The organism is Streptomyces sp. NPDC031670, from assembly GCF_055580545.1.
On the sequence record NZ_JBVILC010000034.1, the window covers coordinates 1 to 47883 of the forward strand.

Annotated in this window: 43 protein-coding genes and 1 pseudogene; 7 read left to right on the forward strand and 37 right to left on the reverse strand. The window is 70.3% G+C overall.

Annotated features, from left to right (window positions below; genetic code table 11):
• Window positions 1-102 precede the first annotated feature (102 nt).
• Window positions 103-699, forward strand: a complete 597-nt coding sequence (locus tag ACZ5ID_RS34995) for a hypothetical protein (protein ID WP_468906273.1) — start codon at window positions 103-105, stop codon at window positions 697-699.
• A gap of 384 nt (window positions 700-1083) precedes the next feature.
• A complete protein-coding gene (locus ACZ5ID_RS35000; protein ID WP_468906276.1) occupies window positions 1084-1581 on the forward strand; it encodes a hypothetical protein in 498 nt (165 codons plus the stop codon).
• 189 nt (window positions 1582-1770) lie between these two features.
• Here the strand turns inward: ACZ5ID_RS35000 and ACZ5ID_RS35005 are convergent, their stop codons facing one another.
• Window positions 1771-1998 carry a DUF6000 family protein gene (locus ACZ5ID_RS35005; RefSeq protein ID WP_468906278.1) on the reverse strand — a complete coding sequence of 76 codons (228 nt, stop codon included), beginning with the start codon at window positions 1996-1998 and terminating at the stop codon, window positions 1771-1773.
• A gap of 292 nt (window positions 1999-2290) precedes the next feature.
• Between ACZ5ID_RS35005 and ACZ5ID_RS35010 the strand changes: the two genes are divergently transcribed.
• The gene (locus ACZ5ID_RS35010) at window positions 2291-2836 is read left to right on the forward strand and encodes an SMI1/KNR4 family protein (protein WP_468906281.1); all 546 of its coding nucleotides are present in this window, start codon (window positions 2291-2293) and stop codon (window positions 2834-2836) included.
• 77 nt (window positions 2837-2913) lie between these two features.
• On the opposite strand, the gene ACZ5ID_RS35015 is transcribed toward ACZ5ID_RS35010, so the two are convergent.
• The 23 genes and pseudogenes from ACZ5ID_RS35015 to ACZ5ID_RS35125 all read right to left on the reverse strand — a co-directional run bounded on the left by ACZ5ID_RS35015 (window position 2914) and on the right by ACZ5ID_RS35125 (window position 28698).
• Window positions 2914-6381, reverse strand: a complete 3468-nt coding sequence (locus ACZ5ID_RS35015) for a LysM peptidoglycan-binding domain-containing protein (RefSeq protein WP_468906283.1) — start codon at window positions 6379-6381, stop codon at window positions 2914-2916.
• The gene (locus ACZ5ID_RS35020) at window positions 6381-6827 is read right to left on the reverse strand and encodes a pilus assembly protein TadG-related protein (protein ID WP_468906286.1); all 447 of its coding nucleotides are present in this window, start codon (window positions 6825-6827) and stop codon (window positions 6381-6383) included. The genes ACZ5ID_RS35015 and ACZ5ID_RS35020 overlap by 1 nt, the downstream gene beginning before the upstream one ends.
• The gene (locus ACZ5ID_RS35025) at window positions 6827-7297 is read right to left on the reverse strand and encodes a TadE family protein (RefSeq protein ID WP_468906289.1); all 471 of its coding nucleotides are present in this window, start codon (window positions 7295-7297) and stop codon (window positions 6827-6829) included. Before ACZ5ID_RS35025 ends, ACZ5ID_RS35020 begins: the two co-directional genes overlap by 1 nt.
• Before the next feature lie 5 nt (window positions 7298-7302).
• Window positions 7303-7728 (reverse strand): TadE family protein, encoded by a 426-nt coding sequence (locus tag ACZ5ID_RS35030; RefSeq protein WP_468906384.1) that lies wholly within the window; start codon window positions 7726-7728, stop codon window positions 7303-7305.
• Window positions 7728-7943, reverse strand: a complete 216-nt coding sequence (locus ACZ5ID_RS35035; protein ID WP_468906291.1) for a hypothetical protein — start codon at window positions 7941-7943, stop codon at window positions 7728-7730. The genes ACZ5ID_RS35030 and ACZ5ID_RS35035 overlap by 1 nt, the downstream gene beginning before the upstream one ends.
• A 38-nt stretch (window positions 7944-7981) precedes the next feature.
• Entirely contained in the window at window positions 7982-8866 is an 885-nt protein-coding gene (locus tag ACZ5ID_RS35040; protein ID WP_468906294.1) for a type II secretion system F family protein, read from the reverse strand.
• Window positions 8863-9807, reverse strand: coding sequence for a type II secretion system F family protein (locus ACZ5ID_RS35045; RefSeq protein ID WP_468906297.1), 945 nt, complete (start codon window positions 9805-9807; stop codon window positions 8863-8865). The genes ACZ5ID_RS35040 and ACZ5ID_RS35045 overlap by 4 nt, the downstream gene beginning before the upstream one ends.
• On the reverse strand, window positions 9804-11291 hold the full coding sequence (locus ACZ5ID_RS35050; protein WP_468906299.1) for a CpaF family protein: 1488 nt from the start codon (window positions 11289-11291) through the stop codon (window positions 9804-9806). The genes ACZ5ID_RS35045 and ACZ5ID_RS35050 overlap by 4 nt, the downstream gene beginning before the upstream one ends.
• Entirely contained in the window at window positions 11281-12108 is an 828-nt protein-coding gene (locus ACZ5ID_RS35055; protein ID WP_468906301.1) for a hypothetical protein, read from the reverse strand. Before ACZ5ID_RS35055 ends, ACZ5ID_RS35050 begins: the two co-directional genes overlap by 11 nt.
• Complete coding sequence (locus ACZ5ID_RS35060) at window positions 12108-12698, reverse strand: SAF domain-containing protein (RefSeq protein ID WP_468906387.1); 591 nt, start codon at window positions 12696-12698, stop codon at window positions 12108-12110. Before ACZ5ID_RS35060 ends, ACZ5ID_RS35055 begins: the two co-directional genes overlap by 1 nt.
• Window positions 12699-12836: 138 nt before the next feature.
• Window positions 12837-13739, reverse strand: coding sequence for an ATP/GTP-binding protein (locus tag ACZ5ID_RS35065; protein WP_468906304.1), 903 nt, complete (start codon window positions 13737-13739; stop codon window positions 12837-12839).
• The gene (locus ACZ5ID_RS35070) at window positions 13685-14284 is read right to left on the reverse strand and encodes a hypothetical protein (RefSeq protein WP_468906306.1); all 600 of its coding nucleotides are present in this window, start codon (window positions 14282-14284) and stop codon (window positions 13685-13687) included. Before ACZ5ID_RS35070 ends, ACZ5ID_RS35065 begins: the two co-directional genes overlap by 55 nt.
• Before the next feature lie 324 nt (window positions 14285-14608).
• Window positions 14609-15391, reverse strand: a pseudogene (locus ACZ5ID_RS35075) (replication-relaxation family protein); the annotation flags it as partial.
• A 363-nt stretch (window positions 15392-15754) separates the two neighbouring features.
• A complete protein-coding gene (locus tag ACZ5ID_RS35080) occupies window positions 15755-16669 on the reverse strand; it encodes a replication-relaxation family protein (RefSeq protein ID WP_468906309.1) in 915 nt (304 codons plus the stop codon).
• The gene (locus tag ACZ5ID_RS35085; protein ID WP_468906312.1) at window positions 16660-19293 is read right to left on the reverse strand and encodes an ATP/GTP-binding protein; all 2634 of its coding nucleotides are present in this window, start codon (window positions 19291-19293) and stop codon (window positions 16660-16662) included. Before ACZ5ID_RS35085 ends, ACZ5ID_RS35080 begins: the two co-directional genes overlap by 10 nt.
• Window positions 19269-19724, reverse strand: coding sequence for a hypothetical protein (locus ACZ5ID_RS35090; RefSeq protein WP_468906315.1), 456 nt, complete (start codon window positions 19722-19724; stop codon window positions 19269-19271). The genes ACZ5ID_RS35085 and ACZ5ID_RS35090 overlap by 25 nt, the downstream gene beginning before the upstream one ends.
• Before the next feature lie 185 nt (window positions 19725-19909).
• Window positions 19910-21019 (reverse strand): C40 family peptidase, encoded by a 1110-nt coding sequence (locus tag ACZ5ID_RS35095; protein WP_468906317.1) that lies wholly within the window; start codon window positions 21017-21019, stop codon window positions 19910-19912.
• 38 nt (window positions 21020-21057) lie between these two features.
• Window positions 21058-23823: a hypothetical protein gene (locus tag ACZ5ID_RS35100; protein WP_468906320.1), complete on the reverse strand. Its 2766-nt coding sequence runs from the start codon at window positions 23821-23823 to the stop codon at window positions 21058-21060.
• 1 nt (window position 23824) lies between these two features.
• The gene (locus tag ACZ5ID_RS35105) at window positions 23825-24163 is read right to left on the reverse strand and encodes a hypothetical protein (RefSeq protein WP_468906323.1); all 339 of its coding nucleotides are present in this window, start codon (window positions 24161-24163) and stop codon (window positions 23825-23827) included.
• Window positions 24163-26853: an ATP-binding protein gene (locus ACZ5ID_RS35110; protein WP_468906326.1), complete on the reverse strand. Its 2691-nt coding sequence runs from the start codon at window positions 26851-26853 to the stop codon at window positions 24163-24165. The genes ACZ5ID_RS35105 and ACZ5ID_RS35110 overlap by 1 nt, the downstream gene beginning before the upstream one ends.
• Window positions 26850-27431: a hypothetical protein gene (locus ACZ5ID_RS35115; protein WP_468906329.1), complete on the reverse strand. Its 582-nt coding sequence runs from the start codon at window positions 27429-27431 to the stop codon at window positions 26850-26852. Before ACZ5ID_RS35115 ends, ACZ5ID_RS35110 begins: the two co-directional genes overlap by 4 nt.
• Entirely contained in the window at window positions 27428-27769 is a 342-nt protein-coding gene (locus tag ACZ5ID_RS35120) for a hypothetical protein (RefSeq protein ID WP_468906332.1), read from the reverse strand. The genes ACZ5ID_RS35115 and ACZ5ID_RS35120 overlap by 4 nt, the downstream gene beginning before the upstream one ends.
• Entirely contained in the window at window positions 27766-28698 is a 933-nt protein-coding gene (locus ACZ5ID_RS35125; RefSeq protein WP_468906335.1) for a conjugal transfer protein, read from the reverse strand. The genes ACZ5ID_RS35120 and ACZ5ID_RS35125 overlap by 4 nt, the downstream gene beginning before the upstream one ends.
• 697 nt (window positions 28699-29395) lie before the next feature.
• On the opposite strand from ACZ5ID_RS35125, the gene ACZ5ID_RS35130 reads away from it, so the two are divergent.
• The 3 genes from ACZ5ID_RS35130 to ACZ5ID_RS35140 are packed head-to-tail and all read left to right on the forward strand — an operon-like array spanning window position 29396 to window position 32167.
• Window positions 29396-30838: a hypothetical protein gene (locus ACZ5ID_RS35130; protein WP_468906337.1), complete on the forward strand. Its 1443-nt coding sequence runs from the start codon at window positions 29396-29398 to the stop codon at window positions 30836-30838.
• Window positions 30835-31671: a hypothetical protein gene (locus tag ACZ5ID_RS35135; protein ID WP_468906340.1), complete on the forward strand. Its 837-nt coding sequence runs from the start codon at window positions 30835-30837 to the stop codon at window positions 31669-31671. Before ACZ5ID_RS35130 ends, ACZ5ID_RS35135 begins: the two co-directional genes overlap by 4 nt.
• Window positions 31672-31681: 10 nt before the next feature.
• Window positions 31682-32167 (forward strand): hypothetical protein, encoded by a 486-nt coding sequence (locus ACZ5ID_RS35140; RefSeq protein ID WP_468906343.1) that lies wholly within the window; start codon window positions 31682-31684, stop codon window positions 32165-32167.
• A gap of 182 nt (window positions 32168-32349) precedes the next feature.
• On the opposite strand, the gene ACZ5ID_RS35145 is transcribed toward ACZ5ID_RS35140, so the two are convergent.
• The 7 genes from ACZ5ID_RS35145 to ACZ5ID_RS35175 form a co-directional block, all read right to left on the reverse strand.
• Window positions 32350-33108, reverse strand: coding sequence for a hypothetical protein (locus ACZ5ID_RS35145; RefSeq protein WP_468906345.1), 759 nt, complete (start codon window positions 33106-33108; stop codon window positions 32350-32352).
• Window positions 33109-33294: 186 nt separating this feature from the next.
• Entirely contained in the window at window positions 33295-34071 is a 777-nt protein-coding gene (locus ACZ5ID_RS35150) for a DNA cytosine methyltransferase (RefSeq protein ID WP_468906348.1), read from the reverse strand.
• 195 nt (window positions 34072-34266) lie between these two features.
• Entirely contained in the window at window positions 34267-34527 is a 261-nt protein-coding gene (locus ACZ5ID_RS35155) for a hypothetical protein (protein ID WP_468906351.1), read from the reverse strand.
• Window positions 34524-35483: a hypothetical protein gene (locus tag ACZ5ID_RS35160; protein WP_468906353.1), complete on the reverse strand. Its 960-nt coding sequence runs from the start codon at window positions 35481-35483 to the stop codon at window positions 34524-34526. The genes ACZ5ID_RS35155 and ACZ5ID_RS35160 overlap by 4 nt, the downstream gene beginning before the upstream one ends.
• 251 nt (window positions 35484-35734) lie before the next feature.
• On the reverse strand, window positions 35735-36253 hold the full coding sequence (locus tag ACZ5ID_RS35165; protein WP_468906356.1) for a hypothetical protein: 519 nt from the start codon (window positions 36251-36253) through the stop codon (window positions 35735-35737).
• Between the two features lie 181 nt (window positions 36254-36434).
• A complete protein-coding gene (locus ACZ5ID_RS35170; protein WP_468906359.1) occupies window positions 36435-36818 on the reverse strand; it encodes a hypothetical protein in 384 nt (127 codons plus the stop codon).
• A gap of 108 nt (window positions 36819-36926) precedes the next feature.
• Window positions 36927-38198 carry an ROK family protein gene (locus tag ACZ5ID_RS35175; RefSeq protein ID WP_468906362.1) on the reverse strand — a complete coding sequence of 424 codons (1272 nt, stop codon included), beginning with the start codon at window positions 38196-38198 and terminating at the stop codon, window positions 36927-36929.
• 43 nt (window positions 38199-38241) lie between these two features.
• On the opposite strand from ACZ5ID_RS35175, the gene ACZ5ID_RS35180 reads away from it, so the two are divergent.
• On the forward strand, window positions 38242-39489 hold the full coding sequence (locus ACZ5ID_RS35180; protein WP_468906364.1) for a hypothetical protein: 1248 nt from the start codon (window positions 38242-38244) through the stop codon (window positions 39487-39489).
• A gap of 78 nt (window positions 39490-39567) precedes the next feature.
• Here ACZ5ID_RS35180 and ACZ5ID_RS35185 read toward each other — a convergent pair whose 3' ends face one another.
• The 6 genes from ACZ5ID_RS35185 to ACZ5ID_RS35210 all read right to left on the reverse strand — a co-directional run.
• Window positions 39568-41052, reverse strand: coding sequence for a hypothetical protein (locus ACZ5ID_RS35185; protein WP_468906367.1), 1485 nt, complete (start codon window positions 41050-41052; stop codon window positions 39568-39570).
• 47 nt (window positions 41053-41099) lie between these two features.
• Window positions 41100-41723 carry a hypothetical protein gene (locus tag ACZ5ID_RS35190; RefSeq protein ID WP_468906370.1) on the reverse strand — a complete coding sequence of 208 codons (624 nt, stop codon included), beginning with the start codon at window positions 41721-41723 and terminating at the stop codon, window positions 41100-41102.
• 88 nt (window positions 41724-41811) lie between these two features.
• Window positions 41812-45309: a hypothetical protein gene (locus tag ACZ5ID_RS35195; RefSeq protein ID WP_468906372.1), complete on the reverse strand. Its 3498-nt coding sequence runs from the start codon at window positions 45307-45309 to the stop codon at window positions 41812-41814.
• A 316-nt stretch (window positions 45310-45625) separates the two neighbouring features.
• Window positions 45626-46270: a hypothetical protein gene (locus ACZ5ID_RS35200; RefSeq protein ID WP_468906375.1), complete on the reverse strand. Its 645-nt coding sequence runs from the start codon at window positions 46268-46270 to the stop codon at window positions 45626-45628.
• A 193-nt stretch (window positions 46271-46463) separates the two neighbouring features.
• Window positions 46464-47030, reverse strand: coding sequence for a hypothetical protein (locus ACZ5ID_RS35205; protein ID WP_468906378.1), 567 nt, complete (start codon window positions 47028-47030; stop codon window positions 46464-46466).
• A 567-nt stretch (window positions 47031-47597) separates the two neighbouring features.
• Window positions 47598-47883 (reverse strand): hypothetical protein (locus tag ACZ5ID_RS35210; RefSeq protein ID WP_468906381.1); only part of this gene is annotated, 286 nt, incomplete at its 5' end.

Below are 47883 nucleotides of genomic sequence, written 5' to 3' on the forward strand. Positions count from 1 at the left end.
CGCACGATCGGCAATCCCCACCCTCCCCACTTCATCCACATTTGAACGAAGTGGGGAAACGGAGCGAGCCTGGGGAAATTCGCAGGTTCCCATCAGCACTACGTGGTGCACCACCAGAACACTCTGTATGACGCGACGGTCCCCGCCGCCCTCTACGTCGCCGCGATCCTCACTGACCCGCGAGCAGGTCTGCCCGTCGACAAGCAGCCCCATGACGTCCCTGGCCCTTTGCGCGCCGCGCTGTTGGGCTGGCTGTGCTCCGTCGCCGACGCGGCCAGTGACGACGCCGCCGCGAGCAGCCGCCGCTGCGGCTTCCCCCCGGAGGACTACCCCCCATTCGTCCAGACCTGTCTGCTCCGGCCCTTGCTCTACTCCGCGGTCGCAGCCTTCCTCGATGCCCCCGACCCGCACGTGCGCGAAGCCGCGGTCGACGCATGCATTCCGCTGCTGGACGACCGACGCCTGACCCGGCACCGACAGAGACTGGTCCCGCTTCTCCGGAATCCGCTGGCGGTGAGCGAGGTCTGGCAGTACCGCGAACGGGCAATCGCGACGCTCGAAGCCTGGGGCGAGGACGTCACGGACCTGCATCCAAAGCGAGACGCCTTCGCGGTCTGTGATTCCCAGGCCATCACTCCAGCATCGCCGACCGCGACGCCGGACATCCCCTGGAACAACGCCGACGATCTGCCCTTCTGACCCCATCCAGCTCCGGCCGAATATCGTCCACGGCGCCCAGGCCAGAGCACGCCGGCCAAGGGAAGAGCATGGCGGCCCCGGACAGGAGGCACACTGGCGACGAACGGCCGGAGCCAGGGCCCATGGCCTGCTCAACAGGCCGGACACCAGGCTGCTGAAGACACGCCGTGAACGAACCAACGCAGGCCAGTCGCTCTGCCACCGGAGACCGGCTTCCTTCGCCCTGAACGAACCCGCCCAGGCCGGGGGAGTCGTACTCGTCCAGCTCGGACAGGCTGCGCACGGGGAGTAGTAGGCCTTGATGCCGACTGGTCGCTCGTAAGCCCGCCACACCGGTTCCACCCTACTCTGCTGGCCTTCCCGCTCAGCGGGCATGATGCCTGCGTGGCGACAAACCTTGAGGTCTTTGCGGACTACTTCCAGATCTACGTCATGGATGACGACTCTGCCGCAACCGGGACCGGCGTCGGTGATGTGTGGACCGAGCGGGCCATCCTCGACGGGCTCGGTGTCGGTGACCACGCCTTGGCTTTCTGTACGGCTGTCAACGGGGCCGTCGACGTCACCATCGAAGTCCTCACGGCCCGGCCGGACGACGACAGTGACTTTTTCGACCACGTCGTCGAGGCCAGCTTGAACCTGGCCTCGGGACGGCTCGTCGTACTGGGCTGTACCGACTCTGTTCCCGACGCGGCACGCCTCGGCATGCCCGCCGGATGGACGCGCATCCGCACCTCCCGGCGGAACCTCGAAGCCGCTGCCTTCCCCGATCCCGACAGCGAGGACGAGCCCGACGCCAGGGAAGAAATCCGGATACAGACATGGCCGGCGCCGCCCTCCCAGCCCGACATCACCAAGCGATGGGCACGGCCAGACGCCTAGACCGCGCGTGCCCCAAGCGCGTGGAAACGCACGTGACCAAGAAGGGCAGCAACGGTTCAAGGCCCCTAGGTGTGGCTATACGGCGGACCACCCGTTGGCGAAGCCGCACTGGAGGTCCGTCCAGCGGCCCAGCGGCGCAGGGTCGTGGCTGGGGTAGCCGAGGCGCCCCACGCCCTCGACCCAGCGGTTTTATGGACCGTCGGGCTGGGTGAAGCGGTCGGCGTAGTGGGTGGCGAGCCGGGCGTCGAGGTGGAGAAGGGCGCCGAGGGCGGCGGCCTGGTCGTAGTGGAGGTCGGTGCGGGCCAGGTAGTGGTCGAGGTAGGCGGTGAGGATCTCGCTGTCTGTCCAGCCCGGACATCGGCGCAGGACACTGCCTTGTACTGAGCGGCTCCCCGCCCTGCGCAAAGCCCAATGCATCTCAGGTGGGCTTCTTCTGTGGGCCACCTGGAACTCAGACGGCCTGATAGACCGCTACAGGGCCAGGTAGAGCGTTTAGCGCCGGGACCGACGAGCTTGGCCTTTCGTAGTCAAGTACCTCCCAGGCACCGCGCATCGAGTCCGCCGCAGATATGGGTCTGGCGGCGGAGGGGGGCAGAACCCGTCTCTAAACCCCTGTTGAATTCATACACGGGCCACGGTGGTGGCTTGATGCGCACCAGGGCTCTGGCTTCGCACAAGACTGTCAGTGCCCGGTGATATGTGTTGGTCCATGAATGTCGATCAGGCTGATCCGGCCGAACTGGCCCTGCTGCGCACCGCCTTCGAGGACGCAGGCTCTCCCCTCGGCTGGGTAGCGGTACGCGCCTTCGAGGCGGAGCACGGCATCGTGCTGCCCGAGCCCTACCGCACGTGCGTGGCGGAGATATCCGACGGCTGCGAGCAGGGGCCGCCTCAATACGGCCTTCTCCCCCTCGCTGGCATGCCCGGCGACTGGGGTGCCGGCCGCGACGAGCGCAAACTCGCTCTGCCCTTCCCGTTGTCGGAGGGATGGATGTGGGACGCCGATGACGACATCGACTCCGACGATGTTCCAGAGGCCGTCTTCGACCATGGGTCGGTCGTGCTGGGCACCGACGGCTGCGGCATGTACTGGCATCTGGTCGTCTCCGGTCCGCAGCGCGGCCACATCTGGTGGATCAGCGGCGAAGGAGCGGCTCCCTTCGGCGGCGACACGGGGATTGTCAAGGGCGAACCGGGCTTCGCCGCCTGGGTCGCGCACTGGGCGAGCGGCAAGGACTGGTACGACGAGGACTGAAAGGGCCTGACTTTGAATCACGCCCCAGGTGTGGAGACACGAGGGGCAAGGTCGCCCGTCCGCTGGACGCACCTCTGTTACAAGGCCTTGCGTGTCGCCGAGCCCGGGCCGCTGAGGAGTTCGTCGATGAGCTGCGTGGTCTCGATCTCCAGTGAGCAGTCAAGAGCCTGGTTGACCTGTTGTACACGGGTGATCGCGGTGTGCAGCCCAGAGCGGTTCCCGCGTGCGGCCTCGAGCCTCATCCAGTCGCGGTAGAGCAGCTCGGCCGAGTCGTCTACATCGAGTCCGGTCGCGACGGCCTGGCGTGCGGCGCTGAGGTCGTGCTGGGGGCCGTGGGGGATGCGGTAGGTGGCTACGGTGTGTGCGACGTCGATGATCCGCGTGATCATTTCCTGCTGGTAGGGCTCGGCCCACGGCAGGGGCCGGCCGCCGAAGGGCCTGCCGCGCACGAGTGTCAGCGCCTTCTCCAGGTCCGCGAGACCGGATGGGCCCAGGGGCAGTGCGCGCTCGACAAGCTGGAGGAAACGCGTCCAGTCGCAGCGCACGCCGCCAGCGAGCTTGTAGGGGTCTGCACCCGACTTGCGGCGTGGCACATAGAGAGTGCCGGAGGAGTCGCTGCCCAGGGAGCTGCGCAGGCCCCGCATCCGCGCGTTGAGGGTGCTGACTGACCAGGGGCTGAGGGGGGCCATGTCCACACACAGGGCATCTGCATGGCGACCGGGCCGGAAGTACAGCAAGGCGGCCAGCTGGGAGATCCGCGGGCCGTGGCCGGTGCTGTCCACGCCCGTCACCTCAACCGGCCCCAGGACCCGGATTTCCGGAGCGTGCAGGTCCTGTGCCTCGGCGTCTTCTCCTGTCAGGGCCGTGGGTTCCGTGGGTGCGTGCCTGGGGCCGTCACCGGTGCCGGCCTCTGGCGCGTCGGCGGAGGCCGCAGCGACCGGGGGTGTCGCAGCCGGCGGTTGCGCTGTCTTGCTGCCCGGGCCCGGGGTGGTGTCGGGCCTGGGCGATGGGGCGGCGGGGGAGAGGAGGCGTAGCCCGCAGGGATCGGTGCTGGCGGCGAGCAGGGCCGGGAAGACCTCGCCGCCTACCTCCGTAGCCGCCGCAGGCGACGGGGGTGAAGCGGAGGCGGGCGCGGTGGATTCCTCGTGCGCTGCCTGATCGGGCTCCGGCATCGTGTCGAGCTCGTCCGGGATGTTCTCCCAGGGTCCCTCGGCCGGGTGGGGCGGCTGCCCGGACACCTTCAGGGCTGTGGTGATCTGCGCGTAGGCGGCGTGCTCCAGGCGCTGCACGGTGATGCTGGTGTTGGCGGCGTCGAGGTGCTGCGGGTCGCTGAGGGAGGCGTTGAGGATCTCCGCCTCGGGGAAGGACGCGGCCGCTGTGTTCGCCGGGGCGATCAGCGTGAGAGGAACTGTCCCTGCCCGGCCGATGAGGTCGGCGAGTTGCCAGGCCGTGTCCTCGTCCAGGGAGGAGGCGCACAGCAGGAGATACGGCTGGTGCTGGGTTTCCGGCATTTGGTGCGCTTCCAGCAGGCGTTCGCCCAGATCGCGCAGCGCGTGGGCGGGCTGGCGCATGTGGGCGATCCGCGTGGTGGGCAGCAGGTGCGGCAAGTCCTCGCCGAACCCCACGGTGATGATCTCGACTTCGCTTGCCCACGGGCTCATTCCGAGTTCCAGGGCGAGGGAGGTGCAGACCTCGGTGATGTGGACGGGGTTGCCGTCGAGCAGCAGCACGGGCAGTTGTGTGAGGTTGAGCAGCAGGAGGTCTCCCGTTTCGGTGCTACCGATCGTGACCAGCCCCGGGTATGGGGCGGGGACGTCGTGAGCGTCCTGTTCCTTCAGGAGGACGGCATCCGAGGGCAGGGCCCACCATCCGTCCTGTCCGGCGGCGAAGGGCGCCGCGGGGTCCTGGGCGGGATCCTCGGGCAGCACCTCTACGGCGCGGGTACCGAGCCGGGCAGCCCGCAGGGGAGGCAGGATCGTGTCCGTTTCCCGGGCCGCCTGGTGTGCCAGCGTCCGCAGGGCCCTGTCCAGGCGGGCAGCACCGCCCGGCTCGGCGGCCTGCGCCAACTGGGCCTCGGCCATGGACGTCTGCGACGCGATGGCGATCGTCTCGCCGGGCTTGCGGCGGCGGCGCTGCAGTGTGCGGCGCAGGGCAAGAGCACCGGTGATAGCGGCCGCCAGCAGGGCGCCGGCCCCCAGGACCGTGCGCAGGTCCAGCAGGCCTTCGGACCGCGCCACCGGTGACTGTGACGCCGTGGCGGCGGGGGAGGGGGCAGCGGAACTGGACGGCGTCGCCGACGCTGACGCAGAGGCGGCGTCGGAGGCGCTGCTGCCCGGCTGCGGCCGTCCTGAAGGAGCAGGGGAAGGGGGGCTGTGTGCTTCTCGGGGCGGCTCGGCGGGACGGCGGCTCGCTGTGCTGGGTGCCGGCGGCGTTGGCGCTGCTGTCGCGCTGCGGCCCGGGGCTGGCGCATCTCGCACGTCACCGCCGGGCGTCTGCTGGGCGCGGGGCGTCTTCGGCGTTGGGGCAGTGGGGGCCTGCCTGCCCGACCCATTGCCGTCGTCTTCGCGCTGCGGCGGACTGGAATGCGGGGGGCGGGTGCCGGGCACGGTGACCTGCTGCCCCGCGTAGACCCGGTCCGGGTCGGTGATCTTGGGCAGGCCGTCTGGCTGCGGCTTGTCCTGACTGGCGTCAAACAGCTCGGGCCACTTGTCGCCGTCGCCGAGTTCCTCTTGCGCGATCTTCGACAAGTAGTCGCCCGAGTGCACCGTGACGACATGCTCGGGGTTCTCGGAGACAGCCGCCGGCCCGTCACCCAGCTGCGTTTGGACGCCTCCTGGAGCGCCGGTGGTCGCGGGCATCGTCAGCTGCCAGCCGGGCTGCAGAAAGCTGTTCGCGCGAAAGACAACGCCGTCAGCCATGGGGCGGCCTTCGTTCAGGCGCGCAATCTCCCGCCACCGCTCGCCCTCTCCCAGCTCGCGCTCGGCGATGCCCCACAGGCTCTCCGCCGGCCGCGTCTCGCGCACGGTGTACGTGGGCGACGTCGGTGTACCAGCCAGGGTTGCGGGGGAGACCTGGTCGGCGTCGGCCTTCTGGCCGCCGTTGTCTGCCTGGCCGGGCAGCAGGCTCGACATGGTGGACTGTGCGGCCTGTGCATCGGAGGCCAGGGCCGAGCTCGTGGGCAGCAGCACCAGGATGCTGCCGATCAGGAGAGCTGCGGCGCGCTGCGGGGCACCCATCCCACGTGGGGCATGCCAGGTCCGGCCCCGTACCTGCGCGGTCAGCTCGCGTGCGGCGCAGAACGTGAACTGCGCCCACCCGACCCAGGCCATGAGCACGAGCACGAGCACGAACAGGCCGCCGGTGTCCTGCCGGTCCAGGAGGTGGGCGAGGTCATCGTGGGTGGCAGCCCAGATGACCGGGGTTGCCCAGGTGAGCAGCAGCGGCAGTCCTGCGACGACCGCCGTCAGGACCAGGAGACTGAGCACGGCCGACAGGACCCGTGTCAGGGTGCGGCCGGCGGCTGCGGAGCGAGTGGTGGAGTGCATCAGTTTCCTTGGGGGGCGGTGACGCCATGAAGGAGGGTGGCCTTGCCGTGGCCGGTCACCGACAAGGAGCCGATCCCGACCACGGGCAGGAACTTTGTGGTGTAGGAACCGGTGACCGTGACATTCAGCGTCTTGCCGTTCCCGGAGATGCTGACGGTGCCGGTGGCGCCAGCTGAATTCAGGTAGGCCTGTGCGGCAGCGGCTGCCGCCTGCGGATCGACGGCAATGGCGGTGCCGTTGATGGCGCCGGTGGGGTCGATAGCCTGTCCGCCGGCCCGGGCGGCCTCACCGGCGATGTAGTCGGCGCGTTCGGTGGCGCGCATCTTGCTGCCGCCGTCGACGGCCAGGCCGATGATGCCGATCAGCGCGACGACGCACACGGCAACGAACACGGCGATGCCTCCGCGGTCGTCGCACCGCATCTGCAGGGACCGACGCACGATCATCAGGCATCTCTCTGTCGGTACCGGTCCACCACGGAGGTCGCCGTCGACGTGATCGTCTTGGCTCCTGGCACGCCGGGCAGCAGGAGGTCGGACAGATTGACGGTGCAGGTCACGGTCACGGTGACCGTGCCGACTTGCCCCACGGGCACGGCGAGACCACCGGTATTGACGGTGACGTGGGTCGACGCGCAGGTGATGCCCTGGTCGTCGAGGGACTCGGCAGCCGCGGATTGCGCGGCGCTCTGGGCGGCGGCCATCGTGCGGTGGATGGATGCCTCCCGCGCCGCGTCCTGGGCCGCGGCGTCGATCTTTGCGCCGGAGGTGAGGATCCGGCCGCCCGCGATCGCCAGGCACAGGAACATGATCAGCGACGGGAGAATGATGGCCGCCTCGATCGCGGCACTGCCTTCATCACCGCGACGTCCGCGTCCGCGGGCAGGTCCGCGGGCAGGAGGGAGAACGGAGCGCACGTGATTCACCTCCCCGCGACCGTCCAGCGCTCTACTGGCCCGGATGCCGACTGCCTGATGTGCAGGCCAGGCACTCCTGGAATCATCGACAGGGCAGTTCCGGATACCCGCACCCGCACGCGCTGCCCATCGCTGCTGGCCGCGACGCTGTAGCCGCGCAGGCTGTCACCGGCGGTGCGCCCCAGGACGTGGCGTGCCTGGGCCGCACCGTCAGCTGGGGTCGACTGGTAGGCGCGGGCGGCGGTCAGGCCCTCGCGGGCGGCGGTCAGGGCGATCTGCCGGGCGTAGTACCACATGGAGGCCTGGATGACGGCGGCGGTGGCGAGCAGCACGAAGGGGAAGACAATCGCCATCTGGATGCTGGTGTCCCCGCGGTCCTCGCGCCACCGCCGCCCCTGCCACCATTGCGTCAGCCGGGCGGGCGGGTTCATCACAGGCCGCCGATTTTTCCGTTGTACTTGGCGATCACGACGGCGATGGTCCCGGCGATCAGGACAGCACCGGTGACGGCGGCCACCCAGATGATGACGGTCGTAATCGAGATGTCGCCCCGGTCCGGCCGGCGCGCAGCTTCCTGGAGGCTTTCCCGCGCGCGCGTGGTGAGCCAGAGCACAGCACGGCGGCTGCGGACTGCGATGTGCGTCATGTTTCCCTGCCTTTTCGGTCGTTGAATGAGTGGGAGGCTCAGACGGTGAGCATGCGGATCACCGCGGGGAAGGCCATCAGCAGCATCACCAGGACGGCCAGGAGGGCCCCCGGGGCGGTCATCTTCTCGCTGGCCGCGTTGGCTTCGGCTCCCTGATCGGCGAGCAGTTCGGCGTTGAGGGCGGCGGTGCGGGCCCGCAGTGCCTTGTAGACGGCGGCGCCGTCGGTGGCGCTGCCACGCATGATGTCGGCGACGTCGTCCAGGACAGGCAGGTCGTACTGCGCGGCCAGTTCCGACAGCGCCTGATACGGCGGGATCTTTTCCAGGCGGGCTCGGCGCAACGCGCCCTGCAGGAAGAGAAAAGGCCAGCCCTCACCGACTGCGGCGGCCTTCTCCAGCGCCTCGGCGGGACCGGCATCGGCCGCCCGCTTGAGCGCGACCAGGTCCAGGTAGGCGGACAGGGCATGGGCGAACTCCACCCCCGCCCGCTTGGCCTGGTCCCGCACCGCCAGGTCGGGCGTGATGAACAGCAGGGCCGCGACGAGGAGTCCGGCGCCTGCGGGCACATAGAACGGCAGGCCGACGCCCGCGATGATCCACGGAACCGTCGCGATCACCGGGCAGAGCAGACCCATTGCGGCGAGCGCGGTCTTCTTCAGCATGAACTGGCCCGGACCCAGTCCGAGCAGGGCCAGAGCGGTCGTGGGGACACGCACACCCGGAATGCGCTCCAGGCGGGCCAGGAGCCACCGGCCCCAGACCTCCTCGCGCTCCAGGTGCGGCTCGGGCACCGCCAACGCAGCGGGGGCAGTGCGCTTCAGGGCCGGTGCCAACGCGGGCTGCGGCAGGAGAAGTTCCCGGATCAGCAGCGCCACGCCGGCGCCGACCGTGCCGCCGGTCAGAACAACGGGAAGCAGGTTCACCGCTCACCTCCTGCCGGCTCGGCGACGGGCAGGTCCGGCTCCGGCGCGGACGCAGGGAGCCGGACGGTGCTCGTGGGGTCACTGATCAGAAAACGCGGGATACGGCGGAAGGCGCTCAGCTGCCGCATCAGCGCGAGCGTGGCGACGAACCCGGCCACCAAGAACGCCAGCACCAGCTGCCCCAGCAGCGTGGCGTACGGCCTCGTATAGGACGGCACGAGGAACCCGCCGACGACGACGCCCACGGTGATGATCGTCATCCACCGCACCGTGGTGCGCGGCTTTGCCCGGTCTGCCTCGATGGAGCGTTTGCGGGCGACTTCGTCGCGGACCGTGCCTGCCAGGTCCTCCAGTGCCTGCGCCAGGCCCGGTCCGCGGTCACCCGCCGACAGGATCAGCGCGGCGACGACCTTGTCCGAGGTGACGTCGTCGAGTTCCCCAGCGAACGCCCTCAGCGCCTGCTCCGGACGCCAGCCCAGACGCAGCCGGTCGGACAGCGCAGTGATCTGCGATGCCAGCTCCTCAGGCGCCCCTTGGCGGCTGGTCATCATCGCCTGTTCCAGGCCCATGCCCAGACGCAGCAGGCCGGCCAGGCGCTGCGTCCACTCACTCAAGCCTTCCAACTGGCCGATGCGTTCCTTGGCCATCTGCGCCGGGGTGACCAGCCACGGCACGCCCATGACTGCGGCACCCAGGAGCAGGGCGCCGACGAAGTTCCCGGAGACCAGCCACACGAGCGCGAACACCACGAAGGCACCAACCGCCAGCGTGCCCTGCCGCAGCCGGGCACTCTCGTTCCCGCCGCCGCGCAGCGCCTGCCACCGGTGCCGCAGCGGGGCCCGGCGCGGCGCCGCGGTCCCGACGAAGCCCGCCACGATACCGACCAGGCCGCCAACGACGGCCATGCCGCTCAACACGGCCCACACAAACGCCAGCGTCATCGGCGCACCCCTACCTTCAGTGCCATGGGGGCGCTCCACGCCCCGTAGGGCTGCTGCAGGAGGCTGGAGTCGAAGCCGACGCGGCGCAGGTCGTCGATGCAGCCGGGGTCCATCCGCGGCACCGCCCGCAGCTCGCCGAACTCGGTGCCGGGGGAGAAGATCTCGTTCGTCGCGGGCCGGCCGTTCTCACCGATCCCGGTCAGCTCCAGGACGTGGGAGACGTAGCGGTGGCGACGGCCGCCGATCTGTGTCTCATCGGTCATGTCGACGAAGACCACGAAGTCCAGACCGTTGGCGGTCTGCCGGTAAGCGAGCTGCTCGGACAGGTTCTCCTGGGCCAGCGCGTACAACTCGGCGATCCGGTCGAACACGATAGATGCCCGCCGGGCGTGGATGGTGCACAGGTTGCCGCCCGACCCGTTCGTCAACGCCTGCATCATCGCGACGACTTCCGGGCCGCGGACCTCGCCGACCACGATCCGGTCCAGCGACATCCGCAGCGCGGGATGCATCAAGTCCAGGAGCGTCACCTCACCGGCGCCGCGCCCTGCGGCGTCCTTCTCGCCGTTGGACTCACGGCCTACCAGGGAAACCACCTGGCGGTGGTAGCCGTTGGCGTGGGCGAAAAGCTCGTCCTCGGTCTGGATAGTGGCAAAGCGGCACTCCGGGTCGAACTCGCGGAGCATCGCCCGCAGCAGCGTGGTCTTCCCCGCTTTCTGCTTCCCCGCGATCATCACATTCTTCTCGGCGCGTACGCACGCGCCGAGGAATTCCCGCAGGACCGAGTCGATGGTGCCCAGCCGTACGAGGTCGTCGAGACCGGCGTGGGCGACGCGGTGCCGACGGATCACCGCATACGTCATCGGACCGAGCCCGGTGATGGCCTGGAGACGGGAGCCGTCCTGCAGGGACAAGGCGAGAGTGGGACTCGCGGTGGAAATGGTGCGCTCGCTGTGCCCGGAGCCACGGGCCAACTCCCGCAGCAGCTCAAGCAACTCCTCCTCAGAGTCGGCAATCGGTCCGACCCGGTGGCGCTTGCCGTCGCCGTAGTCGAGCCACACCTCATCCGGGCCCTGGATGATGATGTCCTCCACCCGCTCATCGTCCAGATACGGCTGCAGACGCCCCGCCCTGAACAACAGGTCATAGACGGCTCGCCGCAGCGCCTCATCCTCCTGCGGCGCCATCGCCTGCGCGTCCGACCACAACGCGACAGCCTCGTTGATCCACTCCAGACAGCGCTGCTCCTCGCTGGCCCGGTCCATGCCCGGCGTGGTTTTCAGCAGTTCCTCACGCTGTTTGGCGACCTGGGAGGCAATGGTGCGGGCCGTTTGGTAGGAGACGGTGGCCCCTGGCGCTGTCGTGCCGAGCACATGGGCACTCGAGGCAGCACCGGCAGGTGCAGGCGTGCCGTTGGCCGGCTGCGTCGGTGCGTGGGGCAGCGGTGCCACTGTGGGGTCGGGATGCAGGGGCCTAGCGTGCATGGGTCACTTTCCCCTCTGCCGTACCCAAGCCGCGTGGATCGAGGCGGGTCCTGCGCCTGGCGGCGTGCTGGGCCAGCAAGGTGCTGGCCGTCGCCGCGGCCTTCATCAGGGACGAGCGGGTGAAGTGACGTGGCTGCTCGGCTCCGTCGGACAGCACGCGGGCGTCCTTCGGCGCATACGGGAGTGTGGCGATCACGGGCACCTGCAGAACGCGCTGTACTTCGCCTGCGGGATACGGGCCCTCGTTGATCATCAGCACACTGATGTCACCGACGGACTCCTCCAAGGCGCGTACCCGTCCCTCCGCCGCCTGCAGGCAGCGGAGGGTGTTGCGGACCACCACAAACACGGCGTCGGCCTGCTCGACCATGACCGCGCAGGGCCCGTACGCCCCTCTGCGGCCCAGGTCGATGAGAACGTCGTGGCCGCTTTCTGCCTCGATGCCGCGGAACATCTGCATCAGCATCTTCCAGACCGAGACCAGGCTCGCCGCCTGGGAAGGGTCGGTGACACCAGGCAGCAGCAGCCGATCCCGCGGCGACGCTTGCGTGCCGTCGTCACCGCTCAGGTCGATCAGCTGCCGCCAGAAGGCGTCGCTGAACTCGCCCTTGCGGGCGGCGACGGACAGGTTGCGCAGCCCGTACCGGTCGCCAAGCGTGCCTTGCAGCAGGCCGTGCAGCACGGCTCCGCCGTCCGGGTCGCACTCCGCGAGGATCATCTTGCGGTCCGCTGCGAGCGGCCACGACAGGAGCAGGGCGAGGGCGCTCGTGGTCACTCCGGGTGCTCCGCTGCAGCCTGCGAGCGCGATCACAGCCATCAGCGGCCGTCCGGAGCAGCCAGGACCAGGCGCAGCGCACCGGCCGCCTCCCATGCGGCGGCCGTGGGGCCGTAGGCAGCGGAGGTGGCGACGTCGACCACCACGATCCCTGTGCCGGGGGCGGCGCCAGAGGCCTTCACGACCCGGCCGTCGATGGTCTTCGGAGCGGCATCCGACGACTTGCCCGTGTCAGCGGCGCCCTGGGCCGGGACATGGACCAGCTGAACCTTCTGTCCCGGCACGAGAGCGGTGGCCGGGATCTGCTTGGGCTCCAGGCCGATCGGCACCAACTGCTCGCCGGCCTGCACCAGAGAGTCCTTCGTCACCTGTGTGAGGGCGAGTAGGGAGCCGGGCTTCAGTTCCACCGCAGCTCGCTTGCCCACCACCGACTTCAGATCGTCGGCGCGCACGGCCTTGACGGCCGGGTCCAGGGCGACGGACGCCTTGCCGAGGTCTGTCTCGGTGAGGACCTGGCCGACCTGGACGTCGCGGACCACGGTCACCACGTCGGTGCGGTGACCGGCCTGAAGCAGCAGGACGGCAACGCCGGCGCCTCCCGTGGCGATCAGCGCCACCGACAAGGCGATGATCCCTGGTCGCCGTCTGCGAGCCGACACCCGGGGCGGGGCCACCGGCCCGGCAGCCCGTCCCTGCTGGAGAACTCCGTTCGAGCGGGCGGTGTCTGCACGTTCTTGGGTCTTGCTCACCGTTCTGTCCTTCCGGGTGCGTTACCTGACGACCTGTACTTCGCCGACCGCCACCTGCACGTTGGTCTGCCTGACCTCGCTGAGCTGGCCGGCCTGTCCGCCGCCCTGCCAGTTGATCGTCCATGTCGAGGTCGCGGTCACCGGGAACTTGCCGCTTGGCGCACTGGCTGAGGTCTTGGAGTACAGGTGTCCGCACGTGGGGGACTGGGCCATGTCCTGGGAGGAGGCGTAGGGCGTGCCGGGGCCGTTGCAGGTCACAACGGAGCCATCGCCCATCACCCACACGATCCTCGACACCTTCGCGGTCGCGGTGACGGTGACCCCGCCTGCCGTGGCCGACGCGGTGTTCGGTCCGTAGGTCGTGGCGCTCTGGTTGACCCACATCCACATCGGGACACCCACGGTGTATTTCCCGGCCGCGTGCGGGCTGGCGATGTCCGGACCGAGCAGGGTCATGGAGTCCACGGCACGCTGAGCCAGCACCCGGGGATCGACCTGCGGTGCCGGAGCCTGGCCCAGGGGCACGACAACGAAGCCGTCCGGGTTGTCCTGGCCGCCGTCCGTGCACCCGTAGAAGTACAGGTCGTTCTTCGTGGGGTCGGTGCCCTTCCACCCCGGCCATGCGGCGGGAGGCTTGGGATCGACCTTCTGGTACGCGCACTCCGCCTTGCTGTCGCCCTTGCCGTCGCCGCCGCCTTGTGAGCCACCCGCCTGCCCGCCATTGCCGCCGGTTTCGCCTCCGACGCCGACATCGACGCAGAACTTGATGACCTGGCACTTACCGGCACCGACGTCAGGGTCATCGCTGGCGTGAGCGACACCGGCCGAGGCCAGGGCGAGGGCGCCGGTGAGTGCGGCGAGGCGACGGATCAGCAGGCTCGCTCTTGAGCAGTCAACTTCGTGACCATCCACGTCTTCCCCCACTTTTCAAGCGTTGCGGTGCTGACGTATTTGATGAGCCGCGTCGTGGGCAGCGGGACCGGCCTCTTCGAGGCCTTGTCGATCAGGATCCAGTGCGTCGTGTCGATGCAGTCCGCGACCGTGACTGTGGGGATCTTGGCCTCGCTCACCTTCACGACCTTTGGACTGATCACCGGCTTCCCCGTGGTCACCTGCCCGGCCTTCCGCATGACCTCGAGGTCATGCTCGATATCGAACAGCGCTCTCAAGGTGGTGTTCTTCTTCAGATCGGTGCCCGTCTCGGAGGCCTTGCTGTAGGCCTCGACCTGCGCGTCCCAGGATTTGTTGTACGCCGCAAGGGCAGCGGCGCCCTCCGCGCCGGCAGCGGCGCTGGCCGACGGTGAGACAGGAGCCGGAATAGTGCTGGGCTTCGACGATGGCGCGCCCGAGTCGCTGTCGCTGCAGCTGGCCAGCGCCAGCAGGGCGCCGGCAACGAGCAGAGCGGTTACGTGCCTCCGGGCGCGAACCGCAGCGCTGAGGCCCGATGAACGTGGTCGTGCAGCTGTCACGTTGACTCCCCGTGCGACGCGGTGCGATGGGCCGATGCAGCCGGCCTCCGACATCTGTGGGCCTGCAACCGCGGCCCGTTCCAGCCAAGGCGGTCCGTTTGCGTGACCGCAAGATTACGCATATGCCAGCCCCTTCCCAGCTTGATATTGGAGCCCCCTCGTGCAACTCGGGACATATATGGTCACTTTCGCCGTTGGATTTCGATTTGTAGCGCCGTTCCTTTGCTGTGCCGGGTCGAATCGACTGTGTACGTCCGCTGTGCGTACAAACGAGATACCGACGCGTCGGTTCTTCGGGCTGGCTGGTGACGCCGACGGCGGGTGTCACAACTCGGTCCACGGCCGCGGACCACCGCCCGTCAGTGGCACCCAGACCTCACTCGTGGGCCCCTGCTCTTCGAGGTCGTCCAGGACTGCGGCACCCATCGGCACCTGCCGGGCCAGCGCGCCCACATAAGGGTGCTGAGCCACCATGGCCTGCAAGTCAGTGATCCGGTGGTCCAGGACGTACCGGGAGGCGCCGGTCAGGACGAAAAGCCCCCTCGGGAACACGGGGTACCAGCGCAGCCACACCTCCCCGAGAGCGGCTGGCTGCCGTGAGCGGGGCCGGCCGACGGGCTGCGGCTCGTAGGACCAAACCCGGGCGTACTCGATCAGCTTGGAGGCGAGCCGCTCACTGCCCATGGCCGCCCGATCGACCTCGTCGAACGCCCGCAGCTTGGTGCGCTCCTCACCCTCGACGAGGGTGTAGTGCATGACCGCGTCTGCGATGACCCGCTCGCCGTCGCTCAGAGGGTGGGCGACCTCCGGTGTCCAGTCCAGGTGGCCGTGCTCGTCACCCCGCTCACGGGCGTCGGCGACGAACGCGAGGTGGGTGCGGAGCACCGTCAGAGTGTGGGGCGTCTTCATAGAGGCTGCTGTGGCTGAGCTGATGGGGTAGGCGGGACGGCCGCGCAGGGCGGGGAAGTCCCGGGTCAGCCGGGCACCTTCGCTCGTCAGGTACCAGGCGCGGGACCGGTTGGACTGCGGCAGCACGGTGTAGTCCACGAGGCCGTCGCGGCGCAGCTGGTTCAGCGGCGCCGAGACGGTCTGCCGTGCTGTGCCGGGCCAGCGGCCACACGGTGATCACGTCGACGTCGAGGGTGACGTGCCGGCCGGGGAAGCGACCGCGCACTGCGCTCGGGTTGTCGAGGTCGAAGTCGCCGTTTCCGTGGACTGTGCACGCGTCCCCGACGTAAGAGAGGTCCTGCATCCGGTCGGGCCACTTGCCGCCCAAGGCTGGTTCTGTAGTGCGAATCGGACTAGGAGCGTGCTGCATGCGGCGTCTCCTAACGTAGGTGCCCAGCGTGGAGGTTTCAGGGTGAGTCCATGTTGCGTAGCAGTAGACTATATATTCGCGTAAGCAAATCTCAAGGGGTTTGGGGTCTAGTTGCAAGGCTGCGACATTCGGCCACGGTGGCTGATGAGGAGTCACAGCTCGGTCCAGGGGCCGAGCTTCCCGCTGCCCAGCGGCACCCACACGTCACTGGTGGCCCCGTGCTCTTCGACGTTTTCGAGGACAGCCGCTCCCAGTGGCACTTCGCGGGCCATCTCGGCCACGAGCGGATGGTGGGCGACCATGGCTTTGAGGTCGCTGATCCGGTTGTCCATCGCCTCACGCCCTGCCCCGGTCAGCACGAACAGGATGCGTGGGAACACCGGGTACCAGCGCAGCCATCCGGGGCCAGCCGCCTGCCGGCGCCGGCCGACCGGCTGCGGCTCGTACGTCCACAGACGGGCGTACTCGATCAGCTTCGCAGCCAGCCGCTCGGCACCCATGGTGGCGCGGTCGATCTCAACGAATGCCCGCAGTTTCCGCCTCTGCTGGCCGTCGATGAGGGTGTAGTGCATGACCGCGTCGGCGACGACCTTCTCTCCCTCGCCGATCGCGTGGAACACCTCGGGGGTCCAGTCCAGGTGTCCGTGCTCGTCGCCGCGGCGGCGGGCATCGGCGACGAACGCCAGGTGCGTACGCAGGACGGTCAGGGTGTGGGGGGTCTTCAGCGAGGCAGCCGTCGCCGTGGTGATCGGGTACGGCGGGCGGCCCCGCAGTGCGGGCCAGTCCCGGGTGAGGCGGGCGCCCTTCGGCGTGAGATACCAGACCCGGGTGCGATAGGACTGGGGCAGCACGGCGAAGTCGACCAAGCGCTCGTCGAGCAGATCATTCAGCCGCTGCGACACCGACTGGCGGGAGCGGTCCGGGCGCAGCAGGACGTGCAGCTGGCTGGTGGAGGCCATGCGGTGCTGCGCGAGGGTGGCCAGGAGCTGATGCGCGAGGGGCTCGGTTGGGCTGGGCGTGAAGCCCGCCGCCGTACAGTCCTTCGGCTGGTCAGTGGTCAGGTCCATTCGTTTTCTTCCTTCGACAGGTGGACGGCGGCGGCGCCGGCGGGGGAGTGCGCGGCCAGGAAGGCGGCGACGCGGCCGAGCTGCTGCGCGGCCCGGTCGGTGAGCTGGTCCAGTGGGAGTGCTCCGGCGTTCGCCTGAGCGGCCCGCTCCAGCGCGGGGACCTCCTGCGGGCGGGCCTGGGCGGCGAAGACGTCATCGAGATGGGGCCCGCGCAGCTGGACGGGGCCGATGCGCCGGCCGTGCACGTTCATGGCGACGTAGTGCTCGAACCGGTCCATGGTGGCGACCCGGTCGGGGCTGGGGTCATCGCCCCACTCCGTGGTGATCGGTGCCACCGCGGACTTCGACCCGGCGGTGGTGGCCAGCGTGGACGCGTTCTGCACCAGAGACAGCCGCACCGCGGCCGGGAGGCGGGCCAGCAGCTGGGTCATGCCGTGGATGTGGCACCGGTACTTGCGTAGATCCTCGAACATCGCAGCGATCGTTTCCGGGGCCGCCCCGGTCAGCGTGATCAGCTCGTCGAAGTACGGGCGGAACGCCACCCGCTTGTCCTCGGGCGTATCCCTGCGGGAGCGGGCGGCCCGCAGCAGATCGCGGGCGAGCAGCGCGGTCAGGAGGCGGTCGGTGGGCCCGTTGCCGCCCGGGCACACCCACACGATCATCTGGGAGTCCATCGCCGTGCGGATGTTGTAGACGCCGACCGGCTGGCCGAGGAACGCGCGGGTGACCGGATTGGCGGCGAGGCGGGCGATGGGGTTGAGGACCACGGCGAACGCGTCGGGCGGCAGGGTCGGGAACACCGACGTCCACCAGGAGCGGGTCTCCTCATCCAGTCGGCCCGCCACCGTCGTGAGGGCTGCCTTGCGGAAGCCGGCGTCGGTGAGCAGGGCCCGCACGTGGAAGATCGTGGCCTGGTCCTCGGGCTGGCCGGCCTGGCAGGCCGCCTCGTTGACGGCGACCAGGACAGTGAGCGCGGCGGTGAGGATGGTCAGCGCGCGCGGCGCACTCGCGTCGTCCCAGGCAAGGGCTGAGGCGTAGGCGTCGGCGATCGCCTCGACGACCTCGTGTGCCGTCTGGCCCTGGTGCATGGCGAGCGGATTCCACGAACTGATCCGCGGGTTGGCTCCGAGACCGTTGAGGTCGATCAGTGCGATCCGAGGCATCAGGGTGTCGTGCGCCAGGAACGGGGTGGCCCGCGGCCAGGAGTCGCGGTGCGGGTCGACGAAGATCAGCCCGCCGCCCGCGTGCGCCCAGCCGATCGCCTGTGCCAGGGCCCGTTCGGTCTTGCCGCCGCCGGCCTTGCCCACCCCGACCTCGAACAGGGTCTCCTCGGCGTAGGTGGCGACCAGCCGCTCCCGGCCGTCCGGGCCTCGGTAGATGCCCTGCAGCAGCAACTCGCTCTCGCCGAAGGCGAAGGTCGGCAGGTCACCGGCGAGTACCGGCAGGCGGCAATGCGTGGTGGGAGGCTTGAGCAGGCCGCACAGTTCATCCAGCCGGACCCAGTTCGCGCGCGGCGGCTGGCAGTGCCCCAGATTCCAACGGCGCTCGAAGCCGCGCCGGGTGGGCCAGCGGTCGGCGCCGAACCGCCACGGGCCCAGCCTCCAGCCGCGCATGGCCCACCGTGAGCGGCCGCCGAACACGTCGAATGCGGCCTGGAGCTGGGCGAGCCGCGCCTCGGCGCGGCCTTCGGTGTTCGAGGCGCACATCACCAGCAGCTGCACCCGGACCAGGTGGTCGTCCTCGGCGAGCTTGCCCAGCGCCTCGGCCGGCTCCACCCGGCGCGGGACCGGCGGCATCACCAGCCCCCGGCTGCTGCCCGAGCCGGGGTTGTCGCTGAGGAGCTGCTTCAACTGGAAGCCGAGCGAGTCCTCGATGCCGCTGGCGTCCTGCCGCAGCCAGCACGCCGCCCGCTGGGACTCCCGGCGTTCGGACCGGCGCGCGGCGCTCATCAACTGCAGGCGGCGCGCCCGCAGGGCCCACTTCGGAGCGCGCTGAATGTCGAGCCGGATCTCCGCGAGGTCGCCGAGCTCGGCGCGCAGATCGGCCACGGCGTCGACCAGCGGCTGGAGCGGATCCGGGTTGAGCGGCACCACTCGCAGCGGGGAAATGAGCTTCCCGCGCAGGATGAACTCGGCGCGCACCGCGTGCGTCCGCGGCTGATCGACGATCGGCCGGCCCCGCTTGACAGTGATGTCCGGTCCAAACGGCGTTATGGACAGCAGCCGTTCACCGCCCGCCGGGCCCTCAACGCGGTAACGCAACGGCGCACTGCCGTCCGCCCGCAGCCGGATCTGCACGGCCTTCGCGCGGCGGGGCGCCCACCAGGGCATGGCGGTGGAGGCGCGGGCGAGCTGAACACCGCGCCGAAAGATCTCCTCCAGACTCGGGTCGAAGTGCCGGTTGGAAACGAGCTCCAGGGCCATCCTCTCGGCCGAAGCCTTGGCCGCGAGACAGCGTACGACCCACTCGCCCACGCCCCAGAACACAGCGATGGCCAGGGCGAGCACGTACCAGTGGGTGTAGAGCCAGTCGGCAGCGTCCACCAGGCTGGTGACCAGGCCGAGTGCCTGACCGGCAGCCGTGACATCGGTCCAGTCGGTCAGGGACGGGGCTGCGGAGTCCACGTCGGTGCTCCCTTCTTCGAAGTGGTGCGGGTGAAGTGCCAGTCGGTGATGCGCAGGTCAGTGAAGGTGCCGCCGCGGTCCATGCCGGCCCACACCAGGTGGACCACCGCCTTGCTGGGGCTGCCGTCGCGGCGGGCGATCGCGGCCTGGATGCGGAAGCGGGCGGTGGCGAACGCCGGGACCACCTCCTGGCCCGCGTCGGGAAAGACCGCGGGCCACTTCGCGCGGCCGATGCCCGTGGCGTCCGCGCGCAGCAGCGCGTGCCCGGCGGTGAGCAGCTCCCGCTCGTCGGCGGCGGGAAGGTCGGCGGGCCAGGCTGCCTGAAGCGAGCGCTGGATGACCCTGTCGCCAGCCGCGCCCTCGCCGTGCGGCGGCAGAGCCGACTCGAGGACCGACGGCGTCGATACGGCGGACGTCGTGGAGGAGGCCATGCTGACGGTCGTCCTTCCTGCGGGACGCCTGCTGGCCGCACGGGACGAATCAGCGGTCGCGCTCGGCGACGGTGCCGGGTCGGGTGGCTCCCTATGACTGTGCGGAAGGCCCAGCAGGGCGACGCCGGCGATGGCGAGCAGGGCAGTGCTCAGCAACAGCAGGCGCGGTGAGCGTGGGGTGGTAGTCACAGCAGCCGCGCTCCCCCCGCGAAGCCGGACATGGCGTTGACCGAGTCCAGCCGGACGACAGTGCCCGGACGGGCGGCGTTGATCATCTGCCCGCTGCCGACATAGATCCCGACGTGGTAGATCGTGGAATCGCGGCCGGGGGCGTAGGCGTAGAAGACAAGGTCGCCCGGCTTGAGAGCGCCGGTGCCGAGGCTGGCGGGAATGCGTTGGCCGACACCGGCCTGCGCGGCTGCGGTACGCGGCAGGCTGACACCGGCCTTGGCATACGCGTACAGCGTCAGGCCCGAGCAGTCGAAGCCCTCGATGCCCGCGCCGCTCTTGCCGCTGGGGGAGCAGCAGATGCCATACGACTTGCCGCTCGCGTTGCCGCCGCCCCAGGAGTACGGCACCCCTCGCTGGGAGAGCGCCGCCTCGACGACGGCGCGGACCTTGCCCGAGACGCTCTTCAGGTCCGGGCCCTTGGCGGCCGCCGTGTACTGGTCGATCCAGCCCAGCACGTTGGCGACGTACGCGCCTGAGTGGTTGTACTGCCAGATCGCGGCCTTGAGCTGGTCAGGCTTGGTCAGGTCACGGCCGTTGCCGCAGAGGTAGATCGCAGCGCTGAGCGCCGCGTCGTCAGAGTTGTGCGGGTCGGCGATCTTGTCGCCGTTGCCGTCCTTGCCGACCGACTCCCAGGTGGAAGGCATGAACTGGAAGGGGCCGACGGCGCGCTCACCGGTGGCGGTGCCGTCCCACCTGCCGTTGTCGGTATCGGAGAAGACAGTGGTGTTGCCGCCGGCACCGGAGCCGCTGAGGAGCACCCCGTAGATCTTCGGGCGGATGTCGCCGTTGTCGGCGATGTTGCGGCCCACCACGTGATTGGACTCGACCTTGGCGACGCCGGCGAGGAACGGCCAGCGCATGCCCTGGCATGTGGGCACGTACTTCCCGACCTGCTGGACTGCCTTCTTGTAAGCGGTCAGCATCCGCGCCGGGATGTCCGCGGCACTGCCGCCCTCGGCGATCCCACCGTCGTCCTGCTGACCCGTCTTCAACGCGACGTAGGCGCTGAGTGCGTTCCCGACCGGCGCGGCGCAGCACACGGCGGCGAACAGCAGCAGCGTCACCACACACCCCCACCGCCCCACACGGCGCCCAGACGGCCTCACGCGTCCTCACCGTCTTCCGGCTGCCGGGCCCGCTCCTGGCGCCGACGCTCGGCATCGGACGCGGTGCGCCGCATCAGGTCCTGGAACCGGCGATGCGCCTCGTCACGGGTGCTGTTGCGAGCGCCGCCTCCGCCGGGGAAGACCGGCACGGACCGATTCGGGCCATGGCGCGCCGGACGCCCGGGCCAGCCGAGATCAGACCGAGGCTCCGGCGCAGGGCCGTTTTGGCCAGGGAGCGGTGCCGCAGGCGGAGTCGCTGCGGGCCCGCTCGCAGGCGTGGTCAGCGGTGGGGCAGAGGCCGGACGGCCCGACGGACGACCGGTGGGCGCAGGCCGCAGACGGCGTGCCGGGCCGAGGGTGGCTGCTGGCGTGGCTGCGATCGGCAGGCGGCGGCTGGTGAACGGTCCATTACTGCCGCTGTCGTCAGTGTGGTCGCGGATCACCCGGGCGGCGTGGCGCCCCGTGTCGCCCCACGCCCGGCCGTCTTCGCGGACGGTGTTGCCCCACACCCGCACCTGCTGGCGGGCGTCCTGCGAGTAGCGCGAGCTGGCCGACCGCGCGCGGCGCACATCGGCCGGCAGTCCAACGGTCGCCCCGTACGCGGCCCGGCCGCCTCGATGGAGGATGCGGTAACCGCGGTAGCGGACCAGCCGGTTGTGGGCCCGCGTGGAGAGCAGGGTGCGGTCGGTGTGCTGGTCGTGCAGCACCTTGCCGCTGTTGCGGTCGATGATCTGGCCGTCGGCGTCGCGGTAGCGGTCCGGTGGTCCGCCCGGCTGACGCGGACCCGTGCCGCCCGAACCATCGCTCCCTCCACCCGACGGGCCGCCACCGTGCGCATCTCCATCCGCGGTGGGTTTGCGCCACTGGGCCAGCTGCTCTTTGTCTGGCCGTCGTCCGATCAGCAGCCAGTGCCCGCCCCTGGCGCCGAGCCGCGCGCCGAGCCCGCCGATGGCGGCGGCCGCGGTGAGGGGGGCGAGTCCGCGTCCGGCCTCGGCACTGGCATCAGCGAGGATCCCGCCCGTGTCCACCGGCATCCCCGTACCGTCGGCCAGGGAGCTGAGTGCGCCGAGAAGGCGCTGGCGGGTGCCGAGCATCCCGTACCGGCCGCCGCCTGTTCCGGTGAACAGGCGCAGTCCGCCGCCGTAGCCGCCCAGGGCTGCGGGGGAGTTCATGGCGAGCGCGGCCCCGAGTTCGGAGGTGTCGCCGGGCAGGTGGGTGCCGCCGATCTTGGCGTAGTGCATCCGCATCGCCATCCGGCGCCCGAAGGAGGAGATGCCGCTGAGCAGGCGGCGGTGTCCGGCGGCCCCGGCGATGGCCAGGACGTCGATGAGCAGGATCCGCTCCACCATGAGGTCCGGGCCATGGGTGAGGGTGGCGTCGACGGCGATTCCGAAGAACGGGATGAACGCACAGATGCCGATGATGGCCAGGACCGCGATGCCCCAGAGGGAGAGCCACTTCCAGACGCTCTGCCGCGGGGGTCCTGGCAGCATGGCGGCGACGAAGGTGACGCCGCCGACGGCCGCTGCGGCCGCGCAGATGCCCTGAGTGCCGAGCAGCACGACCGTACTGGAGAGCAGCATGCCGCAGACGAACAGTGCGGCAACCAGGAGCAGTCCAGCGCCGCCCACCCGCCACCAGGTGGGCTTTTCCGCGTAAGCCGCGCAGGCCTTGCCGACCGGCCCGGCCTTCTTCAGATCGGCGAGGAACGCCGCGAATTCCTGGTCGTCTTCGCCCAGGACCGGGTGCGGTGAATCCAGCAGGTCACCCGCTGCGGTCAGGGACGGCAAGGCGTCGGCGCTGGGGGTTGCGCCGCCTTGTCCGGCCAGGCAGTACTGCTTGGCCGGGCCCTTGATCAGGCTGCACGGCCCGCCCGGCACATCGCCTTTGGGCTTGTAGCCGCCGCTGACCCACTTCAGGTGCACGGCGTAGGCCTGGCGGTCGGCGGCTTTGCCGGGGTCGAGGATGCGCCCGTACTGCAGCAGCATGTACGGCTTGACGACCAAAGCGTTGGTGAGCGAGTCCTGCAGTGGGCGGGCTACCGCCGCGGCGGCGGTGCTCTGGTGGCCCGGCTGGGCGAGGCAGGTCCGTTCGGCGTTGCCGGCCATGGCATCGCAGGGGCCGCGGCTGGCGAGTTTGCCGCCCCAGTCGTAGGCGGCCATGCTCTGCTGCGCCACTTCCGTGCCGACCTGCTGGGCCTGCCCCAGGGGCCCGGACTGGCCGAGCATGGTGTCCGGGCGGATGAGTGCCGAGGCAGCGATCGCCCCGATCAGCAGGGTGAGGAAGATTTCCCCCAGGCCCCGGCCGATCCGGCCACGCACCAGCATGAACGCGGCGAAGACGAACGCCCAGGCCAGCAAGAGCCCTTTCAGACCGAGTGTGTCGACGACGACCTGGTTGTAGGTGTCCGCTGCCTTCTGTGCGGGATGGGAAAGGATCATGAGTAGCGGAAAGCGGAAGGCCATCTCGACGGCCCACCCGGCCAGGCCTACCAGCAGCCGGATCAGGGTGAACAGGCCGGACAGGGCGAAGGCGAGGGCCTGACTCCTGAAGGCGACGATCAAGCCGCCGGAGGCGTTCAGGTCATACCCGTCGATGGGTACTCCCTCGGAGGAGGCGATGTTCAGCGGCGCCAGCAGGTCGCCGGTCTCGCCGCTGCTGCTCGCTGCGTAGACGACTTGGGTGTTCACCAGGAGAAACACGCCGGTGAGCTCGACGACGAAACCGGCGGAACGCAGAGCCGCGCGATCGGGACGGAACACGTCAGCGCCGCCTCTGCCCAGCGGTGCCGCGCAGCCGCCACACCACGAGAGCACCCAGGCCTGCACTGGCCGGCAGCAGCCTCCACACCCCGCCGGCCGCGTCATGCTGGCCGGAGGCGGAGCTCGCCGCGCCGCGCTCGCAGGATGCCTTGGCCGGGCCCGCGATCTGGGTGCAGGGGTGCGCAGTGTCAGCGGCAAAGGCCCATCCGGTGTGCGGCCACCACGCGTCCGGCACGCCGGCCCCCAGGGCGAGCACGACCGCGGCAACCACGACGACGATCACGGCCAGGACGCTCCCGGCGGCTACGCGCCGCGAGCGGTCCCAGGAAGAAGTAGTCATCAGAGGTGTTCCCTTTGACGGGCCTGCACGGCTTCACCGGCGAGCGGCTCCGGCACGCAGGGTGGGGCAGAGCCCGTGCGGCGTCCTGGTGTGGTGGTGATGGAGGCGGCGATGCGCGGGATGCGGGGGATGGAGACCTTGATGCGGCCGGTGTTCTGCCGCGGGCAGGTCAGCAGGAACTCACCCTCCCGGCCCTTGTGGCCGACGGGGGACAGGCCGGTGGTCACCAGCCGCAGCAGTTCGCCGTCGCCCGGGTCGAGGCCGACGAACTCCAACCCCCGGCGGGCACGTTCGCGATCTGCGGTGCGAGTGAGGGCACGGTAGGCCATCAGCCCACGGTCGGGTCCGAGTTCCTCTGCGTCGTGCGAACCCGCCAGAAGTCCCGCGCCGTGCTTGCGGCCATCGTGGAGGATCTCGTGCACGAGAGCCGTGCCCTCAGCGGACGAGGTCAGCCAGTACAGCTCGTCCAGCACCACCGCGGTGAACCGCTCGGGATCCTCGAAAGCCGTCTGCCGGGCGATCGCGGCGATCAGGTAGAGCACGGCGCGCCCGATCAATGCCTCCAACGGCTGCTGGTGCAGGACCTCTGGCTTGTCGAACGCGGCCTTCGGCGGCAGCTTCAGCCCCGCCGTGGTGATCACGATCATGTCGGAGGCGCTGGAGGCGTCCAGCCGTACCGGCGGCAGCGTCGGGTCGAAGACCATCCGGGCCAGAGGGTTGGTGGCGACGACCCTGATGAGGCCGGCGAGGGTGGCAGCGGCGTCCTGCCGCTTGCCCGCCTCGCGCGCGGCCAGGTCCTCGAGGACCTCAAGCACACGGTGCATGGACGGCTGTGCGCCGGCGGTGGCCTGTTCGACGGCGTGGTGCAGGACCTCGCCGCTGGTGCTCATCGGGCCGATGCCCAGCTGCAGCGTGAGGTAGGACAGGGCGTAGTGGCGGCCCTCAGCACCGTCGAACATGCGAAGCGGGTCGATGGACACCTCGGCTTGTGCGGCGTCGATGATCTGTACGCGACCCCTGGCGGCGGTGCGGGCGAAGGTGGCCCACTCGCGGACGGGGGTCCGGTCGATGCAGATCGCGCAGCCGCCGCGCGCCCACACCGCCTCAGCGATCAGCTTCTGCAGGACACTCTTGCCCGCGCCGAGGTCTCCGACGATGCCCATGGAGGCGGAGGCGTCGACCTTGGGCGCATCCGCCACATTGATCATGACGGGGCGGGTGGTACCGCAGTCCAGGTCGATGCCGAGGAACATGCCGTTGGGGTCGCCGACCTCCGCGGCGGTGAAGGCCCCGCCCAGCGCCCAGTCTTCTGAGACCTGGTGCTGGGTGAACTCCCGCACCACACCGGGCCGTACGGTGCCGGGCAGGCCCAGGGTGAACAGGGCCTCCTGCAGGCCGGCCGGGCGCACGGCCCGGTAGTCGGCGCCGCCGAGCAGCGCGGCCAGGGCGCGGGCCCGGGCGTCGCAGACGGCGGCGGTCGGCCCCCACACCGTCAGCACGGTCACCGACTGCACCTCCACCTCGACCGACGTGCGGGACAGACGAGTGTCGAGCTCGCCCAGATCACGGGCGGCCTCGGTCAGGGAAGCGGGCATGCCGGTGGGGCGGGCGTCGTACTGGTCGGCCTGGTCGATCAGCTCGTTCTTCTTGCGCCGGACCTGGTCGCGGGCCTTCTCCGCGGGCACCAAGGTCATGTCGACTGTGTAGTCCACCGGGAAGTCGAGCATCTCCAGCTGGGCGAAGAGGTCCGCGGCGTCCTGGCTGACCGTGGGCGGGCACTCGGCCAGCGCCAACTGCGCCTGGTAGCCCACCCCTGTCTCGCACTCGACCTGCAGCCAGCGCCGCCCGAGCGGCGAGCCGGTGTTCACCCGCCACCAGGCCTTCCGCCCGGATCGTGTGATCTGCCCGGCGGTCTTAAGTTTGTCGACGTCGTCGAGTTCGGGGTCGATGCCGCCTTCCTGCAGGCGCACCTGGCCCAGGTCGGCGTAGCTGGGGGAGCGCAGCACTCCGTCACGCAGCTGCCCGCCATACAACTCGCTGGTCTCGGACTCCGCCAGCAGCGGCTCGGCCATGCCGCGGTGCAGGGCGTGCTGGATCATCCACACGATCTCCGCCGGCCGGGCCGGGCGGAAAGCGATACCGCCGGCGAGCGCGGCCTCCACCCGCGATGCCTGCTCGCGATACGCGTTCACCTCGCGCCGGGCCACCGGCGCCGGGCGCATGCCCAGCATTGGTGCGACCTCGGCCCACGCAGCACCGAGCGACGCCGACACCTGTAGGCCGCCTGTTTCGGTCTGCAGGGGCACGGCCAGCCACAGGGTGCGGCGGTGCATCTCCTGTTCATCCAGCAGGTCGAGGGCGGCCTCGACGTCTTCCACCCACGGGTGGCGGCCCGCACCGGGTGCGTCCTCGGCCGGCTCGATGCCCTCGATCATCCTGAGGGCGACCTCGCCCGGGTCGACCTGGGCGCACAGACCGTACAGGCGCGGGACCCCGGACAGCGAGCGCACCAAGTGGGTGATCTTTGCCAGTTGCTCGTCGCGGACGGCGGCGGGCACGTAGGTGCCCTGGACGGTCTCCTCGCGACGTCCCTGCGCGTCGGGGCCCGGGTGCAGGCGGTAGACCGCCCACACACCGCCCAGCGTCGACCACACCAGGTGCCCGGCGATGTGACGGATGGGAACCCTCACCGCGCACCCCCTTGCTGGGCGAGCACGAGCAGCTGCTGCACACCCGACACCGGCCCTGCCGCCGCTGCGGGAGCAGGCGCCGGTGTGCGGCGGGGTGCGGTCGAGCGGTCTGTGGGCGGGCTGGGGCGCGGCGCCCGGGCTGGACGCCGCTGCACCGCACGGGAGGGTGCGGCCTGCGCAGCGGGGACGGGGGCGGGCGTGTCCTCGATGGTGAAGCCGCCGAGCAGCGGGTGCGCAGCACGGTCGCGGGCGGCGCGCCCACCGATCCGCCCGCCGTGGGGCTGCCAGCCGAGCAGCACCCAACCGAGTGCGGCCTGTATCGGGGCACGGCCCCGGATCTTTGGCCGGCGCACCATCCAGATGACCAGGCCCCACCCGACGATGGGGACCGGCCCCATCCACGACCACCAGCTGATCGTCTTGACCAGGAGGAAGCCGCCGCCGACGGCGACAGCGATCTGCGCGGGCGTGTAGGGGCCGAGCGGGATCTTCCAGTCGGCGACCTTGCCCAGCACCCACGGATGGCGGCGGGCGGCAGTGTAGAAGCGGCCCACCCGTGCCGTGGTTGTCGCGCTCACAGCCAGCCTCGGACGTCCGGCGTGTGGTCGCGGGAGACGGGGAGTTCGGAATGGACGATCCCGGGAGCGGCGGGTGCGCCCTTGGACGGGTTCTTCACCTCGTCGGTGAACATGTTCGCCAGGTCGTTGCGCGCGTTGTAGAGACCAAGCGCGATGATCAGCAGCAGCAAGGCGCCGATCCCGGCCTTGAGGCTGAACCGCTGGATCATGATGACGACGACGAGGCAGATCAGCCCGGCCTGCAGGCCCTTGGTCGCCCATTGCTGGAACATGGAGATCCACGAGTTGCCGAGGTCGTCCAGCTGTCCGGCGAGCACCAGGCCGTGCACGGTGTTCATCGGGCACCCCCGTCCTGGGCAGCCCCGGACTCCAGGGCGGCAACTTCCCACCTGGTTGACCGGGCCTTGAGCGTGAGCCCGTACGCCAGCGGCCACCGGCCGCCTGCGTCCCGGGCTTCCACCCGGGCCGTGACCCGCACCGTCGTGCCGTCCGCCGCCACCTGTTCCGCAGCCGCAGCTTTCTCGACGGCCAGCACCTGCTTTACGGAGACCGACGTGTACGGGGCGGGGGCGACGGCGGTGAGCTTGACTCCGGGAGCGAGGTAGCGGTCGACCTCGCCAGCTCCCGTCAGGTAGGCGGTGAGGAACTCCCCTACGGCGGACGACAGATGCCCCGCGGGGACGGTCACGGCGTACGGCGACTTCGGTACCTCAGCCCGGACCGGGCCGGCCACCACGCCGGGGGCACCGGTCACTGTGAACGAGGAGCCCGTGCTGTCGGCGGCCACCGGCACGGCGTAGTACCGCACCGATCCGCCTGCGTACTGCGCCGCCACCGTGACTGACCACGAGCCGGTGCCGCGCTGCGCACTGCGCACCGCCGTCACGGAGCTCGGCGCCGATTGCGCACCGGCAGCCGGGCCGGGCAGCTCGACATCCGGCGCCATCGACTGCGCAAGCCGCGCCTGCGCAGTCGTCTCGTCGTTCGCGTCGCTGCGCAACCACGCGCCGACGAACACCTGCGCATAGCCGCCCGGGTCGGTGGCGGATGTCACGGTGCGCACGGCGGCGGGCTTGGTCGCGGGGCCCGCCGCGACCGTGGTCGGGGTGGAGACGACGGCGAGGCAGAGGGCGATGGGGCCGGCCGCGATGACGGTCCAGACCGCCACGCGTGAGAGGCGTACGCGGCGGCGCATCGCCTCCAGCCGTGCGCCGGCCGCCATCGGAGCAGCGGCTTCGCTCTGTGAGGCCTGCTTGCCAGGGGACATGGTCAAACTCCCAGGTCAGGGGCGGATGTTCTGACCTTGAGAAAACCCGTCGACCCCGACCCGACAACCGACCACGAACCCCCGACCATGGTCACGATGGGGACACGAAGTCCGTGGTCGGGGTCATGGTCGGGCCGACCATGACCCCGACCACGGGTCAGCCGGGAGCCGACGACAGGCCATCTCGTCCGGCGCTGTTCCCCCGGACCGGCGACCGCTGTGCGATCACCTGCCGCCCGGTTACAGGACCCGGACACCGATGCGCAGACGGAAGCCGGCCGGGCCGCGACAGAACCTTCGCAGTGCGCCAGACAGATCTGCGCTGCGCAAGGGAAGATCCGGAAGTCAGGGCGGACTGCGCAGCCGCCCCGGCACAACTCGACCGCGCAGGATCCCCGTTCCAGTTGCGCAGCCCGATCGCGCATGGCCCGTCCGGCCTGCGCAGTCGGCTGCGCAATCACTGACCACCCGGGCTGAAGGCTCATGGACGGCCCGACCATGGCAGCTAGACGGCTCCGTTGCCGCATCGTGACCGATGGTCGGGGCTCGTGGCCGTCAGCCTGGTCGGGGTCGGCGGGTGAGCTGACGCCATGGAACACACGCACGCCTCCGCGTCCAGGGCCCCCAGCCGCCACACTGCGGCGGGGCCGGTGCGCCGCTGTGTCCACTACGCGCGGCATGCGCCAGGGACACGGCGGTGAGCCGCTTCGGGGCAGGGAGCCGCCGGGGAGCCATGTCGGCCGAACAGTTCACCCAGATCGCCAACGCGCTGTTCCGTGACTCCGGACTGTCGTTCAAAGCCAAGGGGCTCTTCGGGTACGTCTCTACGCACAGGAACGGCTGGCAGGTGACGGTCACCGACCTCGTCCGCCTCGGCCCGGACGGACGCGAAGCGGTACGCACCGGCCTGCAGGAGCTCGAGGCACACGGCTACCTGATCCGTGAACGCCTGCGCCGCCCGGACGGCACCCTCGGCGAGATCGTCTACTGCATCACCGACCGGCCGGCCACCGTGGACATCGCGCTGATCGAAGCCGACGTTATGGTCACGTCCCCCGGGGCCGAGCGAGTCGGCGGCCTCCCGGCAGGGATTCGCCGGGGCGTGATGTCGGCCGATCAGTTCACCCAGATCGCCAATGGGCTCTTCCGCGACCGCCGGCTGTCCTTCAAGGCCAAGGGCCTGTTCGGACTGCTCTCCACGCATCGGGACGGCTGGCGGATGACGGTTGCCGCCATCGCCCGGCGTGGCCGCGACGGTGACTCAGCCGTCAAGAGCGGGCTGAAGGAGCTGGAGAAGCACGGCTTCCTGGTGCGGGAACGCGAGCGCGGCCCAGACGGCATCCTCGGTGCGGCGGCGTATGTCCTCACCGACCTGCCCGCTCTGCAAAGCAGCAGGTCACAACCAGAGTCGGGTTTTCCACCAGTGGTTGATCCTACGTTGGCTGATCGGTCCACTAAGAACACCAACAGAAAGAAGACCAACAAGCAGAACACCAGACCCCTCCGTCCGTGCCGTGGCGACGCGACGCGCACACCGGGACGGACGGACTGGACGGACACTCCGACGCCCCCGCCGGCCGCGCCCGCGACGGCTGAGATGCACGCGGGAATCCGGCTGCTGCTCGAACTCGGGGCAGCCCGCCCGGAGCTGCTGCTGACAGGGCAGGCGCTGACCGACCAAGGCCGCGTCGTGACCGTGATGCTGGAATCCGGCTGGAGCCGCGATCAGCTGCGGCACGTCATCGCCGACAGGCCCCTGCCCCATCCGGTACGGACCACAGTCGGCGCGATCGTCGCCGCCCGCCTGCGCGCCGCCCAGGCCTACCCGCCGCCCACCCTCGCGGCCGACCACCATGACGCGCCCGCGTGGGACGACCCGCCGCCGCAGCCGATGACCGGCTCTGCCGCCGCCCGCACGGTGAGCGAGGCCCTGACCTACCGGGCTCTGACCGAATGCGCCGGCTGCGGCGTCCCCGGAACCGCCCCCGGCGAGGACCTCTGCCCGGCCTGCCTCGGCTGGCCGCTCTGCCGCACCTGCCCCGGCCCCACACCGCGGCGCGCCCACCCCGACGGCGACGGCCGCTGCACCACGTGCGCCTCCGCCCTGACCGACCACTACCTGGAAGGAATCAGCCCGTGACAGCCACGCCCCACACACCATCGCCGACCACGCCCGCGGACCACGAGCGCCCCTTCACCCGCGACCCGCGGAGGTGGGACAGAGAACGCTCCCGTGCCCTGCGGACCGGCCACGTCCGCGACCACACCTGCTCGGCCGCCTGCGAACTTGTGCTCGTCCACGAGCGGACCCCATGGGGCTGGTTCGCCTGGACCGTCCCCGGCGACGGCAGCTCGCCCGAGATCCCCCATCGGATCGCGGTGCTCACCCCCGGCGCGACGCGTACGCAGCGCCTTGCTCTGCGCTGGCTGACCAGGCGCCCCGCCCAGCGCATCGCCCTGGACAGGATCCCCGGCTCCCTGCGGTTCTCCACCGCGGCCGTCGCGCTCGTCAGTCTGGTTGCCGGCCTGTTCGCCCTGAGCCACGCAGTCCCCGTCGACGTCGCCCTGCCGGCGATGCTCCTCGCCCCGCTGCTCGCCGAACACGTGCCCGACCGGCTGGACAGCCGGGCCCGCGAACACGTCCACATCGTCGAAGGCCACGATGCCTGCCGCTACCTGCAGCGCCTCGCCGCCCTGCACACCTCGCTCGTCCAGGCCGCCGCCGGCAGCGACCGCTACGAACTACGCCGCTCGGCCGAGATCGGCCACAACCTGCTGTGGGACGCCGCCAGTTTGCTCCAGGCCCGGGACACACGCGCCGTTTCAGACGGCCTCATCGCCCGCGAGCGGCTGATGCTGCAACTCGCCCGCCAGGTCGCCCAGAGCATCCATCGCAGCGCCCACGAGGCCGCCACCGCCGACGACGACCAGACCCGCGACCTTGAGCGGCTCCCCGGCCCGCACTCGGGGTAGTACGGCTCGTGTGCGAAGAGGAGGCCCTGGGGCCCAGGAGATCAACACCACCGTGGTGGCCACCGACTCGCTGCTCCACCCGCAGGTGCGCCAGCCCGACGGCGCCTGCATCCACGACCTTCTCACCCGGGGAAGGCAGCCGGACGAGATCATCCCGTTGGCCACCCTCACCCACGAACTGAACGGAGGCGCCGACTGGTCCACTGTCGGCGACTGGGAGAGCGTCACTACCGAGCCGCTGCAGCTCGTCCGCTCCGGGGACTGCGATGCCTTCGGCCTCGGCCTGCCCGAGGTCGCGCGTGCCCTCGCCTGCACGGGGCCCCACAGCCACGTCCGCGCCTATGACGCCGCAGCCGGCGATTTCGTTGTCTACGGATCTTCGGAGCGCGCCGCGGTCCTGGACGAAGTCGGTGTGTTCCTCACCGGCATTACGACCGAGCAGCCCTTCTGGCCGGGGGACAGCCTCCTGCCCCCGCTGGTGGAGCGGCGCGCCTGAGGGGAGATGAGCTCGGCCGCAGTGAGGGGGAGCGGACGTGTTCGGATACGAATCGCGCGCCGTCCGGGCAGAACTGCGGCGCATGCTGCATCGGCTCATCAGCCGCCGTGCGGGCGGCCCACCTTGACCCGTGAACGGCGACGCCCCAGGCCACCTGCCTGGGGCGTCGTGCTGAGCACCGGCTATTCCTCGCGCAGCAGGCTCAGTGGGAGGGGCCGGCCCTCGCCGCCACGGCGGCGACGGAGGATACTGACGTCGCCGAGCAGTAGCCGCAGTTCCTCCTCCCGCTCCTGGGCGTACGCGTACCGCTCGGGCAGGACCTCCAGCAAGTGCTTCCACTGGCGCTGGCCCGCGCGCACGCACGTGCCTCCACAGTTGTTGTGGCTGAACCCGAGCTCGTACAGGCGGGGCGGTGCGACGCCCAGGGCCCGGGCCCCGTCCAAGAGTTGCTCCTTGGTCCGGGCCGGCTCCCACTTCCCGCACAGCGGGAAGCGTGTGACCCAGGGCTTCCAGTTCCGGGCGATCGCCGGGATCCGGGCCCGATCGCGCCGATTGTTCTCGATCCCCACGTACACCAGCGTGTCGGCAGGGTCGGCGTGCTGTTCCATCCACTCCCGGCAAGGCACCTGCTTGAGCAGGCGGGTGCAGGGAGCAAGCCGGTCGTTGCCGAGGAACCGGACGTCGCGGAAAACCTCCCACGGGGTGCGACCATCGGCGACCTTCGTCAGCGGCACACCGAGCAGCCTGCTGGTGTCGTCGGCGAACCTCCACAGATCGTCGTCCTCGATGCCCGTGTCGGCGATCAGGAGGGTGAGGTTGCGGGTGCCGTACTTCCGGGCGACCCATACCGCGACGGCGAAGGACCCGATGCCGCCACTGAATTGGACGACGTGACGCCGGACAGTGAAGGCTCGGCGGCCGCGGCCCGTCTGCTGAGACATGAACGGAACTCCCCGGTGAAGCGGGTCGGTGGAATCCGTCGGCCAGGCGTTGCCGCACCGGGCCGACAGGGAGCGCGGCGGTCAGAGACCGGGAGGGTTCCAGACCGCCGCGGGGGAAGGGCGGTCAGGCGGCCAGGGCCAGGCTGGGGAGCAGCCGCTCGACCAGCCAGCGCGCGGCATTGACGCTCACCGCGTTGCCGATCTGCAGGATCGCCTCGGTCTGGTTGCCTGGATGATGAACTCTTCGTGGAAGCGCTGGACCAGCTTGAGCTCCTCCACCTCCAGCATCCGCAGCGTGCAGTCGTCCACCGTCGGGGCCGGGATGACCAGCGAGTGGTGCGGCTTGCACGCCACCGTGGTCAGCGGCTCGGCGGTGGTGCGCGGGGCGCCCTTGCGACCGATCGGGACGATCAGCGCGTGGTGGCGGCCCTGCGCGGCGAGCGCGGGCACCGGGCCGCTGATCGGCAGGGCGGTGCCATGGTTGCGGAGCATCACGATGTACGGGTCAGTGCCGAACCGCTCCAGGCCCACCGCGATCCGGGCCCGTGTCGCGGCCGCGTACGGCTTGAACTTGTTGAAGTTGGGCCGGCCGTCGCTCACGCGCTGGCCGGGCAGACCCCAGTTGATGATGTCGCCGACCGGGCGGGTCAGCGGCGTCAGCTCCAGGTGACCGCACGCCCGGTTAAGGATGGAGGCCCAGACCACGCGGGTGCGTGGCAGGTTGCGCTTGTCGTACCTGTGGATGTCCTCGCACTTGTGCTCGGCGTGCGGGTGGTTGGTGCGGTGCGTCCATACGGACACGGGGTCGTGGTTGATCGCCAGTTCAAGCACGTAGCCGGCCTCTTCCAAGCCGCAACTGCTGCCTCCACAGCCGCAGAAGAGGTCGATGAACGGGATGGGCCCCAGAGAGGCTTTGAGGCGGGCCAGTTCGAGGGACGAAAGCACCGGAGCGAACCGCAGCACGAGTGACTCCTTCGCGAGTGGAGTTGGTGAGGCCGTCAGCCGGGCGTTGCCGCGCCCGACTGTAAAATCAATTATACACTCTTCTCGGGGCTTTGGCAACTCTGCTCACAGCTGTGGCCCCGGTGGGCCGGGGGCCACAGCTGCACTCCAACCGCGGTAGTCGGTGGCCGGCGGTACGTGTTTCGCGCGCGGCGATCACACGGCGGTCGGCAGGTCGGGCACGTCGTCCACACCGAGGAGCAGGACGTGGTGGCCGACGGTCTCGGTGATGCCGTCGGTGACCCGCTCGACGTCCAGGCGCAGCCGGATGCGGCCGGCGCCTTCGCCGTTGGTCGCAAGGGCATGTTCCAGTTCGTCGTCGAGGTGGTCCGCCGCGGCCTCGGCCGCGGCGTAGTCGGCCAGGTTGCGGGCGAGGAGCTGGCGGGTGGTGGGGTCGCGGAGCTGGTAGCTGGTCATCGGGGCTCGTCTTTCGGTGTGGGGTGAGCAGGGGTCGAGTCGGCGATCCCGCGTGCCGCGTTCACGGCGCGTGACCAGACGTCGGGGCTGCCTCCGTGCTCGCGGGCGAGGGAGGCGGCAAGCCCCCGGATGTCGCCGCGCTCGCGCAGGGCGGCCAGGGCGACGGCCGCCCGCCGGTCGGCTTCCGAGCGGGCCGGCGCGGCCGCGGGGCGGTGCGCGAGGGCGGTGCGCACGACGTACTCCCAGGACCGCTGCGGCCCGCCGTGCTGCACGCTGAGCTCGGCGGCCAGCCCCGGGTGGTAGCCGTCGCGGTCGATCGCCTGGGCGGCGTACTGCTCGGCGAGCTGCGTGGCGGTGAGCGGCTCACCGCCGGTGCGGGCGCTCAGCTCGGCCGCGAGAGCCTCCTCGAGGGCGGAGGGCCGGCCGACGGCCGCGTCGGCCTGGGGCCCGGGACGGCGGCCGGCCTTGCCGAGCTTGTCCCCGGTGCGCTTCTTGTCGAAGTCCTGCAGGTCGCCGACACGGAAGGCGGGGATCATGCGGCCGGTCGGGCCCTCGACCGGCTCGGCGAGGGGCTTGGGGAAGTAGTCGGGGTTGTCCTTGAGGTACTTGCGGATGGCCGAGGCTCCGTTGAAGCCCAGCCACTTGGCGGCCGTGTTGATGGAGACGACGCCCTCCGGGTCGGCCTGGTGCAGCTCAGGGTCGGCCTTGAGGACCTTGTTCGCCTTCTCCTGCTGGAACCAGGTGTAGAAGTCGCGGAACTGCTGCTCGTCATAGAAGTCGCTCCCGTCGATGCGCTCCTTCTCCGGGTGGCGGTGCTCCTCCGGCTGCTCGAGCCGGATCTTGTACCAGCGGGCCGCGGTACCGACGCTGGCGCCGGTGAACTCGCGGATCCAGTCGCGGTTGACCACGGCACGGTCGCCGACGACGCGACGCTGCGGGTTCAGGGCCTTGGACATTGCACTCTCCGGTTCGGATCCCGGCCCTATACTGAGGGCCTGCTCCTCTTGGTCCTTCGGCGCACACGCGCCGTCGGGCGAGTCGAGTTGGTGAAGGTGGTCGGCGGGACGTTCGGTCGGGGTTGCCGCTCTGGGCCGACACCCTCGTGAGAGGGTGCCTTCCGCCGCCCACCGCTTTTGCCGCTTGTTTCGCGTAATCAATATGACGCTCTTGTTGGGTGGCTGTCAATCTCGCCGGCACCCAGAGCACGTCACGACCGGCTGCCGCGATGTGCGGCCCACTTCCGTTCGAAGTGCGGCAGCTTCTTGTCCCGGACGTGGAACGGGGCGGTGACCATCAGTTCCTCCACGGTCGGAAGCTCCGGCCCGCGCCGCTGGACCCACGCCCGCACCCTCCCGTAGCGCTCGTCGACCTCGACCGGGACGCCGTGCCGCTCCGAGAAGCTCTGCAGCCTCCGGCCGAGAGCGGATGCCCGGCCCACGTCGACCCGCTCCGCCGAGCGCAGCGCCCGCCGGCGCCGGGTCGGGTCCGCTTTCGCGACGGGCAGGATCCGGCGCACGTGGTACAGCGCCCACGGGCAGGCGAGCTCCTCCTTGGAAGCGGCGAGCACAGGCCGGTCGGCGGCCCGGCCGGGGTCGAACTGCTCCAGCAGACTGCGCCGGCCGAACAGCCTCGCCTGCGGGTTGAGGCTGACCGAGGTGTACTCCAGGCGCAGCACCCGTCCGGCGATGTCCGGATGGGCGCGCATCCGGTCCAGGTGCGCGTCCATGGTCCATGGCCCCCATCGACACCGGGAAACAGCAGAAGCTTTCCCTGTCAACTCTGTGCGTGTTGCGTCAACTTCCCCGGTGTCCTTGTTTCGCTGAAATCTTGGTAACTCTATGTAGCCGCCAGAAGGGGCGCATGTCCCCCGCGCGTGGAGCGGCCTCATGGCCGCCCGATGCGCGGCCTCACACCCCGCGCTGTGGGGGTGCGCCGTCTTTGCCAGGCCCGTTTGCGGCAGGCGGGAGAGCAGTACGTTGCCGAGACGGGATGTTCGCCGCCGGGCCGTCCAGGACATCCCGCACCCCGGGCAGATGGCCGTCACGCCGACCCCCGGCCGCTCCCTCCAGCCGCCACGTCTTGTGCCGGGCGGCGGTGTTCCCGTCCGAGGCCAGGCCGTGCAGCTGGAGGTCGCCGAGCGCCTGGCGGATCGCCTTGTTCGTCGTCAGGTGCGGGCGCAGCAGGCGCTGGAGCTGGTCGGCGGTGGACACCTTGAGCACGCCGAGCGCGGCGAGGAAGTCGGCGCGCAGCGCGGTGGTTGTCGGGCCGCTCGGGATGTCGGCGCCGCGCACGAACGCGGACCGGCCGGGCGGGCCGGCTGCCCGTCCTCGCGGTCGCCAGGACCGGGCCGCTCGTCCAGGTCGTCGAGCGGGTAGACGATGACGCGAATCTCGTCGAGTTCAGCCGCGGTTATCAGAGCGAGAATTGACGTCTTCTTGGATGCACTGGACAGCAGCTGCGACAGTGGCCTCGGTCTCCGTGGGAAGACCCGACACAGTGACGTTCGCCCAGATGTGCTCGAGATCGTAGCGATCCCGGGCGCTGCGGAACACGTGCTTCTCTACGGCCTCCGCCATGGCGTCCAGGTAAACCGCCGCCGCTGAGTTCGTCTGACGGTCGGTCAATTCATCAACTCCCAAGAGGAAGAGTTTCCCAGGATCGACGAGGTTGATCAGCATTGCTAGTGCTCGCCCTAGACAGCTCCCAGCTTCACCGAGAACGCGGGCCGCGGCTTCATCGTTGTTCGCTGCGGCTGTGCTCACCTGATCCAAGCCTTCGAACCCCAGGGACCGAGAGATGGCGCGAGGAGTCGCGATGGCCTCCAAGCAGCCATGATTCCCGCAGCGGCACGCAGGACCACCGGGGCCCATAGGCAGATGGCCGAACTCCCCAGCCATGCCCCGAGCACCGGAAAAGACGGACCCGTCCGCGACGATTCCACAGCCAATGCCATCCGACTTGAGCAGGACGATCGCGTAAGTCGAACTTGGCTCCTGCGTGAACCACAGGTGCCGCCGGGCAAGCGCGTTGGCGTCGTTCTCGATCATGACCGGAAGTTGGATGGCTTCTTGGAGGTGGTTTCCCAACGGGGAAGGCTGGTCCTGCTCGCTCCCGATGTTCGACGAGTACTGCACCCAATTATCCGAGATGTGTCCTCCGAGCGTCACCCCAACGCCCTCGACGCCCCCTCCTCTCTCTTCGACCTTCTGGCGCAGCTGGTGAACGGCGTCGACCGCAGCCGTGATGAGGTCAGGGATCTTCCGTGCCTTGATCGGCACCGCGATGGGCGACATGCCTTCGAACGGCTTCCCATCGAGAGTGATGGGCATTGCAACGACCCGGACTCCAGCGCTTCCCCCCGCTAGCTCGGCGTCGTCTTCGACCACCAGCCCGAGATGAAGGTGCTTCGGGTTGACCTTCAAGGTGATCTCAGGCCGGCCCCGGCGGTCGATCGGGAACTGCTCGCCTTCAGTCAGGAGTCCATCCTTGATCAAGGCGCGGGCCGCCCGACTCACGGTGGGCGCGGATAGTCCGGACTCGGTGACGTATCGCAACCGGGACATGGGACTGTCCCCGGCGCTGATCACCGCCGCGAGTAGATCAGGTTCTACCTGCTCGGCGAGCTTCATGTGGAGCGCCGCACGCCTGTCCTCTGCTGCGAAGAATCGCATGGAATCACCTTCCTCCGTGATGCAGCTCAGCGAGGAGACGCTCATGACCACGACGAGCTCTACGCGCCGGTCGAGGGCCGAGCGCCTGCAACCCCCCTACGTGCACGTGGCACAGATTGAACAGCTCGTACGGGACAAGCTCCCTGATCTGAACGTCGTCTGCCGAGACCGCAAGATCAGTCTCGGCACCTGGGCTGCGGAAATCCGGCCCGCGCTACGCGGCGTCGAAGTCACCGCGGGCCGGATCGACGCCCCCACTCGTCGGCGGCTGCATCAGTTGCTCGGGTTCGTAGCGTGCTCGGCCGAGGGGCACTCGCAGAGCCGTGGCGGTACTCCTGGCGCGGTTTATCAGGCACTGCCGGGTTTGGCCGAGGCGCTCGAGATCGTCGCGGGCGACGAGCGTGTGCCGTACCTCGACCAGGACCTGTACTGGATGCAGAACACCGGCCAGCAGCTCCTCGCGTTCACGAATGAGGGATTCGAGACCCGGTTCATACGCTCCGTACAGTCGCAGGCCCTGTTCCACCGGACGACCAATGACGCGGTGCGGCCGATCATCAACGGCCAGGTCCCGGCCGACGGCTCGCAGGCCCTGCGGCTTCTGCTCACTGCAGCAGCGGCGATGGAGTCGAGCCACCATCAGTACGCCGATTTCCGGCGTGGCCCCGACGGCGCCGCGAGCATGACACCGACCGAATTCTGCACGATGAGACATTTCCTGCCCACCACGAAAATCTTCGGCGAGACGTACACGCCGCCGAACGCGGCCTACATCGGCGACATGGTGGCCACAGACGTGCTGCTCGGTACGGCCGATTCCGCCTACTACGACTACGTGGACAGCTTCTGCACCTACCAGACGCCCGAGGATCGCGTGATGCTGGCCGCCGACCGAAGCCGGGGCTCCCTAGTCGGCCTCCTCGGCGAAGCCCTCGACTTCCCCAACGAGGCGGCGCTGCTCGCCGCCGACACCACGCAGATCGCCAGCGCGATCGTCGCCGCGCCGCCCGCCCTGGTGGCGACCCTCGATGCCTTCAAGAAGACCTACATCGAGTTCGTCGGTGCCTCCGGCGCACACCTCGGCCTCGTCAAGATCTTCCTCGAGCGCCACCAGCAGACACTCGACGAGAACCAGCGGTCGACTCTGGTGGTCGACCCGAGCAAGAGCGTCGTCGGACGCGGCCACGAGCACCTCTACCAGCTCCACCGGACGCGTCAGAAGGCGCCAGCCATCCGAAAGCTCATCGCCGGTATGCGGGCCGCCAACGCCGAACGGGAGATCACCGCATGAGCCCCACATCAGGCGGAAGCTGGACGGCGATCGGGACCGAACGGCGAGCGGGCGTGGCTCACGCGGTCGGCGACCGCGTCAGGCGTCCGCGCTGGGCGGGTCGCCGCGGTCCCAGGGACCGAGGACAGCCCGCGGCCCCCTCGCCCCCTGTGCGCGTTCGTGTCGCGCGGCCAGCAGCAGATCGAGGATCCGCCGGCCCTTGACCTCCGCCTGGTGGCGCAGATCTGCGGGCATCTGGACGGGGAGCACCACCCGCCGCGCCCGCAGATCGACCTCCAGCGTGACGGTGCGCACCAGGGTGCGGGCCTGTTCCTGGCCGACGTACAGGTGCAGCCGCGCCTCGACCCGGTGGTCGACGGGGGTGAGCTGTACGTACTCGTTGCCCCAGGAGAAGTCCGCGACGTCGGGGGAGAGCCGCACCCGGGCGGGAACGGTGCGTCCGGTGGGCACTTCGCGGTCGTTGAGCGGGGCGGTGGGGTCCTTCTCCCGGCGCGTCACGTGCTCGTGGAAGGGGTACCAGCCGGGCCCGTAGAAGACCACTCGGGGGTCCAAGGCGTAGGCCCAGTCACCGAGTTCCAGCTTCACGCCGTACGCGTAGGCCTCGCAATTCGGGGCGACCTGGAGGTCCAGAGACGGGACCTCGTGGGGATGCCTGGCCGGGGCGAAGTCGGGCGGTGGGGGCAGGCCGGCGGGGAGAAACGTCGTGCGGGCGTTGCCCAACTGATCTGGGTCGAAGGCGCCGTCGCCCACCACGTTGCGGACCAGGCGAGGGACAGCGCGATCGCGCGGGGTGATGCGCAGGGCCATGGCCGAGCCGTCGGCGGAGATCAGTTCCTGGAAGTCCCAGTTCGGCTGTGCCGCGCTCAGGTCGTGCTGGACCTCACGCAGGCCCGGGAGGCACGGCGGCCGAGCGGGTCTTCCGGGTCCACGCGGCGGGATGCGGGCTGGACGAGGGCGGCGTCCGGGTGCCACTGGTTGGACAGGACCTGCCACGGTCCGGGCTGCAGCAGCGAGGCGACCTGGCCGGCGACCTGGTCGGCCTCGGTCAGCTCGCAGGACGGCCGTGGTGAGGCGGGCGGTGGACGGCGCGTCCCACGGGCCGCCCAGGACCAGGCTGAGTCCGCTGCCGGGGGTGCCCAGGGTGACGCTGAGCCGCTTGCCTTCCAGCCAGGCTTCCGCATGTCCGAACTGGACGAACAGTCCCGGCTCACCGGGCCGTTGGAAGGGGGCGCCGGTGGTGAGCAGGCGGGTAACGGCCTGAAGGGGCGGGTGGGCGTCGCGGGCGTCGGGCAGGGCCGGGGCGTAGCGGGTGACCGTGTCGAGAATGCGGGAGGTGACGGGCGTTGGGGTGTGGGCGCTGATGCGGGCGGTGCAGATCCGGGCGGGGCCGGTGGGCGGCGCGGCCAGGGCGGCCTCAAGCTGGCCGTGCAGTTGGCGGGTGCGCAGGGTCAGCCGGTAGCCGCCGGGCAGGTCTGCGTGGGTGCGGTCCCGGCCGTGCAGGCGGTGTTCGACGATGGTGTCGGAGAGCGCGAAGGTCGGAGAGGCGGGCTCGAACTCGTACATGGCGCAGGCCTCCAACGGCGGCAGTAGGCGCGGGTGTGCGGGGGCGGTCAGCGGGTGATGCGGGACCGGGCGTGGTCGGCCTGGACGTGGACGGCATCGGCGTGCGCGGCGGCGCGGACCTTGTCGGCCCACTCGGCGGCACGTTGGGCCAGTCCGGAGAGGCGCGCGAAGGCGGCGTCCTGGTGCTGGCGGGCGCGGTCCATCAGCGCCGCGTGCTCGGCGGTCAGCTCCTGGGTGGTGTACGCGGCGATCGCCTCGACCCCGTGGCGGCGGGTGACGCGCCCGAAGGGGCAGGCGCCTTCCTCTTGCTCGATGACGGCGAGGTCGGCGGCGGGCCAGCCGGTGTCCTCGTCGCGCGGGCCGAGCTGGATGTCGAGCACGCACACCGCGTCCGCATCGTGGAGGCCGTCACCGTGGTAGCGGATGTGCGGCCGGGGCACGGGGCCGGTCTGGCGTTCGGTGTGCGCGCGCCACAGTTCGGGGGAGGGGTCCTCCTCGCGCTGGTGGAGGCGGTGAAGGTAGGAGACCAAGGAGGGAAGTTGCCAGGCGGGGGAGCCGAACGGCGCGGCCGGCATGGCGAGACCGGCGCGGGCGATCAGGCCCGTGTGGTTGCTGACGGCGGCCTGGGCAACGAGCAGGGGGGCATGGAGGCGGAGTTCGGAACGGAGCATGGCGAGGCCTTCCGGGCGGGCAGCGCGCAGAGAGGGAAGGGGGGAAGGGGCCTGGGCCGGACCTGTCAGGTCCGGCCCGGGCAGCAGGTCAGGACGCGTCCTCGCAGTCCTCGGCACTCACGACGTCCGGGGTGTCCTCGTCGGCCTGGCCGTTGCTGTCGGCCGCGTCCGGCTGGCTCTCCTGGTAGGACTCGTCGTCGACGATGGCCTGTTCGACGCTGGAGAGCGGGTAGCCGATCTCGGCGAGGAAGGACAGCCACGTGCGGGCGTCCTCGCGGATCTCCCGCAGCTCGTAGACGGCGGAACGGGCGGCGGGGTCGGTGCGCCACGTGCGGACCTCGCCCATGCGCTTCTCGAACGTCGCGGCCAGCACCGCGAAGTTCAGCAGGGTGAGCTTGGCCGGGGTCGCCGACTTGACGCGCTCGGCGGGCTGGTCGTAGCCGGTCAGTTCCTTGACCAGGTCCCGGCGGCCCGCGTCGCCCACCCACTGAGCCACCGGCTTGGGGCAGGAAAGGAGCTGCTCCGTGATGAACGCGGCGAGCGGCTTCGGCGCGGTCTTGCGGCCGATGAGGTCCTTCAGCCACGCCTGCCTGGCCTTCCCGGCGGCGCGGTAGGCCTTGTTTCCCGCCTTGATGTACTCGCGCGACGGCTCCGACGGCTTGGTCTCACCCGCCGCCTGCGGCTGCTCCTCGTCCTGGTCGCCGTCCGCCTCGGAGGCGTCCTCCTGGGGCGGGTAGTGGCCGAAGCGCTCCGGGTCGGTGCAGAAGTAGTCCACCTCGCCGGGCTCGCGGGGGTTCTCGGCCCAGGTCGCCACGTGGCCGGGGCAGTCGGCGTGCGCCTGGGCGCTCATGGGCTCGCCGTCCGGGCCGTCCAGCTCGGTGACCGGCTCGGCGGTCTGCGGAAGCGTGTCGCCGTCCTCTGCCAGCCGCACCCTGGCCACCTGCAACTGCGGGCGGACCTGCTCACGGGCGCGCTGCTCGGTCGCGCAGTCACCGCGCCCGGCACGCTTCGCCCAATCGATCGGCATAACCACCACAGCGGCCGGGCCGGGGGCCGGGGTGCCGATGCCCGGCACCGTGCCGCCCTCTGCCTCCCACATGTCCGCCCCGGACGGGTCGGACACCACGTCAGCCGCCCGCGCGGACATCTCGTCACGCGGTGCCGGCGGGGGGAGCTCTCCGCCATCCCGCGCGAGCGCTCCGCCCTCGCCATCCCACCCGTCCAGGTCGACCGCATCCGCGTGCGCGTCCGGCCGCGCATCCTCGGCCAGGACACCAGGTGCCTTGCACTGCTGAGCAACCGTGGCGTTCACCGCATGGAGCGGCGCCATGATTCCCAGCCGGACCCCGTCCACCCATGCACCCGACGCGCTCACGTCGTACAGACCGGCCGACCAAACCGCGCGTACTTCCCCCGGAACCTTGCCCGTGGCCCGCCCCCCGGCGCGCACCGTCCCCGTGGCGCCCTGGCGCTGCATTGCGACGGTCCACCCGTTTGCCGTCGCCGTCTCGGCGAACGTCACGGCAGCCATAGGCAGCCACACACCCGGCGCCGCTTCCGTCTCCGCCACCACCGGCGCACCCGCGTAGCCGTCCTGCCAGTCCTCCAACTGAGCCGCCGTCGGTGCCTTACCCGTCGCCGGGATCTTCGGCGCCTCCCACGGCTGAACCAGGGCCTTGACCGACGCGGACGCCTGCCCCTTCTCAATCCCGCCCGTACGTCCATGCGTCTTCTTCGACGGGAGGTCACGTTCGATCAGCGCCCGCCCCTCGTCACGGGCCGACACGGCATCGGCCAACAGGTCAACGAATGCCCGACGGCGCTCGTTCGCTTCCCCGTGCCCCACGTCCGGGTTCACGTCGATGTCTGCGGGAAGCTCGAACATCACCGCCGTGTCGCCGTCGGCGGACACCCACGCCCCACGGCCGGCCGGAACATCCCCGGACACGGCACGCGCGAGGAACGCACGCGCCGACTTCGACCGGCGCCCCGGTTCCTCCGCCTCCGCCTCCAGGCCGGACAGTTCACGCTCACACCGCCGGACCGCATCCCGTGCAGCCGTCCGCCGCGTATCCGCTACCCACGAAGCCTCACGGGCACGCTCCGACCACCCGCTGGACCTCTCGTAATGCACCACCACCCGCTCACCCAGAACACCAGCCGACCGGCGCACTTCCTGGTGAAGGTCGTACGCATCCCGCCGCCACGCCGCGCACGACTCCGCGTGCTCCTCCGCCACCGTCAGCCGCTCACGCGCCACGGTCAGCGCATGGCGCGCACGCTCCGTCAGCCACGTCCGCGACACACGCACCGTGCCCTCGTACGGGCCACGGAACGCCACCGGAAAAACCCCGCCCGCGTGGCCGTGGCAGATCACCGGCAGCGCCTCAACCGCGCCCCCACCGGCCACCCACCCGTCCACCCGGCCGGGGTCAAACACGACGTCCGGCAACACCGCCGGACGCTCCACCACAACCGGCGCGCCCTCGGCCGGACTGGCGTCCGCCGCCACCTCGCGGCGCCTCACTGAGTTCTCTTTTGACGCGGCCTTCGCGCGCTGGTCAGCTGCGGGGGCAGCGTCACCGGCTGGAACCTCGGCCTTCTCTACCGGTCGCTCCCCTCCCGGGCGGGTGATCCGCAGCAGGAACGCCGAAGCTTCCGGCCGCACCCGCCCAGCAACCGCGCGCGGTTCCGGCGCACGCTCCGCGCACGTCTGGGCCGACGGCACGTCAAGCCCGAACCAGCGCACGACGGCGAGAGAGTCACGCGCTTCCCAACGGGCTGCGTCGACGTCGCCCCGCCCGTACGCGGACTCTGCGCCCTCTGCGCACTCTTCCACCTCACGGACCGCACCCTGGGCACTGTCGTACTGCTCATCCGTCAGCCCGTCCCAATCGATGCGCTGAGCGAACGCACGGACCGTGTCCAGGCCAGCGCGCGCCATGCCGACCGACACGGCCGCTTGCGCGTTTTCGTCCGCCCTTTCCGCCGCCCGCTCCGCATGGATGGCGTACACGCGCGCCGTTTCGGCCGTCGCCCGTAGCACCGACGCCGGACGCTTGGCGATCACGTACGCGATAGCGGCCCCGGTGACCTCACCCCACGCCCCGCGCACGTCCCCCGTCGGAAGGGTCACGGTGTGTCCGCCGCCCGACTCGAAATGGAAGCGGAACGGGAACCGCTCACCGCACACGGACAGTTCCGAGAGCAGGTCGGAGCGCCGGAACTCCCCCTCGTAACGGTCGCCGAGCGACCGCGCTTGCATAGCTTCCGGCCACTCCTCCGCCGCCCCACGCGCGTGCTCGACTTCCGCCGCGGAGGGCGCCTTACGGGCACGCTTCCGGGGGGCCGAAGTCTCGGCCGGAACGGGCGCCGGAGCGTCCGCCGGGTCCGGCGCGGTCGGCTGTGGGCGGGCGGTGGGGGCCTCGGCGGCCACCAGGTCGCTGACGGCGCGCCATGCGATGCCCTCGGCGGTCCGCTGGCCGTTGCGGGTGAGGGTGGCGCCGTCCCAGCGGTGCCCCCGGGCGGTGAGTCGCCATACGCAGCGCAGGACGGTTTCACCGGCCTCCTGGCGGGCGGTGAGCATCAGGGCGCAGTGTCCGGGCTGCGTCCGGACGGTGGCGGTCCATCCGGCCTCCTCGGCCTGGGCGGTGAGGCGGGCCAGGTTGCGGGGGAGCTCGGTGGGCGGGGCGGTGGGCGCCGGCGCTCCGGCAGGGGTCGGAGCCGGCTCCTGGGCTCGGGTGTGCGAGCGGCTGGCGGGGCGCGTGGTCGTGATCATGTCGGGTCACTCCTGGTCGGGTTGGTGCCGGGTGAGTTGCCGCTCACACCGGGAGGCAGGGCAGGGGGAGGCAGGGGCGTTCCCGCTGGGGCCGGTCGGGCGACCGGCCCCAGCGGGGTGGCGCTCAGTTCCGGCGGTTCGGGGGCCGGTTGTCCCTCGGCGCGGTGTGGCTGGTGCTCGTGCCGTGCGTCGGGGCCTGCTCCGGGCGGGGCACCCGCTCGGCCTGCCGGTACTCAACGCCCGGTTCCGGGGCCACCGGCGCACCTGTCTCGGTGTCGACGGTGTACGCCTGCCGGATCTCCTGAGCGGTGAGCGGCCAAAGCCAGAAGTCCCGGACCATCCAGCCGCGTACGAACTCCGACCCGTCAAGGCTGAAGGTGCGCACGACCAGTCCACCGGTGCCGCACCCGATCATGGCTGCCGCCATCACTGCGCAGACGCGCATGGATGCGGTCTCGTCGATGATCAGAGCGTCACCGATCACCGTGAGCTCCTGGCCTTCTGTCAGGTCACCGTGCGTCGTGCGGGCGCTGGCCACCATGTGGTGCATCCCTTCGCCAAGAACGGCGCTTAGGAGCGACAGGTACGCGTCGGCGGAGTGGTCGAGCAGCGCGTGCGCCGTGTCCGCGGCGGTGCGCGTCGCCTCCTCCGTCACGTCCCCGCTGACGGGGGCGGGCGTCCACCGCATTGCGTCGATGCTGAGATCCTCGCTCGGGTCGACGTTCTGCCCTTCGAGGCTCTGCCGTACGTGGTCTTGGTACTCGCTCATCGTTCCCCTGCCTTGGGTTGTCGAGTTGGCGGAGGGCGAGTTGCCGCTCACCCTCAAAATCAATAATACACCCTCTTAGGCGATCGTCAACCCTCAATCACCCCCCGGACCTGATGAGTTACGGCGACCCTCTGACGGCTGTGACTCCGGGAGGGTGGGGCGACTGGCAGGCCGCCCCACCCTGGGCGCGTCACTACGTCCGGGCTGCCCGCTGCTCCTCGGCGGCCAACAACAGCTCGTTGACTCCGTGGCGGGCGTGATCGGCCCGGACACGGGCGGCCACCTCATGGGCGGACGGCAGACCGAACCCCCCGTCACTGGCGAACACGTCGTATGCCTCGCGCCACCCGCGCACCTGGCACTCAACAGCCGCGCGGGACGCGCACGCGATCGTCAGACCTCCGACGGTGACGGACAACGCGCCGATTCCGTCGGGGCTTGCCGCCGCGCTGCGGGCCCGGACTTTGGCGCGACGGGGCGCGTCGTCCAGGATCACAAAAGAATTGATGGTCAATTCGGGTTCGCGCGACTTGCCCGCGTCGGCCTGCACGGGAAAGATCCTGTCGAGCATTGCGAAGGCTTCGCACCAGCCTTCCCACCAAACGCGCGCACCGGTAGGGTGCCGGAATTCGATGATTGCCGTGGGGATCTTCAGAAGGGGAATGAGCGTGAGACCGATGGATGCGTTGGTCTCGTGCGCTCCAGCAAGGTGGATCGTGAGTCGGCTTACCGCGTCAACGGTTTCCGCTTCCGTACTCAAGGGGGCTCCTCGTGTTGGTGACTGAGACTGAGTCAGGTTGCCGCCTGACGTCAAAATCAATAATACACTGTCAGGTCTGGCGAAGCACCCGCACCGCCGAACCTTGCGACATCTCTTGCGAGATCTCTTGCCGGCTACTCCTGCGCCTTCTCTTGCGAGATCTCTTGCGCGAGCCTCTCCGGGGCGGGCGAGGTATCCGCAGGTCGACCAAGGGTTCCGGGCGTGGTCGAGGGTCTGACATCCCCTCTGCTGCCACTTTTCCGCGCCGGTTGAAGGATGAGTGAGGAATGGGTGCGGGGGCGGGTGGGGTGGTGGGCTTCGGGGATTGGGGGCGGTTGGGTGTGGGTTGCGCGTCGGCTGGCGCCGCCGCGCTGTGCCGTGCTGCGGGCCTGGTGGACGGGCGAGGGGCGGGGGAGGGGGAGCAGGGGGCCGGAGATCTTCTCTCCCGTCCTCTCCGTCCTCCAGCTCTCTTCCCTGTCCCCTCCGTCCCTCTGTCCTTCACCCCACATGCCTAGTCCGGTGGGGGGTTGCGGGGTTTGCCGGGTGTGTGCCACGGTGGATCTCAATTCAAAAGGGGGGACGGGCCGGGAAAGCGAATCCGGTACGCTGGACAAGGAATTGACGGGTTCCCAGGAAACGAAAGTCGGAAAACCGACCGACCCTCAACCCCCAGCCCGACCAATTGAATTCGCGGAGCGAATTCAATTTCGGCCGAATCGCGAAGCGATTCGCGCCTAGGGCCAACGGAGTTGGCCCCGCAATTCCGGCGAAGCCGGAATTCAGCCGCGCGGAGCGCGGCAAATCCCCCGCCGCGTAGCGGCGGCGCGTCGTTCCGCCGGAGGCGGACGCGCGC

Bases quoted from the DNA above. Each gene is read 5' to 3' on its own strand.
- ACZ5ID_RS35005 (WP_468906278.1), bottom strand. From the start codon at position 1,998: ATGCATTGGGCTTTGCGCAGGGCGGGGAGCCGCTCAGTACAAGGCAGT.
- ACZ5ID_RS35010 (WP_468906281.1), top strand. From the start codon at position 2,291: ATGAATGTCGATCAGGCTGATCCGGCCGAACTGGCCCTGCTGCGCACC.
- ACZ5ID_RS35015 (WP_468906283.1), bottom strand. From the start codon at position 6,381: ATGCACTCCACCACTCGCTCCGCAGCCGCCGGCCGCACCCTGACACGG.
- ACZ5ID_RS35020 (WP_468906286.1), bottom strand. From the start codon at position 6,827: ATGATCGTGCGTCGGTCCCTGCAGATGCGGTGCGACGACCGCGGAGGC.
- ACZ5ID_RS35030 (WP_468906384.1), bottom strand. From the start codon at position 7,728: ATGAACCCGCCCGCCCGGCTGACGCAATGGTGGCAGGGGCGGCGGTGG.
- ACZ5ID_RS35035 (WP_468906291.1), bottom strand. From the start codon at position 7,943: ATGACGCACATCGCAGTCCGCAGCCGCCGTGCTGTGCTCTGGCTCACC.
- ACZ5ID_RS35045 (WP_468906297.1), bottom strand. From the start codon at position 9,807: ATGACGCTGGCGTTTGTGTGGGCCGTGTTGAGCGGCATGGCCGTCGTT.
- ACZ5ID_RS35050 (WP_468906299.1), bottom strand. From the start codon at position 11,291: ATGCACGCTAGGCCCCTGCATCCCGACCCCACAGTGGCACCGCTGCCC.
- ACZ5ID_RS35055 (WP_468906301.1), bottom strand. From the start codon at position 12,108: ATGGCTGTGATCGCGCTCGCAGGCTGCAGCGGAGCACCCGGAGTGACC.
- ACZ5ID_RS35080 (WP_468906309.1), bottom strand. From the start codon at position 16,669: ATGGACCTGACCACTGACCAGCCGAAGGACTGTACGGCGGCGGGCTTC.
- ACZ5ID_RS35090 (WP_468906315.1), bottom strand. From the start codon at position 19,724: ATGGCCTCCTCCACGACGTCCGCCGTATCGACGCCGTCGGTCCTCGAG.
- ACZ5ID_RS35105 (WP_468906323.1), bottom strand. From the start codon at position 24,163: ATGACTACTTCTTCCTGGGACCGCTCGCGGCGCGTAGCCGCCGGGAGC.
- ACZ5ID_RS35120 (WP_468906332.1), bottom strand. From the start codon at position 27,769: ATGAACACCGTGCACGGCCTGGTGCTCGCCGGACAGCTGGACGACCTC.
- ACZ5ID_RS35125 (WP_468906335.1), bottom strand. From the start codon at position 28,698: ATGTCCCCTGGCAAGCAGGCCTCACAGAGCGAAGCCGCTGCTCCGATG.
- ACZ5ID_RS35145 (WP_468906345.1), bottom strand. From the start codon at position 33,108: ATGTCTCAGCAGACGGGCCGCGGCCGCCGAGCCTTCACTGTCCGGCGT.
- ACZ5ID_RS35155 (WP_468906351.1), bottom strand. From the start codon at position 34,527: ATGACCAGCTACCAGCTCCGCGACCCCACCACCCGCCAGCTCCTCGCC.
- ACZ5ID_RS35160 (WP_468906353.1), bottom strand. From the start codon at position 35,483: ATGTCCAAGGCCCTGAACCCGCAGCGTCGCGTCGTCGGCGACCGTGCC.
- ACZ5ID_RS35165 (WP_468906356.1), bottom strand. From the start codon at position 36,253: ATGGACGCGCACCTGGACCGGATGCGCGCCCATCCGGACATCGCCGGA.
- ACZ5ID_RS35175 (WP_468906362.1), bottom strand. From the start codon at position 38,198: ATGCGATTCTTCGCAGCAGAGGACAGGCGTGCGGCGCTCCACATGAAG.
- ACZ5ID_RS35180 (WP_468906364.1), top strand. From the start codon at position 38,242: ATGACCACGACGAGCTCTACGCGCCGGTCGAGGGCCGAGCGCCTGCAA.
- ACZ5ID_RS35185 (WP_468906367.1), bottom strand. From the start codon at position 41,052: ATGTACGAGTTCGAGCCCGCCTCTCCGACCTTCGCGCTCTCCGACACC.
- ACZ5ID_RS35190 (WP_468906370.1), bottom strand. From the start codon at position 41,723: ATGCTCCGTTCCGAACTCCGCCTCCATGCCCCCCTGCTCGTTGCCCAG.
- ACZ5ID_RS35195 (WP_468906372.1), bottom strand. From the start codon at position 45,309: ATGCTCACCGCCCGCCAGGAGGCCGGTGAAACCGTCCTGCGCTGCGTA.
- ACZ5ID_RS35200 (WP_468906375.1), bottom strand. From the start codon at position 46,270: ATGAGCGAGTACCAAGACCACGTACGGCAGAGCCTCGAAGGGCAGAAC.